Here is a 57,671-nt window from a genome sequence, read left to right as displayed (position 1 = left end):
GCCTTATAAAAGGGAAAATCGCCATGTCGGCCATCGTATATTGAGCTGACAGCAAACAACCATCGTTAGCTAGCAAATAGCCTTCTATCTGCGCCAGCCACTCCTCACACTGAGAGCGATAATACTCCATCGGATGCTCAGGATATCGATCGGCATACTTATAACGATCCAACCAAGGCTTAAATTCTGAGTCATTTATCATTATCAACCGACTAACGTCAGCCTCATTAGCTTCAGTCAACCACCCCTTTCCATCATGCTGGAGCAAAGCCCAACGCATAATATCGGTGCTCTCCTCAAGCACTCGCCCATCCGGGAGCTGTAAAACAGGCACTGTCCCTTTAGGTGAAATCGCTAACATTGCTTTGGGTTTGTCTTTTAGCACAACTTCACGATGCTCTACTTCCACACCACTATAAACGAGCGCGATACGCGCACGAATTGCATAGGGACAACGACGAAACGAATACAAAATGGGAAGCGGTTGGGACGGTAAAGAACAGGACATATAAAGGCCACAGGTTAGTAAAAACGAAAAGAGAGCGGGCTTTAAAAACACAGCGGCGGGCGTTTTTTAGCCCGTCGCCTTAATCATTGAATATGATGATGGATTAATTAAGCTATGCCCTTTAATTCTTTTGGCGTAACTTTTTAAATACCACTTTTAAACTTTTCTGCATGCGACTGATTGCATCGGCAAGCTCACCAATTTCATCTGATGAATTAACTTTAATCTCCTCGTCCATTTTACCTAAACTCATCTGACGAGCGCTTTCAGATAGCTCTAAAATAGGACGCACCATTGTCCGATTTGCTACCCATAAGTTAATGGTAATCATGACAATCAAAATCACTAAGCCAATACCAAGAGACAGCAAGACTGTTTTTTCAACTTTATTATCAACTTCACTCTGTAACTTATTGATTGAACTATCAATATCATCAATATAAAAGCCTGTACCTATCATCCACCCCAACTCATGTAATGCGGTTGCGTAACTCAGCTTTGGTAGCTCTTCGTCAACCGATGGCTTATGCCAACGGTATTCAACAAAGCCACCTCCATTACGTGCAACTTTAATTAATTCTGCAATGACTTTAGTGCCATTAGAATCTTGCATATCTATCATGTTTTGGCCAACCAGTTGAGGCTGACCTGGGTGTACAGTGGTCTCACCATCAAAAGTGTACGCAAAAATATAGCCGTCTTCGTCACCGTAACGAATTGCACTAAGCGTCTCTTTTAATTGACTAAGCGCCTCAGGCGACTGAGGGTAATTTTTTAAAATGGGGCTGACAGCAGACTTTACAATATCCATGCTGTCTTTCAGTGCAGCTTGCTTATCTTCAACCATCGAAAAACGAAGGTTCTGTATTTCCTGCTCACCCGAGGCCTTAATTTGATAAATAGACACCGCCATAATTGCTACAACAGCAATCAACAGTGGAATAGCGGTTAAGACCAACATTTTTTGTTTAATTTTAAGGTTTTTCACTAACAAGCCTCCAAGCCTTGCAGCTGACTACGCAGCTTTATTTTTATTATGAGCGCCATTTAAAAGTGCCGATTAGTGCCACTAACAGCTTTATTCAAATATTAGCATTATAAGTGTCTCAACGCGGGAACAATTGAGGTTCAATTTCCAAATCAATACCAAAGGCTGAATGGATTGATTCTTTAATATCTGAAGCAAGGGCTAATAACTGATCACGAGTACCACCGCCATAGTGAACAAGCACTAAAGCCTGCTTCTCATAAACGCCTACTGGCCCTTGGCGATAACCTTTCCACTGGCACTTATCAATTAACCAGCCTGCGGCCACTTTAACGCGACCATCAGGTTCCGGATACCCAACCAGTGTAGGCCAGTGTTCTAAAATCTGCTGGTAATGATCTGCCGAAATAACGGGGTTCTTAAAAAAACTTCCCGCGTTAGCTAACTCATTGGGATCTGGCAACTTTGCTCTGCGAACAGCACAAACGCCATCAAACACCTGTACTAAGCTTGGCTTATCGATACCCAGGCCTGAAAGGTACCCTGTTAAAGCATCATATTTAACATTAACGGTCGCGGTTCTCGATAGTTTGAGCACGACTTCAGCGATGATAAAACGACCCTTTTCTTGTTTAAACCGGCTATCACGATAAGCAAAATTGCACGCTTCCTTCGTAAAGCTCACCCACGAGTTTTGCTGGGTATCGAAAGCCGTTAAGCAATAAAAAACGTCTTTTAACTCGGTACCGTAGGCACCGATATTTTGAACAGGGGCAGCACCTACTGAGCCAGGAATTAAAGCCATACTTTCGATGCCAGACAATCCCCGCTCCACCGTCCACCGGACAAGCTCATGCCAGTCCGTTCCGGCTCCCACGGTTACAAGAACATCGTCCCCCTTAAGCTCAAAGGAAATATCATTCAATGCCGGTTTGAGCACCAATCCATTAACCTGTGGAGCCAATAAGACATTACTGCCTCCTCCTAGCACATGAACCGAAAGTTGTTTCTCTTTGGCCCACTGAATGCAAGCCTCAATCTCTTCTGGCGATTGCGGCTCAACAAAAAACTGGGCGACTGATCGAAACCCGAGTGTATTGTACTCACTGAGCGCATAGTCTGAGATATACTTCATAGACGGTGATCTCGCTGGATACTCATCAGCAGTCCTGTTGAAGCGTTTTCTACAAGGTCCAGCACATGGTTAAAGCCTGCATCCCCTCCGTAATAAGGATCAGGCACTTCACTTTCAATCGATTGCGCATAATCCAAGAACAAACCAAGTTTGCCGCGATAGCCATCAGTTTTAAGCGCCTTTAAATTGGCCAGGTTCTCATTATCCATAGCTAGGATATAGTCATACTCATTAAAGTCATCTGCACTCACTTGTCGTGCGCGCAAGCGGGTCAAATCATAGCCTCTACTTTTAGCGGCCTCGATGGATCGAGGGTCAGGGGCTTTACCAATATGGTAGGCCGCCGTGCCCGCCGAATCGACACGGATACGATCGCTCAACCCCTGACGCTCTACCAAAGTTTGAAACACCCCATGCGCACTAGGGGATCGGCAAATATTACCTAAACAAACAAAAAGAACTGACACTTTATCTTTACTAATCAAAACACTAAACCCAAGTATTAATATTAATTATATAAAATTACAACTCATAGAGCTCTAATGGTAAATCATCTGGATCACTAAAAAATGCAAACCGTTTGCCGGTATATTCATCGACACGAATCGGCTCAACCACAACACCACACTGCTTAAGATGAGCGACAACGGTATCTAGGTTTTCTACCTTAAAAGCAAGATGCCTTAAACCTTGAGCTTCAGGATAGCTTGGACGCGCAGGTGCATCTTGAAAAGAAAACAGCTCAATTTGGCTACCATCCGGCATCCCCAAATCCAGCTTCCAAGACTGGCGAGCTTCTCGGTAGTGCTCTGCAATAATAGAAAGGCCGAGTATCTGGGTATAGAAAAATTTAGACTGCTCATAATTCGAACAGATAATCGCAGCATGATGAACCCCTAAAAGCATATCACTTACCTTTCAATACAAAAAAACCGCTTATTATGCGGTTTTTTGGGTAGGCACGTCGACTAATGATGTAAGTAGCGGCTTTATTTACTGTTCGCGTTTACTTCATGATCTGTGATTGATCCTTCTGTAAACAAATAGTCCTTTAATTCATCATTAAATTTTGAATCTTTACGACGGATCCACTCAATCACCATAGCCGCATGCTCTTTTTCTTCATCACGGTTGTGCGCTAAGATTTTTTTAAGCTCTTCATCCTTGCACGCATCAATTCGCTGGTTATACCAATCTACCGCCTCCAACTCTTCCATAAGGGATACAACAGCGCGATGCATATCACGGGTTTCGTCAGATAATTCGCTGACGGGTTCATGATAACCTTCACTAGACATTCTAGTTCTCCTTGTCAGAATTGCTTTGATCTCAAAGCTATTAATTATGTGAACTCTTACAGTTACGCACTTACATGTTAAATAGATTCCTGCCCGCTGAAATAAGCGCCCACTCTAAAGACCTATAACTGTCGCTAAAATTCCCACTTTTTAGCTAAAGCACGCAAAATAGACGCTACTTACGCACATAATCTGTTACTGTAAAGCCCTAAAATCAATTGCTGTTTTTATGGGTACTTTTGGTATGCGGTTAGTTTTATTTGCCATTTTTTCCACTAAGTTATTACCTTTTTTATACCTATACGCTCGCGCTAAAAATAGATCGCAAACACATGTGTACTTGTTGTTTATGGGATTTATTAGCTGTGCGGCACACGCTTCGGAAGATCTAAGCTCTAATAATCAGCAGGCAGCGCGCTCTACCATTAAGCCATTAATTGAGTCCCGCTGTATGGTCTGCCATGGGTGCTATGACGCGCCTTGCCAGTTAAAAATGGAGTCTTTTGAAGGTCTTTCACGCGGGGCCAACAAAGCTCTAGTTTATGACGGTGCACGGCTTACAGAAGCGCCGCTCACTCGCCTTTACGAAGACGCAAGCAGCCAAGAAGCTTGGCAAAAAAAAGGCTTTTATAGTGTACTCGATGCACCGCAGAATGATCCGATGACCAGCCTGATGGCGCGTATGCTCACATTAAAAAAGGCCCACCCGTTACCTACAGAAAAAATACTCCCTGACTCATTTGATTTTAGATTACAGCGCGACCAGCAATGCCCTGCGCCTGACGAGTTTGAACAATTTGCTAAGAAAAAACCTCTATGGGGGATGCCTTACGGTCTCCCTGCGCTTAACGAGCAAGAGCATTCTTTATTGATTGAGTGGATTCAAAACGGCTCTCCTTACACGCAACCATCATTAACCACTGAACACTTGCTTCCTTTTATCGATTTATGGGAGGAATTTTTCAACAGAGACAGCTTAAAAAACCAACTGGTTTCGCGCTATTTGTTTGAGCACTTATATTTAGCGAATTTGTATTTCGAAGACGAAGGTACACAAACGGTCTACTACAAACTGGTACGCTCAGCCACTCCGCCTGGGCAACCTATCCAACGCATTGCAACCCGACGCCCCTTTGACGCCCCTTCCGTAAAGCGAGTTTACTACCGATTATGGCAAAGCCCTGACAGCTTATTGGCAAAAACACATATGCCATATGCCCTTAACTCCCAACGCATGAATTTTTGGACATCGTTATTTTTTGCATCTGACTATGAAGTTAGCGAATTGCCCGGATACGAACCTGCGGTGGCAGCTAACCCATTTATTACCTTTCAACAGCTTCCTCCCGAATCCCGATACCGCTTTCTGCTGGAAGAGGCCGAATTTACCATCATGAATTACATTAAAGGATCTGTATGCCGGGGTACTGTTGCACTTAACGTAATACAAGATCGTTTTTGGGTGTTATTTGCAGAACCAGGACAATTTGATTCCAACGAGTCGGCCCACTTCTTAGCAAGCCAAGACAAACATTTACAGATGCCAGCCAGCTCACAAAGTGGATTACTATCAATTACCGACTGGCTCTCTTATGCCGATGCACAAAAGTCTTACCTCAAGGCAAAATCTGCATTTATGAAGAAGCATATTCAATCAATGCAAAACAAAGGCATTGATATTATTTGGGACGGTGATAAGAGCAACACCAATGCGGCACTTACCGTGTTTAGGCATCATAACAGTGCAAGTGTTGTTAAAGGCCTTGTTGGCACTTCGCCTAAAACTATTTGGGTTATAGATTATCCAATTTTAGAACGCATCCATTACTTGTTAGTCGCTGGTTTCGACGTCTATGGAAGCGTATCCCATCAAGCGATGACTCGGATGTATATGGATTTCCTTCGCATGGAATCTGAAATGAACTATTTATCATTGTTGCCAGAGGCAACCCGTCGTGAAAAAGTAGAATTCTGGTATAGGGATGCTATTGATGACATACAGCCTTACCTTGACCTTTATATAAAAGCTGGTGTTCCAGGAATTGTACGAAACAGCGAAACCGTAAACGCGACACAACAGCTAGAAAAAAGCCTACGCGTACACCTAGATAATGCGTTAACTCCCTATTACTCGCTTAAAGCTTCATCCCTATCCAAAGAAGCAATTACTGCGCTGAGCCGTCTCTCAGACCTAACAGGGACGCCTGCCACCTTACTGCCCGAAAGCACGCTGATTACCGTAGAAGGAAAAGGCGTTCTGAGTTTGCTGGCAGATACCGCGTATTCAAATATTTCGTCGATGTTTGATGAAAAAGAAAGACGTTTACCTAACGAAGACAAACTCACAATCGCAACCGGCTTTATCAGTGCCTACCCAAATGTCATATTAAGTGTCCCTGAGAAAAACATACCCGATATGGTTAAAAGCATTGAGTTACTAAAATCAGAACATGATTACGAACAATTTTTAGACCAATATGGTGTAAGACGCTCAGACCCAAACTTCTGGAACATCAGCGATAAAATTCTAGAAAAATACCGAGCAAAAGAGCCACTCAATAGTGGCATCTTAGATTACAACCGGTTAGACAACCGCTAAAAAGCGATAGCATTATAGCAACTGCCAGCCCGATTTGATTAATATGGCCAGAGTCGCCAAAAAGCCCACGAGAAAGGCGTAACTACGTGGGCTAGGATTTCTTTCAGTCGCTATAGCGTAGTACAACAGCATATGTACAATACGTGCAAGTGCATAGATCCACACCGCGACTCCTAACCAATATGGCTCGACTTGTGTGTAGGTCGCTAATAAAAATGCGCAAAGGAAAAGTGGCAAATTTTCAAGCGAGTTCATAAAGGTCCGGTGCGCCCTGAAAACAAATGAGCCATGACTCAGCGACTCAGAAATTTTTCCCGGAATGGCATTAGGCTGTTTAGCCTTTACCACACTCGCCACAACAAATTGCACACATAACGTTAAAGCAAGCACCCAGAAGCCAAATAGGGCAAAATCATAGTTCATCATAAGGTTTGTGTCCTTGTCAGGTTTGATAATGCATGAAACCAACACACGTAAATGACATCATTAATAACGTAAAATGACTTGTACGCGTGTTCCTACCAATATGTACGTTAAAGAATCGAATATCGATGTTAGCGCGTATAGCTAAACCGTGTATTTGACAAAGCCACTAGGCGTGAGGCTCAGGAGTTTATGAAGTTATTTAGTTGTATTTGCGGTGAAACCAGCTCACTTTTTTTTGAAAGCACACAATGCACAACCTGCGGCCGTCTAACGGGTTTTTGCCATGATTTAAAATCAGTGATTAGTTTTGATCCCACTGAAAAAGAAGGAATCTTCGTCGGAGCTGAAAACGGATTAGAGTACCAACAATGCGATAACTATCGATTACATCAAACGTGCAATGGCATGACGCCAGTCATTAACCCAAAGCATGAAGAAGCAACGTCAAACCTTTGTTTTAGCTGCCATTTTAATGACAATATACCCAACCTATCAATTCCCCAGCATATTACACTCTGGCGCAAACTTGAAACGGCTAAACGTCGTACCTTATTCACCCTAGATGCACTAGAACTGCCCTTACTAGACAAAACCCAAGACCCAGAAAAAGGCCTTAGCTTTGACTTTTTAGCCGACAAAAACGCTACGGACCACTTTGCAACTCCTATAAAAGGCCAAGACCCTGTCTTTACCGGACACAGCAATGGACATATTACCATTAACATTGCCGAAGCAGATGATGTAGCTCGTGCTTCCGCCCGTCTGGCCATGGGGGAGCGCTACCGAACGCTTTTAGGGCATTTTCGTCACGAGATAGGCCACTACTATTGGGATATTCTTGTAGCCCCAGACAAAAAGCAGTTAACCAAATGCCGTGCTCTGTTTGGTGATGATCGCGAAGACTATCAAGAATCTATTGAACGCCATTACGAAGAAGGCGCACCCGAAAACTGGCAAAATAGCTACATTTCAGAATATGCCACCATGCACCCTTGGGAGGACTTTGCAGAAACATGGGCGCATTATTTACATATGATAGATACGCTAGAAACGGCTCAAGAGGGAGGATTAGAGTTAACTAAGAAATCAGATAAACATAGTCCTGAAGTCAGCGATCTGGCACTACCTCAAGAAGAAAATTATTTTAATAAACGCTCATCACTCACCAATATTGTTAACACGTGGATTCGCTTCTCTGTTGTTCTCAACTCGCTTAACAGGAGCATGGGGTTACCCGATGCCTACCCATTTGTTTACAACGAAACTATTGTTAAAAAGCTACAGTTTATCCATACCCTAATCCACAATTACGATCCAACGATCATGCAGGTAACGCCAGAACACAGTAAAGAAAAGCCCGAACACGCTAAAAACCACATACCAACATCAGACGACGCACCCTTGGCTAATGGCCAGCCTGAGAAAAAAGATTCATAACTAGCACGCCTGATAAAATAAGCGCTATACCAATAACGGCGGGCCAGTCGAGGGCCTGCCCAAACACCTTCCAACCAATCAAAGCGATGAGCACAACGCCTAGGCCGGACCACACAGCATAAGCAACACCAACGGGTATAGTACGAAGCGTTAACGACAAAAAGTAAAAAGCACTCGCAAAGCTAACAGCGCATATGATCGTTGGTATGAGGCGTGTGAAGCTCTCACTTTGCTTCAAAGCCGATGTACCAATAACCTCGGAAACAATAGCAATTAACAGAAACAACCAGCTTTTCATCTTCCACCCCATTTATATTAGCTTTAAACAGCTTTATGGCTTTACTCAGAAGCAAAAAAGCAGCCAAAGCTGCTTTAATCCCGTTAATACTGCGTTATTAGTTTGGATTTCATATCCAACACGTTAACAGCAGCTCATTACGACACGGCGATGGTTCTAAACAAATAAAGCACGTAATCGCTCTAAATCCTCAGGAGTATCAACACCTGCTGGAGGCAGTTCGTTGGCAACAGCCACATGAATTTTAGCACCATTCCATAAAGCTCTTAATTGCTCTAAGCACTCGGTATTTTCTACGTCCGCAGGCTCCCAAGTAACAAAGCTATTCAACAAACCAACGCGGTATGCATATATACCGATGTGGCGCTGCCAATTAAAACCGGTCGGCATGGTTGTTTTATCGTGATTAAACGCATCTCGAGGCCATGCGATCGGTGCCCGACTAAAATACATAGCCAAGCCATTACGATCAGTAACTACTTTCACAACATTGGGGTTGAGTAGGCTTTCTATGTCTTCGATAGGTTCTGACAAGGTAGCAATGCTAGCTTGGGGTTCAGCCATCAAATTTTGAGCTACTTGATTAATTACGCATGGCGGGATTAGTGGCTCGTCACCTTGCACGTTAACGACGATATCATCCGGAGCAAAACCTAATTGAGCAACCACTTCCTGTAGTCTATCAGTACCCGATGGATGTTCTTCACGCGTCATACAGACTTCTGCACCAAATGCTCGTGCGGCATTAGCAATACGGCTATCATCTGTAGCAATGATAACTCGATCGGCTTCACTCAATAATGCTCGCTCATATACATGCTGCACCATCGGCTTGCCCGCTATATCCGCTAACGGCTTACCTGGGAACCGAGATGACCCATAACGTGCTGGTATAATAACGCTAAATCCCATGTTAACTGCTTCCTTTACTTATCTTTTAAACGCTCTTCAGCGGTCAGTGTACGTGCTTCACTCTCGAGCATCACGGGAATATCATCACGAACAGGATAAGCCAACCCACTAGGACGACACACCAACTCGTTAGTATCTTCCTTATATTCAACAGGAGCCTTTGATACTGGGCATACTAAAATATCGAGTAACTTTTTATCCATTTTACCCACTCTCTTATGGTTTAAATTAATTCGTTAGTGGCGGTGTACGTTCACGTAAAACATTGTGTAAGCGTTCAAATAACGCCGTTGGTAAAACCGCATCGACAGGCATAAAATACGTATGCGAAAGCGCGCCAAAAACCCTGCACTTTACGGCATCTTTTTCTGTCATGATAACAGGAAGCCCATCGCCGAACGTAATATCATCTTGCTGATATTGGTGATGATCTGCAAAGCTATGCTCAATAACCTCACACCCCTGACTTTTTAACGATTCATAAAAGCGCCTTGGATTACCAATACCAGCAACTGCATGGATGCGCTGACCAGAAAAGCGGCTTATATCTAAGTACGACGAATCAAACATAGACACCAGCGTATTAGGAACAAGTCTCATCGTATAAGCCCCTTCCTGCACCATTTTCTGTGTTGCAGTACCTTGGCCGTTTACAACAATTAAATCGACATCATCTAGCCGGTTTGGTGGCTCCCTCAAGGGACCAACCGGCAAACAACGCTCATTCCCTAGACCACGGACCCCATCAATAATCGCTATTTCTACTGTTCGTCCCATACGGTAGTGCTGCAAACCATCATCACTAATAATAATATCGCACGATGTTTGTTCAATGAGCGCTTTGCACGCTTGCACACGGTCCGGGTCAATAAATAAAGGAACATTAGTTCGCTGTACAATCATCAGTGGCTCATCACCGCATTGCTCTGCAACGCCACCGGGTGACACACGAAAAGGGGTACTAGGCGGATTAGCTTTATAACCTCGGCTGACAACACCTGGGGTGTAACCTTGCTCGCGTAAGTGCTCAATGAGCGCTAAGGTAAAAGGCGTTTTACCTGTTCCCCCAACGCTGATATTTCCGACCACTATTAAGGGGATTGGTGGCTGCCATTGCTGCTTTAGATCGTGCGCCTTTTTTCGATGAGCTAACCCCGTAAACACACACGTTAAAGGCCACAATAAATAAGGCCAACGTGAGCCATCAAACCATGCCTGCTCCAACCGAGCCATTACTCGGCCGCCTGCTGCGTGGTGATGCTTAACTTGTCAAAGCCTAGCTGCCCTGCCACATCCATAGCCGTTACTACAAATTGATGAGGGGTTTTCGCATCAGCCGTGACAATAAGTGGTGGCTTTTGTTCGAGACTAGCTTGATCCCCCAGCACTTTTAAAATCGCAATACGCAGCGTTTCAGCCTGAGTATTAATTAATGGCTGACCATTAACACTAAAAGTGCCTTCAGCACTAATAATAATATCAACGGTTTGGGGTTGTTCCTCTAATTGAGTTGCTTCGGCCGCTTCGGGCAAATCAACTTCTAGGTGTGTTTCTTTGGTGAAGGTGGTCGACACCATAAAAAAGATTAATAACAAAAACACCACATCAATTAAGGGTGTTAAATTAACATTAACCTCTTCACGTCGTTGACGTTGAAATTTCACAGGCTACTCCGGCTTTATTTATCCTGATCGGCTTCGCGTTCACCGTGAACAATCTCAACCAACTTAATGGCCTCTTGCTCCATATCCACAACTAAAGTATCCACTTTTCGTTGTAAATGACGATGAAAGATAAGCGTAGGTATAGCAACAGCTAGCCCGGTTGCTGTTGTAATCAAAGCCTCAGAAATACCACCCGCTAGTACCGATGCATTCCCTGTGCCTTGTGCCATGATAGCCGCAAACACTTTAATCATACCGATCACCGTACCCAGCAGCCCAAGTAGTGGGGTTATAGCGGCAATAGTACCTAACGCCGTTAGAAAGCGCTCTAGCTCATGAACGACCTCGGTTGCGGCCTCTTGGATGCTCTCTTTCATAATCTCACGGCCATGACGAGCATTGTTTAAGCCAGCCACCATAATACGACCTAAAGGACTCGCTTTTTTAATCTCTTTCATTTGTTCAACGGAAATAGAACCCGCTTTTAGTCGTGACCAAATATCATTGGTTAAGCCGGTAGGCGCAATTTTTTCTGAGCGCAACACCCAGAGACGCTCTAAACAAATAGCTAACGATAGAACCGAGCAACCAATGATAGGTACCATTAGCCACCCACCTGATGAGATTAATTCAAACACGTGCAAGCCTCCTAAAATGAGGGGCTACTTTACCATAGGTTTTACCGCTGGAATATGGCCTTAACCCTTTGACCAAAAGCGTTTTTGTCGAGTACGCCAGGTTTCTGATTCGCAACGCCCATTTAACGTTTCATACAAAAAGACGGCACCGTCTTGGTCTGTTCTCAAGACATTATCAGTGTAACTAAGTACACGGCTTAAAACGTCTTGATGCGGATGACCATAGCGATTCAAAAAACCGGCACTAAATACAACGGTTTTCGGTGTGGTAGAAGCCAATAAAAATTCACCGGTGGAGTGCCGACTACCATGATGACCAGCCAACAACCACTCTACAGGTTTCAACTGAGACGACAGCTCCTGTTCAACACCTTCATCAATGTCACCGGTTAACAAAAAGCTACATGAGGACGACCGTATCTCCAGGACACAAGATTGATTGTTAGTGACCGATGTTTGACGTTGGCTTGACGCTACTAGATAACGAAACGAAACGCCATCCCACTCCCATGTGGTTTGTTCTTGGCATTGTTGATACGTATTGATAGGAAACTCAAGTAAGTGTCGAGGAGAGCCGCCAGTTAGTCGATCAAAGCTGATCCCATGGTCATAAATAGCTTGCAAACCGCCCGCATGATCATTATCTGCATGGCTTACCACCAGCTCGTCTATCAGGAAGCCATTAGCGCTTGGTGAGAGTTTAGACAAGGCAGGTAAGACGGCTGATTCAAATGCAGAACCACCAGAGCGATACCTTGCTCCCGTATCATAGAGCAACCGATGATTTTGAGTGGATATTAGCACTGCATTCCCCTGCCCTACATCAAAAACCACCGCCGAAAATTGACCTTTATTCATGCGCTCTTGCTGTGGCAAAAAAGCGGGCAAACAGCACAAAACTCCCACCCACCGTAGCCGTCCTTTTACAGGCTGTAATAATAAAAAAACACCCACCAAAAGACTAAAAAGTGCCCAATAAGAAGGCGCTAATATCAAATAGATATTTGAGTTACCCAATAGATTTACGATGAAACTCACTACAGCATCCAAAACCGACCAAAAGACGGATAGTAGATTTCCGACCATCATCAGAGGAAGCATCCATCCACAATAGGCGCACAATAAGGCAGGAACACTCAACAACAAGATTAATAAAATATAAGGAATAGCCAGCAGATTCACAAAAGGAGAAAGGATACTCACTTGCCCAAAAGACAGCGTCACCAAGGGTAACATCACAATAGTAATCCAGATTTGAGCACGAACAGCGGTTTTGATGCCGGAAGATTGACTACGCCTAGCAATCAAAAGCAACAGGGCCCCAACGGCACCAAAACTCAGCCAGAAACCAACTTCATAAATACTCAACGGGTTTAGCAACAACACAAGAAACATGGCAAACCACCAGCGCCGCCAAACACTTGGTGGGCACTTAAGTAACAACCCTCCTAACAACACAGCCGCCATTATCCAGGCACGCTGAGTGGGCAAACTAAACCCAGCAAGGCCAACGTAAATACCGCTCAACACTAATGCAAAAAATACTGGCAACACGCGTTCAAGCCATGGCCAGACAAGCCCGCCTTTATGCCCGAGTCGCAACCCCAGATAAGTGCAAGCAACTAAACAGCGACCTATCCACCAGCCACACCACACACAAATCCCGATGTGTAAGCCACTAACAACTAATAAATGCGATGTCCCCGTTTGCTCCATCAACGCCCAATGATCATCGGATAGCCCTCCTCGATCGCCCAACAACAAAGCTCGATAGCTTGCTGCAATCAAAGGCGAATCGCTCCACAATTCGGTTAACCAGTGAGCCAATTTAAATCGAATAAGTGAAACCGATATATCAGGAGCTTGATAGTCTAAGTGCTTCTTTACATAACCGGTGGCATCAATACCCTTAATTAACGCCCATCGTTCATAATCAAAACCATAAGGGTTAGCTAAACTATGCGGCGGTTTTAATTTAGCGACGATAGTAAACGTGGCTCCGGGCAATACAGGCACATCAGACTTAAACCAACGGAGCCGTATCCGCTCGAAATTTGCATCCTTGAGTTTTACGCCTTCTGGGGCGCTAATAACGTTAGTGACCTGCAAATTAAAACGAATCAGGTCTGTCTCATGCGAAGGCAGGCCAATTACACGCCCCTCGACCACCCAATCCCCCGTGTGCGCCTGAGGAAGCCTAGACTGCAAAAGACGATCAGCCGAAACGGTAAACCATGTAAAACCCATGCCCCAACAAATAGTGGCGTACAACAACGTTCTAATCGAGAAATGACTCGCCCCAAAAGAATGATCAAGCCCTTTCACATGACGTTGGCCGAGGCGCGAAAAACCTAATGGCCGTGTCACCCAAATGACGGACTTGGCGCCATACACCAAAAGAATGACAAGAATAAAACTTAAGCAGAAAACCAAAGAAACAAGGAAAGGTAATTGCGATGCTGTGAAAATGCCTAAAATAAATCCGATCATCCGTGATCTCGTGTTGGATTACTGCTCGCGCCTGTGCATAATACCGCTACGTTTTTCAAAGCTGTACGATGTATATGCCACGTAAGTTTATAAAGAAGTACTTGCCTAATGAGTCAAGTCTTAAAAACCACAAACATCTTAGCTGGCTAGGCAGTCACCTGCATGACCCAGCCTTGTGGCATCTCACTCGGAAATCCTTTTCCAAAGCGTTTCTCGTAGGGATATTTTGTGCGTTTTTGCCGTTCCCGCTTCAAATGCTCATTGCCGCACTGCTCGCTGTATTTATGCGTAGCAATATTCCCATATCTGTCAGCTTGGTGTGGATTACTAACCCTTTCACCATTCCGCCTATTTTTTTCTTTACCTATCGAGTGGGCACTTTTTTATTAGGCTCACCTGAGCGCAACATAGAACTGAGTTTTACTCGCGAAGCCCTATCTCATGACTTGCCTGCCATTTGGTGGCCACTACTGACAGGCTCACTATTTTGCGGGATCGTTTTTAGTATAATTGGGTATTTCGTTGCGAGCCAATTTTGGATCTATTACGTCAAAAAAAGCTGGTCACTTCGCAAAAGAAAACGTAAAGATTAATTAGCTAACCTGAATCACGGCTGAGCATGCACTAGCGTTATAGAAAACCCACAAGCTAATGCACACCACCTTACGTCTACTAATGATTAGTAATTTCGACGAGGCCGCCATCGGTCAATTCAAAGATACGATCCATCTTCTTCGCCAAATCAGGATCATGCGTGACAATAATAAACGATGTATTCAAGTCTTGATTCAACTGTGACATCAATGCCTGAATCTCTGCCGCGGTTTGCCTATCCAAGTTTCCGGTTGGCTCATCCATCAACACACATGCTGGCTCAGTTACCAATGCTCGCGCTATAGCTACCCGTTGACGTTCACCACCACTTAATTGCGCTGGCTTATGAGATAAGCGATGATACAAACCGACTTTCTCAAGCAATACTTTTGCTTTATCGGCCGCCTGCGCTGGCGATTGCTTAGCCAACATTAAAGGAATAGCCACATTCTCAACCGCAGTAAACTCAGGTAGCAAGTGGTGAAACTGATACACAAACCCCAGCATACGATTTCGGATTTCAGATCGACGCTTTTCAGACGTTTGATAAAGCACTTCTCCGCCTACCGTTACCGACCCACTCGTAGGCCCCTCTAACCCACCAAGCATATTAAGCAAGGTACTCTTCCCCGAGCCCGAAGAACCAATAATGGCTATTCGTTCACCCGCACCAACAGACAAAGAAACCGACCGCAGCACTTCAACTTCATTGCCAGCTTCATTATACGTTTTACAGACATCATCACACACCATAACGGCATCTTGAGTCGCTACAAAAGATTGATCACTCATAACGTAAAGCCTCTGCCGGTTGTGTTTTGGATGCACGCCACGCGGGATACAAGGTGGCTAAAAAGCTAATTGACATAGCCGATGCTGTAATCAGCACCACATCGGACATATTTAATTGGGAAGGCAAATAGCTAATAAAATACACATCCGCTGAAAGAAACTGCACACCCAGTACGCTTTCTAGCCAAGCAACCAGATCTGTCACAGTTAGCGCGAGTAAAGTCCCTAACCCCGCACCCAGCAGCGTACCGGCAAAGCCAATAACAACGCCCTGTACCATAAAGATACGCATGATCATGCCGGGTGTAGCACCTAGTGTACGTAAAATTGCAATATCTGATTTTTTGTCGGTAACCACCATAACTAAGGTAGAAACAATGTTAAATGCGGCGACAAACACAATTAAAAACAACAGGAGCCCAATCATTTTCTTTTCCATCTGAATGGCTTGAAATAAATTGCCATGGGTACGTGTCCAATCCGAGATTAGATAATAACCTGGTAATTTTGAGCCAATTTCCCGGACTGCCGAGGGCGCTTTAAATAAATCGTCTAACGTTAAACGAATCCCCTCAACACCTTCCGGGATACGCTTAATTTTCGCAGCGTCATCAATATTGATATAAGCAAGGCTACTATCTAATTCAGCTCCTACCGAAAAAATACCAACAACTGTAAAGCGCTTAAGCCGTGGCGTAACTCCCGCAACGCTAATAGATGCCTCGGGTAGAACAAGAGTGACTTTATCACCCATACGCACACCCAAATACCGAGCTAACAAATCGCCCAGCACAATACCAAAGTTAGCCTCTTTTAATGTATCCCAAGACCCATTAAGCATATGGTCGGCAACGATGGATACCGCTTTCTCGGCTTCCGGATCAACACCTTGCACCATAACCCCTCGTACCTGCCCGGCATTGGTTAACATTCCTTGAGCATGAATAAACGGAGCGGTTCCAATAACTCGGGGATCATCCAAAACGGCACTCGAAATAGATTTCCAATCTTCAATCGGCTGATCATATCCAGTAATACTCGCATGAGGAACCATCCCTAAAATGCGATCTTTTAATTCACGGTCAAAACCGTTCATCACAGAAAGCACCAAAATAAGTGCCGCTACACCCAGCATTAAGCCAAGCATAGAGACAAGAGAGATGAACGATATAAAATGGTTATTGCGTTTTGCAGCTGTGTAACGCAAGCCCACAAAGAGGGAAAATGGTTTAAACATAATTGCGGATTAAATCACCGTTATTGGGACAACTCTAATTAAACGTTTCATTTTATCGATCCTTTACCTTAATTAGCCGTAAATCGAGGCTGGATAGGTAAAATGAAACACTATATGGTCTACTTCAGAATATGGTAAGTTTATCTTGTTATATGTTAATCACAAGTGACTGAATTTATTAGGCTAAATAACCATTATGAGCATCCTTAACGAGCATATAGACCTGATTACGACCGCATTCGATCAGTTTAGTGCCGACTTGATAGTATTTAGCCAGCAACTTGCCAACTCAACACGACCTATCTTTTTAGGCAATCCACCAGACCCTTTTCAAACAGCCAAACATCAGGCTATCGATCTTTACAGCAATATATGGCACCAGGATAACGGCGACGGACGTAAAACCAAAAGTTACTATGGCCTAGTGGGCTGTGATGACACCCTCATTAATTCAGCCCATCAGCTCAATGCCAGCAAAGCCAATCTCAAACAGGCCGTTAGTATACTCAAACAAAAAGGTTTAGCTGAATTAAATCAAACTCTACATCAACGATCGGCCATTATTAACGAAGCATTGAATAAACAGGGTTTGGGGAGGCTTCACCTTAAACAGTGTTACCGAACATTACCTATTGTTGAATCATGCCCTGAGCGTGTCCGTTTTAGCTGGTACACCAGCGGCCGTAGTATCAAAAAAATCACGGTGAAAGAAGCCATAGACAAACTACTTAAGATGGGAAGTGACAAACCTCATATTGCCCTACAACTTGATAAATTACAGCGCCTAAATAGCCACACTCCTTTGGCGCAAATTCAGTCTCAAGCTCCGCTTATACGAGCAAACTTTGCATGGAAAACAGAAAACGATCAATGGAAACGCCAAGCACGCAATTGCCCACTACCCATCCTAATTCCACTTGCAGCCAACCAAAATCTGCCTGAGTGTAACCGCTTACCCGACAAAGCACCAACAGAGCGACAGCGCGCTTTAAGAGCAGACAACCTCATTGATCCCGAGCCTTTCATACCCAGTTTGCGTATACATTTGTACTGCGGTTAACCAACAACAAAACCATCATCCGTTCTTCACCGAAACGTAACATTACCGCTCTAAGGTATGTGGAGCTATTACACATACACATCGGAGCAGATGATGAAAACAATCGCGACTACACTCTCGCTAGCCGTCGCAGTCGCCATGGCTAATGCCGCTCAGGCCGATATTTTGCCCGCTTATCAATCCGGCAGTGATTGGTTTACTGAAGCGCAAACAGCCATTGCAGATAAAACTCAGTTAGAACGTATCAAAGCAGCTAAAAACGTCATTTTATTTGTTGGCGATGGCATGGGAATCTCCACTCTCACTGCAGCTCGTATTCTAGAAGGTCAAAACAACGGGAATACCGGTGAAGAAAACCTGCTTTCCTTTGAAACGTTCCCCTATTCTGCTCTAGCTAAAACCTATAATACCAATCAACAAACACCTGACTCAGCTGGCACAATGACAGCAATGATGACAGGGGTAAAAACCAAAGCCGGTGTCATCGGTCTATCACCGGAGGCTATTCGTGCCGAATGCGAAAATAACCCCAATCATCAATTATTTACAGCGCTGGAAGCTGCCGAGCTCGTAGGGAAAGCAACGGGCATTGTCTCAACTGCTCGCCTAACCCATGCAACACCCGCGGCCACCTACGCTAAATCACCAGAACGCAACTGGGAAGATGATTCAGATATGCCAGAAGAAGCGATTGCAGCAGGGTGTACAGACATTGCCAGCCAGCTAATCGACTTTCCTTATGGTGATGGTATTGATGTAGCCATGGGTGGCGGTCGCCGTCATTTTCTACCCAATGATGCCACCGCTAACTCAATTGATGCCGTAAGCACTGTGGAAGGCGACCGGACTGACGGGCGCAACCTAGTTGAAGAGTGGAAAAACGCCCATTCAGACGGTTACTATGCCGATGTGCAAAGTGAATTTGATGCCATCCCAAATACTGCAAAAAAAGTATTCGCTTTGTTTAATGAATCACATATGCACTATGAAGCCGACCGCACAAATGACATTGGTGGCGAACCTTCTCTCACACAAATGACAGAAAAAGCCATTAATGTGCTAAGTAACGACGAGGACGGTTACTTCCTGATGGTTGAATCTGGGCGTATTGATCATGGTCACCATGCAGGTAGCGCTTACAATGCCTTGACCGATGCGGTAGAACTATCAAATGCCGTAAAAAAAGCTGTTGAACTAACCAATGATGAAGAAACACTCATCATTGTTACCGCCGACCACAGCCATGTATTTACTATTGCCGGCTACCCTACTCGCGGAAATCCAATTCTCGGCAAAGTTATAACAAACGATGGTTCAGGTGCGCCCTTAAGCGATGAGTATTTAGCAGCCGATGGCATGCCTTACACAACCCTCGGATATAACAACGGATTAGGCTATGCATCGCTCTCAGCTGAGACCGATGCTGATGCTCGCTACGACACCGGTGCCTACCCTATTTCCTCAGGCACACGCGTTGATCTCGCTTCTGTTAATACACAAGACTCTGGCTTCCACCAAGAAGCACTTGTCCCATTATCATCTGAAACTCATGCAGGCGAAGACGTCGCTGTTCATGCTATAGGACCTTCCGCTTACTTATTCCAAGGCGTCATTGAGCAAAACGTGCTTTTCCAAGTAATGAAGACTGCCATGTCAATTGACGACGAGATCTAAGGCCAGATAAAAGGATAAACATCATGAAAACTTTTAAAATGACTTTGCTGGCCACTTCAATTGCTGTGCTAGCTGGTTGTAACTCATCTGATGACAACGACGATAACAAAGTCAGTATCGCACCTAAAGACGAAGCGTCACTCGCGTGGTACCAAAACAGTGCTGCTGAAGTCACCACGGCTGAATCTGTTGCTCAAGCAATCGACAATGCTAAAGGCTCTGCTAAAAACATTATCTTATTCGTAGGTGATGGAATGGGCGTTTCCACCGTTACTGCTGGCCGAATCCTTGAAGGCCAACAGCAGGGCATGACCGGCGAAGAAAATATGCTCAGCTTTGACGATTTCCCTTTCTCTGGTCTGTCCAAAACCTACAACACCAACCAACAAACCCCAGACTCCGCTGGTACGATGACAGCCATGATGTCAGGTGTTAAATCTAAAGCGGGAGTGATTGGTGTCAGCGAAGATGTTGTGCGTGCCGACTGTGTATCCTCGCAAGGCACAGAACTAGCCACCGCCTTAGAATTGGCAGAGATAGCCGGTAAATCCACCGGAATTGTGTCGACAGCACGAATTACACACGCCACCCCTGCCGCTACTTATGCTAAATCCCCTGAACGTAACTGGGAAGACGACGGTGATATGCCGCAAGCGGCCAGAGATGCTGGCTGCTTAGACATAGCCGACCAACTTATCCAATTTGAAGATTTGCTGGAAGCACGCGTAAATGGTGGTGCCGACAGTACATACATCGATGGTATCGACGTTGTGATGGGAGGGGGTCGTCGTAGCTTTTTACCTAACGATGCTTCGGCTAACTCATTAGATGCTGTCAGCACTATTGAAGGCGACCGCACGGATGGCCGCAACCTAATCACCCAATGGCAGACCAAATACCCTACCGGCTCCTATATTATGGATCAAGCGGGTTTCGACGCTATTGATCCAACCGCTACCACTAAAGTTCTTGGCTTATTTAACGAATCGCATATGCATTACGAAGCAGACCGCGCTAACGATGGCCAAGGAGAACCGTCACTCTCTGAGATGACTAGCAAAGCAATTGACGTACTCGACAATAACGAAAATGGCTTTTTCCTGATGGTTGAGTCAGGACGTATTGACCATGGCCATCACGCAGGCAGCGCTTACAACGCCCTAACTGATACTGTTGAGTTCGCCAACGCCGTTAAGGCCGCCGTTGAAGGCACTGATCCCGAAGATACTTTGATTATCGTAACCGCCGACCATAGCCACGTATTTACAATTGCTGGCTACCCTACGCGCGGCAATCCGATTCTCGGTAAAGTCGTGACCAATGACAGCAATGGTGAGCCTCTTTCTGAACCAGCCCTAGCCGCAGATGATATGCCATACACGACGTTGGCATATACAAACGGCATGGGGTTCCATGACTTAGGCAACGAGACAGATGCTGATGCTGTTTACAGTGAGGTGATTGTTTCTGGGCGTGCTGATATTTCAGCCGTTAACACAGAATCAACTGGCTTCCACCAAGAAGCATTGGTACCTATGTCATCAGAAACACACGCCGGTGAGGACGTAGGGATCTACGCTGTAGGCCCTGGAGCACAGTTAATTACTGGAACGAACGAACAAAATATTATTTTCCATGTAATGAATCATGCAGGCAATTTATTAGAACAAGCTGAAAACAGATTATAAATGCCCACAAAGAATAGGCAGCTCCGGCTGCCTTTTTGTATTTTCGGATTAAGATGATGAAACTAATCTACGCGACTATTTCGACGGCACTTTTTACTACTGTAACATTCACCAGTGCTGCTTATGCAGACGAAAGCTGCTCAGCAAGCGCTAACAGTTTGCATGCAAGCTATCAAGCAACCCAAACACTCAACACAGAAAACACGACTCGCAACATACAAGTAGATCTTTGGAGGCAAGGCAATGTCGTTATGCACAGCTATCCAAATGGAACCGGCGATATCTGGCATAAGCTCCCCAAAAACCAAATGCGCATGGATAAATATTTTGACCAAGCTAAACGACTCATTGAGTACGAAGCGGCCGACTTAACAACGCTTGGCAAGTCGAAAACATGGGATTCAGTCAATTACCTGATTAATAAAAACTTTTTAACTCAACTTACTAAAGAAAGCGAAACAGGTTCTGGTTGCCAGATAACTACAAAATACTCCGGTGAAGTCAATGGAACCACCTACCATATAGAGTGGAACCCATCACTTGATCTGCTCGTTTCCATGAAAGCCAGTAATAAGCGGCTTATTGAAAGTTGGAATCTAGCTCAACTAGACACCCAAAAAAGCGAAGTTGAAGCCGCTATAAATCAACGCTTCAAATACATGACAACCGATTTTGCCGATATTGGTGACAATGAAGCTGACCCATTCCTAATTAAAATGATCAACCTGGGTTATATCGATCATGCACCTCAAGCGGTGTATGACGCTAATGGGAATAACATTGCCCAACCAGCTCACAGCCACGAGCACGGCCATTCGCATTAACCCCTTCTTGCATGGCTCATTGTGAGTTAGCCCCGCCATCCTATGTCGGGGTTTTTTTATGCCAAGCACTACCTAACTGTTCACTTATCGAGTGGAACCCAACTCGCCATTAATACTCTTACGTTTAATAGCCATCAGTTTTTACTGGAATACCCATGCAACGAATAGCGTTTATTATCTGTGGCAGTCTGCTCCTCTCCAACTCAGCATTTGGGGAAGAAAACCTAACCCGCTTCGCACACGCCTCCTCAAGCGACTGGCAAACCAAAGCATTTGTCGGCGAAACGCTCTACAACATAGTAGATAAAGATAACCAAACTGTTTTAAAAGCCACAAGCCACAGCTCCGCCTCTGGGCTGATATATGAGCAGAAAATAGACCTTCAAAAAAACCCCTACCTAAACTGGCAATGGCTAATCGAAAACCGTCTAGGCCCTATAGACGAACGCAGTAAATCAGGTGATGACTATGTAGCCCGTGTTTACGTGGTAATCGATGGAGGCCTAGCGCTATGGAAAACAAAAGCTTTAACCTATGTGTGGTCGAGTAATCAGTCTAAGGGGCAAGTGTGGGATAACGCTTTTGCTGGTGATGCAGTTAAGATGATCGCCGTTCGCGGGAAAGACGCCCAAACAAACACTTGGTACACAGAAAAGCGAAATGTATACCGCGACTTGATTGCACAATTCGGTGATCAAGGAAGTGACGAAGCTAACCTTAAAAAGTATCGTTATATAGACGCAACCGTCATTATGACCGATACGGATAACGCAGGAGGCTCCGCAACCGCGTACTACAGCGATATGATATTTAATTGATCAATTTATGGTTTTCCCTTTAATCCCCTTAGGCTTTAAAGGGAAAACCGTTAGCTTAAACCGCCTAAATTACTTATCGCGGTAATAGATTATGTAGAGCCTAGGTAGAATAAGCACGATTACTGCGCTATCAATAGTTTAGGCTAAGTGGTGAAACTTCTTATTACAGATTAGTTCTAAAATTACCCACTGCTTTTACTACTTCTTTAGCCCCTAATTGAATATCGTTAATCACTGACCCAGATTTATTGGATAGCTCAAGCGCTTCTTTGGCTTCACTCAAGCTACCATCTATTTGCGACACAGCTTTTTGCGTAAGCACTTTATTCTCGCTTACCACATTTATTATCTGCTCTGTCGCGGAGCTGGTTCTTGAGGCAAGCTGTCGGACTTCATCGGCTACCACCGAAAAGCCTCTGCCTTGCTCACCTGCTCTAGCGGCCTCAATAGCCGCATTTAAAGCAAGTAAGTTAGTTTGATCTGCTATGCCTTTAATACTTTCAACTAACTCAGATATTTTAGCCGATTGCACATCAAGGTTATAAATCCCTTTACTAACGTCCTCTAATTTAGCGGACAAATTATTCATTGTGTCAATGGTACTTCGGACCACAGCCAAACCATTTTCAGCATCGGCGTCAGTTTTTTGGGAGATTTCGAAGGCAATCTGTGCAGTCTCTGACATGGCTAACTCACGATTCATTTGATCGGTAATTAACGTTGCAAACTTGACTACTTTGTACAGTTCTCCATCGCTATTATGGATTGGATTATATGAAGCCTCTAACCAAATAACATCACCATTTTTATTGAAACGCTTGAAACGATCTGTTTTATAGACGCCTTTTTTCAACTGAGCCCAAAACGTCTTGTATGCGGGGGCTTCAACCTCTTCGGGATCACAAAAAATACTGTGGTGTTTCCCTAAAATTTCGTTTTTCGAATAGCCAGTTGCATTCAGGAAGTTATCGTTCGCGTCTTGAATAATACCTTCAAGGTTAAATTCTATAACTGCAGAAGAACGGCTGATAGCTAAAAGCATATCTTCTTTTTCTTGGGACTGAGAGATAGTACGGGTCAGCTCTGTAGAATAGACTGCCAATTGTCCATTAATAGGCTGAACAATACTCCTCAACCATGTTTCTGCACCGTTTTTAGCTCTAAACTGAATAGCACCATGCCAGTGATTCTTTTTATTAATGGCTTGCAACATATTCTGAATATGCTGTTTGTTCATCGACTTTTCTGACAAAAAGTCTTTAATTTTCTTACCAACGATGTAACTAGTATCATAACCAATCACACCACTAAAGGCTTCATTGACCTCTGTAATAGTTCCGTTTTCATCCACTAAAAAGTAAAGCATTTCCTCTTTTAATTCTTTTTCAATTGCGTCATACGCGGTAGCTTTAACTTGCAGACGGGAAATTTCATTTAATAATTTTTTCTTAGAAAACCACATTAAATATGTCTTCCCTATAATTAGTGGATTTTTAATAATCTAATATTTTCGCACACATAACGTTAGTTACATGACAACCTATAACTATAAGATTTATGTATCATATTGAACCTTGCCTGCACTAAATCAATGCACAGAACCAACTGTAACATCTTATTTTTGTTGGAAATTACAACAAAAAAAGATGTCTCAATAGCAATAAAAACCTTATATTTACTGATCATAGACCATAAACTGCAGAAATCAATTTTACTAAAAATTTAGTTACTTTTGTGACTGCAGATGTGATTTTAGTCATATTGAGAAACGCGGTCACACTACATCAACCCTGTGCCTGATTGCTCAAAGCGCCCCCATTGCTTAGGTGGCAAACCGTAAAGGCGCCTAAACTCCCTACTAAATTGAGTAGAGCTTACATACCCGACCTCCATGGCCGCTTGGTTCACAGTCATACCTGCGGCTATTTTGATAGCCGCACTATTAAGACGCATGCATTTTACAAACTGCACTGGCGACATCGTGGTCGCTTGTTTAAATTTTCGATGGAAAACCGCTCGACTCATTCCCACTTGAGAGGCCACCTCTTCGATAGATACTTTTTGATCCAGCCGAGAAGACAAATAAGCAATAGAGCGCGCTATTTCATTACCGACGCCAAAAGCACGGCTTACCGACTCACCAGCGGCTCCTTTTAAAACAGTGTAATACAACTCCCTAAGCCGCCCATCACCTAGAAGGGCCGCTTCTGCAGGGCTATTTGAAATTTGAATTAGGCGTAACAGGGCCTCATTGAATGGGTCATCCCAGTCAGCCAGAGTAACCCCTTGCGGGATACGTCCACCTTTCGGTTTACGAATATCTAATCCCGAACTTTCAATTTCAATCACTAATTCCGTCATCACCCGGGTATCAAGAGCGATATATACACCCAACAAGGGATTATCTAGTGACGCTGCGGGGGACCCCGCTTCTACAGGCATCGATATAGCACAACACATATATTGACTGCTGTCATAAACATGCTGTTTGCCATCTAATATGGCTTCTTTCGCGCCACTTACGATAGCCACAATCGAAGGCTCATAGACCGCAGGGGCACAACGTATAGGCTCCGTAACTCTGAAGAGCTTCACCCCTTTTATACCAGTTTCGACAATGCCATCTTCGCTAATATTTTGTTGAATGAGTTGTTTAATTAACCTTTTATCCATTTTCACAAAATATCACCACACATTGCTTTACTCAACATAGTGATACAATTAGGCATAAAATAGCGACAATATCGCCTATTTTAGGTTTTCACTGATAGCTATAGTTAATTTTCATTTCGTAATTTAATAACACGACAAAGTACTAGGCTATACCACTTAACCAACTGTCAATGTAGCCTGCTATTGAGGATTTTAAGCAATGAAAAGCACGCAACAATGTGGTGAAGCAGGCTGGACACCAGACTCTCTTGACTCACTCTCAGGAAAAACCTATGTCATCACCGGAGCCACCGCCGGAACAGGTTATGAGGCTGCACGCATACTCCTTTCAAAAGGAGCAAAAGTAGTCATGTTAAACAGGAATGTTGATAAATCAGAGGCGACAGTAAAGGCATTAAAACAGGCGATTAGCAACGAAATAGACGTTAGCTTCGTACAAATGGACCTAGCGGTAATGAGTTCCGTTCGCAAGGCTGCAGCAAAAATCATTAAAGAAGTCCCTCGTATCGATGCGCTTATCTGTAATGCAGCCATCGCTCAAGTGGCAAAACAAGAGATCACCTTTGATGGCTTTGAAAGCCAACTAGGTATTAATCACTACGGACATTTCTTGCTATGCGGTTTACTTTTCGAACAAATAGAATCATCTCAAGGGCGTATAGTGGTGGTTACAAGCGAAGGTTACAAAATGGGTTTAAAAACTATTCAGTTTGATGACATGAACTGGGATAAAAATTATCACCCCAACCATACTTACTGCCACAGCAAGTTAGCACAGATGATGTTTGCTTATGAATTACAAAACCGAATAAGACAGGCTGAAAAAAAAGTCAAAGTTTATGTGTGCCACCCTGGTGCATCTAAGACTTCGCTCATCAACCAAAAAGCTAATTTAATCTCTAGGCTCACTTGGTCTTTAATGTCTTCGACGCCCTTAGTACAGTCAGCGAGAAAAGGAGCCTACCCAGAGGTCATGTGCGCTACAGAAGACGACCTGAAACAACAGGCCTATTACGGCCCAACGGGGATCATGAATTTCGGCGGCCCTGTTGGCGAATGTAAACTTGAACCTTTCGTTTTAAATAGCGAGGTTATCACGCGTCTATGGAATATTTCTGAGAAGGAAACGTCTTTAACATGGCCTTTGTAATGATCTGCACAGGTAAATAACAGTATGAGCTAATACGCCACCAGCACCCATCCACGGATGGGTGCTGGTATGTATCATGATAATTGAGTTTCACTACTCACTTCGGTCTGCGCGTCTGAGTAAAATAAAACGCCTAACAGTGCAACTAATGTCGAGATCATCATTATGATGATAATTGGCCACAGAGAGTCATGACTCAGCAAGGCCGCAATAGCACTTATTGCAGCTGCTACAATATATTGCGTGGCTCCTAATACTGCCGCAGCAATCCCTGCATTTTTACCAAAGTACTGCATAAAACATGCACTTGAGTTAGGTACAACCCCGCCCATAGATGCCGTTGTGATAACAAAGCCAAACACCGCCAGCCAAAGGTTATTTGGAAAAAGACTGGTAGCCCCAATTAAAGTAGCAACCCCTATCAACTGTATATAAAGAAACACTTTTAATAGTTGTGCCGGCTCAGACTTGTGCAACAAATAACTATTAACCCTGTTGGTAACAGCAACACCACCAACATTTAATATAAGCAATGCTGAGAAGAAAGTTTCGCTAACATGAAAGTGCTCGATATAGGCAAAAGGCGCATTGGTTAAAAACGTCATCAAAACAGAAAAACCAAATCCTTGCGCTAATAAATAACCCAATGCTCGACGCTCTCGAAACACACTCATATAACCGCCACTGACTTCCGGCTGGGCTGTTTTAGTTTCTTTAGGCACAACCCATAAAGCGCAAATGGTAACAATGACTCCAACCACGCCTAGCGACGAAAAAATCCACCCCCAGTCTAAAGCTTTTAAAATTATTGTCCCAACCGATGGGGCTATTGATGGTGCCAACATACTTATCAACATGATCAATGAAAACAACCGGGCGGAATCCTTGCCTTGCGTATTATCACGAATGATTGCTGGGACACCGACAACAGATATCCCTCCGCCAATCGCCTGGAGCATTCGTAAGCTCCACAACATGACCAAAGAATCTGAATAAGGGATTAAGAAACTGCCTGCACTAAATACAATTAACCCAAGAACAATAATCGATTTACGGCCAAACTTATCAGATAAAGGACCACCAATCAGTTGCCCAATGGCTAAACCAAAAATATACAGACTGACTGTTACTGCAACCATCGAAATATCGGTACTCAAATCTGATGCCATCACTGGAATTGCAGATAAGTATCCGTCAGTTGCGAAAGGCGTTAGTGCCGAAATCCCAGCTAACAGAAATAAAATTGGAGCGGATATAAATTGATTCATAAGACCTCACTTTGCTTTCTAGAAAGATAGTATATGGATTTTACCTTTCTAGCAAGCTATATTGCTTATATAGCTCAGGAGTAGATTTATGATTAAGCAGACACCTGTAACCCAGGTATTACATAAAACCGAAAAAAACTGGCCCGAATCGCACCAAGAAATCTCACCCGAGATTCTGCGCATCTATCGAATTAATGATTACTTGCGTCAAAACGTTCAGATTGTTTTGGATAATTTTGGACTTCAAGCTGCTGATTTTGCTGTCTTAGAAACACTAAGAAAAGAGCCGGCCCCACACTGTTTGACGCCCACTGAATTATCAACAGCCATGCTTTTTAGCTCGGGCGGATTAACCAAAGTGTTACATCGCATGACAAATGCTGGATACATCACTCGAATCCACAACCCTCACGACAAGCGCGGAAAATTAGTTCAGCTAACAGAAAGCGGAGGGACATTAATCAATGAAGTGATTGTGAAGCTGCATTCACAAGAACAGAGCATAATGGCTGCCCTTTCAACCCATGAGAAAACAGCTTTAAACCAGTTATTAGAAAAGCTTCTAAACGTCTGGGAGGAGTAAAGTTTAAATAATGTCTAACTAAAGGCTGTATGTGATTATAATACAAGAATAAATTCAGCTTTCGAAAGGATACACGCCCATGGATGAACTGGTAACCTTGTTTTTACTCGTCGTTTTCTTAGTTTTTCTGGGCGTCATCGGTGGTTGGGTTGCTTTCTTTCGAACTAAAGACCTACGCCAACGTGTTAGCTACCTGGAAGCTGAACTGCAAAAACTGACTCAAATAACAAAGCAGCCAGTCATCAAGCCCGCCCAACAAAGGCCTTTGGTTGATACTGCTCAAAATACTGACCAAACCTTAGCCAACAAGGAGGTTGAACCCGCCTCCGATGAGGCTCCTCGCGAGGATACGCGCCCCGCTTATGATCACTGGCAACCCTCGTCACCACAACAGGCCAAAGGTTCAACCAATGCTGGCGCAGCTAGCGACCGCGCACAACACGTTACCTCCCAACAAGCATCAGCTTTTTTTAAGCATTTAAAACAAAACTGGCTAACCTGGGTCGGCGGTTTATGTGTAGGTTTGTCTGGGATTTTCTTAGTTAAATACTCAATCGATCAAGGCTTACTGGGGCCTGAGGCTCGAATTGCGCTAGCTATTTTCATGGGAATTAGCTTCCACGGGCTAGCTTTTTGGCTCAAAGGCCGGCTTAACTTTAATAGCGACGCGGTTGCGGCATTAGCGGGCGGCGCAAGTATTACGTTATATGCTGCAATATTGGCTGCACTGCACCTTTACAACCTTTTCTCTCCGACTCTCGTGTTTATTCTTCTCGCCTGTATTTCAATAGGCACTATGCTACTAGCCTTAGTCTATGGACCGGTGCTTGCGGCAATTGGTATTTTAGGCGCTTATATCGTTCCTATCCTCGTTAATACCGGCAGCAATAATGTGGCAGGAGCGCTCATCTACAGTGCCATTATTACGCTGTCTGCCTTCGCCCTCTTTCGCTATGTTTTTCGTCGGTGGTTATGGGTTGGCGTTATCCTAGCATCTACCGCTTGGTGGCTCATTGCCTACAATGAATCAGTTTCACTCTCTATATTACTGAGCTATTTAATAGTCATGGGTTATTCAGTACTGGCTATACGTACCGGCAATTGGGCGCTGAACCAACACGATACTCTACCAAACAGCCGCACGATTTGGCACGCACTGTATCGACAATATAAACGCCTTGCGCCCGATGAAATTTATACGAATGGAGTGCTTGCCCTACTCACGTTGGCTTGGCTGACCGTCGGTATGCAGCACACACTTAGTACCGCCGACAAAATTATTGCGATGGCCTTTTTTGGACTCCTTTTCTTCATCTGCAAACAACGCCCTAGCGTGGCATTTTTACCGCTATTAGCCATTACTGGATTTACCCTAGTAGCCGCTTTAGGCTATTGGTCTCCTGACTATGTTCGACTTTTACCGCAAGCGACTATTGCTCAATTGTTAATTGGCATAAGTATCATTTCAGCCTTAGGCGCTTACTGGAATTTAATTCAAACTCGTTTCCAAGGCTATTGGAGCGCCCTAGCGACATTGACTCCAGTAGTTATGATGAGCTTGGCTTACTTACGCTTAGAAGGCTTTGCGAATGATTGGCAATGGGCCACTGCGGCGTTGATATTAGCAATTTTTTACTCCGCGCTAGCCAAACAATTGGTCAAGGTACGTTGGTCAGACTTAATGGTCGTATCTGTCTTGTTGGCCGCCCACTTCGCATATTCGTTAGCCGCTGTTATTCTGTTATCCGATGCACACTTAACGCTCGCACTGTCAATCCAGCTTATTAGCCTATGCTATTTAAATAACCGTTATCCTATTCCCGTGCTTGTCCCTTGCGTCAAGCTTCTCGTCATCGGCATCGTTTTACGACTCACGCTAAATCCATACTTACCCAATTATGCATTAACGCCGCATTGGCCAATTTGGGTGTTTGGTGGGCCCTTTATTTGCAGCGTTCTGGCTTGGCGGCTTCTGCCGAGCTCTAACCAATTACAAGGTTGGCTGCAAGGCGCCTCACTTCACCTTTTATCGTTAACCGTCATCGCTGAAACTCGCTATCTAATTTATGGCGGTGATGTCTTCCATCTTGATTTTACCCAGCGCGAGGCGGCTATAAACACATTAATATGGGGCTCACTGGGTTTAGTTTATTGGTATCGCAGCACACTGTCCGGCTCCTTAATTCGTCTTTACCAGATAGCCGCCAGTACACTGCTAATAGGAGCACTAGCCAATTACTTATTTGGCTCGGTATTAGCGTTCAACCCACTATTCCACAAAAGCACATGGTTAACTGACACCCCTATTTTTAATACGTTACTACTCATGTATTTGTTACCAACTATCTTACTGGTACTTGCTTACTTCACGTTACCAAAACGGCTTTCAAAAGTTTTATTAGGATTAGTAGCCGCTAGTAGTTTCCTGTTAATCAACTTAGAAATACGGCACCTTTGGCACGGCGCAGCGATGCTAATCAGTGATGGAACAGAGCAAGGTGAGCTCTATACTTACTCCATGGTGTGGTTAGGTATTAGCATTGCCATTCTAGCCCTAGCGATACAGGTTAAATCCGCGCTTATTTACCGTACAGGTATGCTAGTACTCATGTGTGTAGTGGCTAAGATTTTCCTTATTGATATGTCAGGTCTCAGTGGCCTGTTACGGGTCACGTCCTTCCTTGGTCTAGGTTTATGCTTATTAGGAATAGCCTTACTGCATCAAAAAATAGGCTTTGGATCAAATACAGCACAGCCGAGGGAAACTGAATAAAGGATGCCGACAATAAAAAGGCGCTCACTTAAGGCGCCTTTTTATTATGTGGGAATAAAACCGCTAATTATTGCAACGTTAACTGATATACCGTGGTACTACCGGACACTTCGTTAGCAACAACCAATAATGGGTTACCATTCGGACTTTCTTCTGCACTAATAAATCGCATGCCTTCTGGCGCTACATCACCCTGTACTTCTTCATCGAGGCTACGGTCGATATTCTCAACGTAATCGACAAACTGAACACCGTACGGATTAGTAACGTCATAAACCATAATACCGCTTGTACGCTCTAACCCTACAAAAGCATACGTGCGTTCACCAATGGTCCCTAAGGTCATTGCTTCTGGCTCAGCGCCCTTATCATCACTGCGCTTATCTTCGCCATTAAATAGCAACCCTAAGCGGCCCGCTGTAATTTTCCCAATGTCTGAATGACTGTCAAACACTTGCATTCCATCAGCCCAAATTGAGAACGAACGCGCTCCGTAATTGTGGATCACATCAATATCACCATCACCATCGGTATCGCCCGTTGCAGTAGTGACTTTCAGACGCCCCAACTGTTCCTCATCTTGCGCCGCCGCATATGAGGCATTATCAGCATCTAGCAAGTTACCATCAATGAGGTCTTCTGCTCTCTCTTCTTCCGAGTAAGCATCGTAATCGCGTGAATCACCTTCGTTCGCCGTAAACACGAGATCCATACCCATGTAAGACATCGTTGCAATCGTATCAGGCTGATACATACCAACCACGCCCTCATGCAATGCGAAGTTGATAGCATCATCTTTATCACTTGCATCTATCTCATTACCTGCCTCTGAGAAGTCTTTTGTACCCAGCGCATAAATGGCAGTGATAGATAGCGTTTCTAAATCAAGCTCAGCTATAGCATTTGCCTCTTGCAGAGCAACAAATGCTTTACTGCTATCAGAGTTAATAGCGATATATTCAGGTTCTAAATCTTGAGCAACAGTCGCACCGGGGCCAAATATGCGAACTTCGTTAGACAGTTCATCATGACGACTGCCGCCCACGTTAAACGCCGTAAAATCTAATGTAGTAGCAGTCGTTGCCGGAACGCCATTAGTCACAGAGATAACAGAAACTGACCCTTCTGGATCCACTGTATAATCACTGTTTGGCTCGCCTTCATTGGCTACCAATACCTTAGTCCCGTCGGGTGTGAACTTAACCATATCGGGCAAAGCTCCCACTGTTACAAAACTAATAAAGCTTGGCGTTGCCCCACTAACATCGTAAAAAGCAATGATGCCGTTAGCTTGTTTGTCGTCGTTTTCAACCGCTACAGCCAGTAAGTTATCATGAACCGACACACTATTTGCGGCCCCTAATTCAACACTTGTCACATCCGCTTGAACGTCCAATGTACCAACCAAAGCAAGGTTGTTTAAAGCAACAGCGTTATCAACAGAAGTGTTAGTCAAAGATGACAAGTCTAAGATATCGACTTTTTTGTTATTAGCGTTAACAACAAACACTCGTTCAGAAGCCGCATGATAGTCAACAATTTCTGCGGCGCTTTCATCAAAAACACCTGACTCATAGCGGCCAACAACCGACATTGATAAACGTTGAGGAGCTGCCGTGGCTTTCATTGCCGCAGGAGTAGGTAAAATAGTAATGATGGATTCTTCGCCAGCAATACCAAAATCGTTGTCATTGATGAGCAGCAGATGATCCGCATCCAGTAACGCGATACCTTCTACTTTAGCTGGCAAGCTAGAATCAGACGGCATGTCAGTCAAGGAGTTAAATACAAGCTCTTTAGTAACGGGTACTGCATCCAATGCTGATGGATCAAATACTTGTTCTAACGTTTTTGATTCATCACTTTCGGGAGCCATAACCGTAGCGTCACTAATGTCCGTAGACATAATGTTGTCACCAGTGGCCAACGAAATACGATAGAGCTTTGTCGTATTAGTGATACGCTCTAAAATTACTAAATCGTCATCCCCGATCGCAAGCATCTCTGACACTTTGACATTATTTTGCTTAGTAGAAACATCGCCATTACCTTCAGTATCAGCAAAACTTTGTGGGTAATCTAACTCGTAAACATACTCACCAGCTTGAGCACCTAAGGAGCCATCAGCATTTAGAGCATACTTAAAAACACGCAAGTGACGTGAGCTTTTATAGGCATCAGCATCTGGGTTGGCTAACGGGCTTTGCATGGCAAAATATAAAGCATCTTCATCTGGAGACAGTGCGATAGACTCAATGCCACGGTTTAATTTGCGCTTTTTTAATACATCCGGCAGCGCACCACTGACGGGGTAACCCGCATCTGATAAATCCGCTGCTACTGACGCAGGTACTACGCGCTCGATGATTTCACCCGTTGCACTAACATGCACAATGGACGGCCCATACTCTTCAGAAATCCAAAAAGTACCATCACTTAACTTAACCAGCGCTTCCGGATCTAATCCATTATTATCAAAATCTAAAGAAGCCCCAGTTAAATCAAACGCACCTTCAGTGCCCGTTGAAACTAAGTCATTCGTCAAACCACTGACCACTGTACCGTCTGTTTTTTTCAGAGTAATGGTCTCAATAGCCTCAGCCGAGTAATTCCCCGGTGTTCCAGATAGCTTCCACTTTACAATCATCGGGGCAAAATCAGCGACTGGGAAAATTTTACCGTCTTCATTGCCCGCGCCACATAACTCATCCACACCCAATATATTCGCAGAATCACCACACGCTATATTAGGGCCTCGATCCGTGATGGTATAAAACTCTGATGCGCTGTCAGCCGACGCGTGGTATGCACCGCTGCCATAGCCTATGGTTAACGGCAAGCTCGCCTCAACACCATCTTTCTCATAGGTGACGACTTGCAAATCAGCATCTACATTAAGAGAAGCGACAGAGCCTTGAGCCACATCTAAAGAAAAAGAGGACGAATCATCATCTGACGAATTACAACCGACCAATAATGCCGACGTAATAGCTGTTGCTAAAACCGTGTGCTGAAAGCGCATATCTACTCCAAGGATGCTTAGTAAAAAGATCGAGTTTAATCAGAGCAGATGTCTAAAAGGATACAGAAATATGACGGTTAGATGACGCAACAAAACGATTAAATTTAATCGATAAATGAACTTTAAAATCTGAGAATCTTCTAAACATTATAAATGCTTCAAAAAGGGAGAGCGGTTATTTCTACCATCGATAAAATGTCATCTATCATGCGCTACTTAACATGGATTATTGCATTAATAATGCTCACCATGTTTTTTAGTAACTGGCTGGAAAAACAAAGAAACCCAAACCAGTACTTGATGACATCTCATACCAATGCCGAACCTGTCATTTTGAATAGAAATCGACAAGGACATTACGTTGCAACTGGCATGATCAATCAGCAACCTGTTGTCTTTTTATTAGACACCGGCGCTACCGTGTTAAGCATCCCAGAAAATATCGCCAACAAATTAAAGTTAGAAGCCGGCGCAAGCACACGTGTGTCGACTGCGAACGGAAGTATTTCCGTACACCGCACGAACCTTGAACAAGTGCAATTAGGAAACATTGTGCTAAAAAATGTTGAGGCTCACATCAACCCTTATATGGATGGCGATACTGTATTACTGGGTATGAGCTTTCTCAAATATCTTGAATTAAGGCAGCTAGGAAACACATTAACATTAAGTGTTCCAACACAGACCCATATCGACACGCAGCTGTAATTATTGCCGCTAGGAAAAAGAAACCCAAACCACAGCAAAAAATAGATACAAAAAAGGCAGCCTAAGCTGCCTTTTTTAACGAGCCAAACTCACTGAATTATTTCCAGCCAGTAATCTCGCCTAATGCAACACCGATATCTGCCAAAGAGCGAACCGTTTTAACACCAGCATCTTCAAGTGCAGCAAACTTCTCATCTGCTGTACCTTTACCGCCAGAGATGATCGCACCAGCATGTCCCATACGCTTACCAGCAGGTGCAGTTACACCAGCGATGTAAGATACTACAGGCTTAGTTACGTTAGCTTTGATATAAGCAGCCGCTTCTTCTTCAGCACTACCACCGATTTCACCGATCATAACGATCGCTTCAGTCTTAGGATCTTTTTCGAACATTTCTAGAATATCGATAAAGTTAGAGCCTGGGATTGGGTCGCCACCGATACCAACACAAGTTGATTGGCCGAAACCAGCATCAGTTGTTTGCTTAACAGCTTCGTAAGTTAGTGTACCTGAACGAGATACGATACCTACTTTACCTGGCAAGTGAATGTGGCCAGGCATGATACCAATTTTACATTCGCCCGGAGTGATAACACCTGGGCAGTTAGGGCCGATTAAACGCACACCTAGCTCGTCGCACTTCACTTTACATTGCAACATATCCATTACAGGAATGTGCTCAGTGATACATACGATCAGCTTGATACCCGCATTAGCTGCTTCAAGGATAGAATCCTTACAAAACGGAGCAGGTACGTAAATCACAGATGCATCAGCACCCGTAGCTTCTACAGCTTCAGCAACCGTATTGAATACAGGCAAACCAAGGTGCTCAGTACCGCCTTTGCCTGGTGTAACACCACCAACCATTTGCGTACCGTAAGCAATAGCTTGCTCAGAGTGAAAAGTACCCTGACCACCAGTAAAACCCTGACAGATAACTTTAGTATCTTTGTTAATCAGAATGGCCATTATTATTTACCCTCCGCTGCTTTAACTGCTTGTTGAGCAGCATCAGTCAAACTTGTTGCAGCGATGATAGCCAAACCAGATTCTGCTAGACGCTGCGCACCCAATTCTGCGTTGTTACCTTCTAAACGTACAACGACAGGAATAGTTACACCTACTTCCTGAACTGCACCAATGATACCGTCTGCAATCAAGTCACAACGAACGATACCACCAAAGATGTTAACCAGAACGGCTTTAACTTTTGTGTCTTCCAGAATGATTTTAAACGCTTCAGTAACACGTTCTTTAGTTGCACCACCACCAACGTCTAGGAAGTTAGCAGGGAAACCACCGTGTAAAGAAACGATGTCCATTGTGCCCATTGCAAGGCCAGCACCGTTTACCATGCAACCGATGTTACCTGTTAGCGCAACGTAGTTAAGATCCCACTCTGCAGCGCGAGCTTCACGCTCATCATCCTGTGAAGGATCGTGCATTTCTTGAAGATCTTTGTGACGGTAAATAGCGTTACCATCGATAACGATTTTGGCGTCTAGGCAATGAAGGTTGCCAGCTTCAGTAATAACCAAAGGGTTAATTTCTAAAAGAGCCAAATCTTTTTCTTCAAACATTTTCGCCAGACCTAGGAAGATCTTAGTGAACTGTTTGATTTGATCGCCAACTAGACCAAGCTTAAACGCTAAGTCACGCGCTTGATAAGGCTGAGCGCCTGTTAGCGGATCGATAGACGCTTTAAGGATTTTCTCTGGAGTTTCTTCAGCAACCTTCTCGATTTCGACACCACCTTCAGTAGATGCCATGAAAACGATGCTACGAGTAGAACGATCCACAACCGCACCCAAGTACAATTCTTGAGCGATGTCTGTGCATGTTTCAACTAAAATTTTAGAAACTGGCTGACCGTTTTCGTCAGTTTGGTAAGTTACTAAGTTCTTACCTAACCAGTTAGCAGCAAATTCTTTTGCCGCTTCAGGTGTTTCAACCAGCTTTACGCCGCCCGCTTTACCGCGGCCGCCTGCGTGAACCTGAGCTTTAACAACCCATTTATCACCACCGATTTTTTGAGCAGCTTCTGCCGCTGCCTCTGGAGTGTCTACCGCGTAACCTTTAGATACTGGCAGACCATATTGAGCAAACAGTTGTTTGCCTTGGTACTCGTGAAGATTCATGCTCTAGTCCGTTGTGTTGTCACTGATAAATCCGAAGGGTTTGCCCTCCGGGGCCACAAGGCTTATGACAAGCTCTCGCAATATCGGCCGAACTTGTGGTTCGGCCGAAACTATGAATATGTACTAATTTAACGCTTTTTACGATTAGCCATATGGATAGCGTGATTATCCACAGCTAATGCAGCTTCGTGTATTGCTTCACTGACTGTAGGGTGAGCAAAAACAGTCATCTGTAGGTCTTCTGCACTTGAACAGAATTCCATAGCGATAGCCGCTTGGCCAATCAACTCAGAAGCAATAGCGCTTACGATATGAACACCCAATACACGATCAGTTTCTTCATCGGCAATCATTTTTACAAAGCCATCTGTAGCGTTAGACGCCATAGCACGGCCATTTGCTGCAAATGGGAATTTACCGACTTTAATTTTTACACCTTCCGCTTTCAGTTCTTGCTCAGTCTTACCAACCCAAGCCAACTCAGGGTACGTGTAAATGATGTTAGGAATAACATCATAGTTAAGAGCGGCTTTATGACCTGCAATGATATCTGCAACCATAATGCCTTCTTCAGATGCTTTATGAGCCAACATAGGTCCACGAACGCTATCACCGATTGCGTAAACACCTGGAACCTCTGTTCGGCAGTTTTCATCAACAAAGATAAAACCACGCTCATCAAGCTTAACGCCAGAATCACCAGCCAACAAACCGTTTGTTTGTGGACGACGGCCAACAGCAACGATGAGCTTATCTACGATGATTTCTTTATCGCCTTCAGCATCAGTGAATTTAACCTTCACTTCTTTGCCGTCAATAATTTCTGTGCCTGTGCAACGTGCACCTAACTTGATGTCTAGATTTTGCTTTTTCAGCAGCTTAGCCGCTTCTTTAGCTACATCTTGATCCGCTAGTGCTAAGAAAGAATCCATTGCTTCCAGTACAGTTACTTCTGTACCCAAACGAGCCCATACTGAACCCATCTCTAGACCGATTACACCGGCACCAATAACGCCCAAACGCTTTGGTGTTTCAGAGATATCAAGTGCACCTGCGTTATCAAGAATTAAACCTTCTGTTAACGGAGCTGGTGGAATCTCAACAGGTACGGAGCCAGAAGCCAAAATAACGTTATCAGCGTCATATACGGTCGCCGTGCCATCAGCTGCAGTCACTTCAACTTGCTTACCAGCTAACAACTTACCCATACCTTGCAGGGTAGTTACACCGTTCGCTTTGAACAACCCAGTAATACCACCGGTTAAGTTTTTAACGATCTTATCTTTGCGAGCGACCATCTGTTTAACGTCCATTTGGACGTCACCAGCATTAATACCGTGAACAGAGAAATCATGAGCCGCTTCATGGAACTTGTGAGTTGATTCCAGTAACGCTTTAGAAGGAATACAACCAACGTTTAAACAAGTACCACCTAAAACAGCAGCACCTTTTTCATCAACCCATTTTTCAACACATGCTGTTTTCAAACCTAATTGTGCAGCGCGAATTGCAGCAACATAACCACCAGGGCCTGCACCAATAACGATAACATCAAATTTCTGTGACATTGATCTACCTATTAATTTCGTTGATTACGGGTGTACATTAAACGTCAAGAAGCATACGTGCTGGATCTTCCAGCAAGTCCTTGATTGTCACCAAGAATTGTACCGCTTCTTTACCGTCAATCATACGATGGTCGTAAGACAGTGCCAGATACATCATTGGCAAAATTTCAACCTGACCGTTTACAGCCATTGGGCGGTCTTGGATTTTGTGCATACCCAAGATAGCCGTTTGTGGCGGATTCAAGATTGGCGTAGACATTAACGAGCCGAATACACCACCGTTCGTGATAGTAAACGTACCGCCTTGCATATCATTTAGACCCAGCTTACCGTCACGACCGCGAAGACCAAAGTCGCGTATCGTTGATTCAACATCAGCCAAGCTCATGCTATCAGTGTCGCGCAATACCGGAACCATCAAACCACGATCTGTAGATACGGCAACACCGATATCTTGATAGCCATGGTAAACCATGTCATTACCATCGATAGATGCGTTTACAGCAGGGAAACGTTTTAGTGCCTCAGTTGCCGCTTTAACAAAGAATGACATGAAACCTAAACGTGTACCGTTATGCGTTTTCTCAAACAAATCTTTGTACTGCTTACGCAATTCCATAATCGGCTTCATATTAACTTCGTTATACGTTGTTAACATGGCCGCATTTTGCTGCGCATCAACTAGGCGCTTAGCAATAGTTGCACGTAAGCGAGTCATTGGAACACGTTTTTCAACACGCTCACCCGCTGCAACATTAACGCTAACCGCTGGAGCTGCAGGAGCCGGTGCAGCTGCCGCTGCCGGAGCTGCTGCCGCTGGTTGTGCACCAGAATTCATGAAATTCTGGACGTCTTCTTTAGTAATGCCGCCATTCTTTCCTGTACCAGGAATTTTAGACGCATCGAGGCCGTGCTCATCAATTAACTTACGAGCCGCTGGACCTACTTTATCAGCGTCACCTGCTGGAGCAGAGTCAGCTGCTGGTGAAGCATCAGCCGCTGGAGCAGCAGAGCCTGCAGCGCCGGCTTCAAATACAGCAATTACTTCATCACTAAGAACGGTATCGCCTTCGCCCTTGAGGATTTCTTTGATTACACCGTCTTCTGGCGCAACCACTTCTAATACAACTTTATCTGTTTCAATATCAACAATCAGTTCATCTGCTGAACATGCTTCGCCTGGCTGCTTGTGCCATGTAGCGACGGTGCCATCCGCAACCGATTCAGGGAAAGTAGGAGCTTTAATTTCGATGGACATGTGCATTCCTTAACTATACTCAGAAAGCCGCCCCCGAGGGGCAGCTTGATCATTAACCGTTAATGGCGTCGTTAACCAATTTTTCTTGCTGCTCAACGTGAACAGAGATGTAACCAACCGCTGGAGCCGCTGCGGCAGGACGGCCAACGCCCTCCAATTGCAACGCAGGATTGTGCATCTTCAATGAAGCGCGCATATGATGCTGAGTGCAGTACCATGCACCCTGGTTCATAGGCTCTTCTTGACACCACACAACTGATTCGAGGTTAGTGTAATCTTTGATTGTCTCAGCAAGAATATCTTCTGGGAACGGGTAAAGCTGCTCGATACGAACGATAGCAACATCATCCTTTTCGAGTTCAGCACGACGATTATAAAGATCGTAATATACCTTACCGCCACATAGGACGACACGTTTTACTTTCTTAGGATCGAGGTTATCCGTTTCAGGAATGACAGGCTGGAAGCTACCTTCAGCCAAGTCTTCCAAAGTAGATACTGCTTGCTTATGACGCAACAAGCTCTTAGGAGACATTACAATTAACGGCTTACGCAGCGGACGAATGATCTGACGACGTAATAAATGATAAATTTGTGCAGGTGTAGTTGGCGTACACACTTGAATATTATGTTCTGCACTCATTTGTAAGAAGCGCTCAAGACGTGCAGATGAATGCTCCGGACCCTGACCTTCAAAACCATGAGGCAATAACATAGTTAAACCACACAAGCGTTGCCATTTATGCTCGCCACTTGTAATGAACTGATCAATTACAACCTGAGCGCCGTTAGCGAAATCACCAAACTGCGCTTCCCAAATAACCATTGAGTTAGGCATAGTTGTGGCATAGCCGTATTCAAATCCCAGCACAGCTTCTTCTGATAATAACGAGTCATACAGGGTTAAACGTGGCTGCCCTTCAGATAAATTAGCTAAAGGCACATACGTTTCTGCTGTTTTTTGGTCATGAAGAACAGCATGACGATGCGAGAACGTTCCGCGACCTACGTCTTGGCCAGTCAAGCGAACAGGATGCCCTTGCGCTAACATAGTGGCGTAAGCTAATGATTCAGCCATACCCCAGTTAAGCTCCATCGCACCTGCTGCCATTTTCAAACGATCATCAATGATCTTCTGAACTTGGCGCTGAACTGTAAAGCCTTGAGGAGTTTGGCAAATCTTATTACCTAATTCTTGCAGCAATTTGATATCAACGGTTGTATCGCAATCAAACGACCAGCTATGGCCTAGGTAAGGCTTCCAATCGACAAACAGCTCTGTGTTAGGCTCTTTGACGAGTGATAACGCAACGTGCTCACCATTCTCTAATGATTGACGGTAGTTACGCTCAAGCTCTTTGCTCTCTTCAGCAGTAACAACACCCTGTGCAATCATGGCATCGGAATATAGCTCACGAACTGATTTATGCTTTTTAATTTCAGCATACATCAACGGCTGTGTACCAGACGGCTCATCCGCTTCGTTATGTCCACGACGACGATAACAAACTAAGTCGATAACAACGTCTTTGTGGAACTCGTTACGATAATCAACAGCAACCTGAGTCACAAAACGAACAGCTTCAGGGTCGTCACCATTGACGTGGAAAATGGGTGCTTGAACAATCTTAGCGACATCTGTGCAGTATTCTGTCGAGCGTGCATCTTCACGCTTGCTTGTTGTAAAACCAACCTGGTTGTTAACAACAATATGAATAGTACCGCCTGTTTTGTAAGCTCGCGTTTGAGACATTTGGAACGTCTCCATCACGACACCTTGACCGGCGAATGCTGCATCACCGTGGATGCTAACAGGCACTACAGATGTACCAACAGTGTCATCACGACGGTCTTGACGTGCTCGAACAGAGCCCTCAACAACCGGCGCTACGATTTCCAAATGCGATGGGTTAAACGCCATAGCAATATGGACTTCGCCGCCTTCTGTCATAACGTTTGAAGAGAAACCTTGGTGGTATTTAACGTCACCAGATGTATCAAGGGTTTTCTTACCTTCAAACTCACTGAACAATTCAGCGGGGTTTTTACCAAAGATGTTAACCAATGTATTCAGGCGGCCACGGTGAGCCATACCAATTACAATCTCTTTAGCACCCTGCTTACCTGCACGCTGTATTAAGGTATTCAAAGAAACGATGAGAGACTCACCACCTTCTAAACCAAAACGCTTCGCACCGGCGTAACGAGAACCTAGGTATTTTTCTAAACCTTCTGCAGCAGTTAAACGCTCCAGAATCATCTTTTTCTTTTCGACTTCTACTTCAGGGTGCGCTCTAACTGGCTCAATACGAGATTGCAACCAACGCTTTTCCTGAGTATCAACAATGTGCATATATTCTGCACCAACTGTTGAACAGTAAGTCTTTTTCAGATCTTCAACGATCGACTTCAGTGGAGCTTCTTCTGTACCAAAAAACAACGATCCAAGCTGGAAAGTAGTGTCGTAGTCTGATTCTGAAAGCTCATGAAAACGCAGTGCCAAATCAGGAACATCTTCACGCTGTAATTGATGCAAAGGATCAATTTCAGCCATTTGATGACCGCGCACACGGTAAGCGTTGATCATTCGTAAAACACGAACCTGCTTTTTCTCATGATCAGAAGATACACTAGCAACTTCGACCGGATGAGAACGGCTCTGGTTTTTAGAAAGATAGAGGAAGTGCTCTCGCACAGGAGAGTGAGGGACATCCTGAGAAATTGATTCGCCGGTTTTTGGCAGCTTATCAAATTCATCACGCCATTCTTGCGAAACGGCATTAGGATCCATCAGATATGTTTCGTATAGCTGCTCCACATAGGAAAGATTACCACCATAGAGGTGGGCATTTTTCCAAAGCAACTCCATTACGCCTTCTTGCATTAGTTGATCACCCTGGCTCGAGGGACTTTTCTTACGCAGCCGGGATTGCACCATACCCGACAGGAAATATGCGCAGACGCCCCTTCTTTTGTTTCCGTTGTTACCACTCAACATTACCACGTGCATGCATGGAAATGCGGGGACATTGTACGACTTTTCAAACCGCCTTTATATATCTATTAGTCGTGTATTCTAAATAAAATAGCGGTTTTGAAGCATAAGCGGCTTTATTAACCAAAAAAAACGGCACCCTAGGGTGCCGTTAGATTCTTAAGTCGCCTGATTAATCAGCATGTTTCTAATTTTACCGATTGCCTTAGTCGGGTTAAGACCTTTAGGACAAACATTCACACAGTTCATGATGCCATGGCAGCGGAACACCGAGAATGGATCGTCCAGCTCAGCCAAACGCTCACGAGTAGCCGTGTCACGCGTATCAGCCAAGAAGCGATAAGCTTGCAACAAACCTGATGGCCCGATGAACTTATCAGGGTTCCACCAGAACGATGGGCACGCTGTAGAACAACAAGCACACAAAATACACTCGTATAGGCCATCTAGTTCAGCACGCTCTTCAGGAGACTGAAGACGCTCAATAGCTGGCGCCGGTGTATCATTGATTAAGAACGGTTTGATTTTCTCATACTGCTTATAGAACTGAGACATGTCGATAACCAAGTCGCGAATTACTGGCAAGCCAGGCAAAGGACGAAGTACCAATTTGTCATTAGTAACAACAGCCGACAAAGGCGTGATACATGCCAAACCGTTTTTACCGTTCATATTCATACCGTCTGAACCACATACACCTTCACGGCATGAACGACGGTAGCCCAAACTTGGATCTTTCTCTTTAAGCAAGTTAAGCAAATCCAAGACCATGATGTCTTTACCACCAGGGATATCAATGTGGATATCCTGCATGTACGGAGCATCATCGGTCTCAGGGTTGTAACGATATACGCTAACTAACATAGCAACCTCCGCTTAGTATGTACGAACTTTTGGTGGGAAAGCAGGAACAGTCTTAGGCGCGAAGTTTACAGCGCGCTTGCCAACTGTTTTATCAATCGGGAAGTAAACCGAATGACATAACCAGTTCTCATCATCACGTTCAGTAAAGTCGTTGCGCGCATGCGCACCACGAGACTCTTTGCGAACTTCAGCAGCAACAGCCGTTGCTTCTGCAACTTCCATCAAGTTTTCAAGTTCCAATGCTTCAATACGAGCGGTATTGAAAGACTGGCTCTTATCTTCAAGATGCAAGTTGTTAATTTTTTCGCGAATACCTTTAAGCAACTCCAAACCTTTCTGCATGCTTTCACCATCGCGGAATACGCCAAAGTAAAGCTGCATAGTAGCTTGTAGCTCTTTACGAACATCAGCAACACGCTCACCACCAGTGGACGAATTAAGACGATTTAGACGCGCCATTGCACGTTCAATATCCGCCTCAGTTGCGTCTTTCACTTGGTAACCTTCACGCATTTGCTTCTCGATTTGGATACCGGCTGCACGACCAAATACGACTAAGTCAAGCAACGAGTTACCACCTAAGCGGTTAGCACCGTGAACAGAAACACACGCTACCTCACCACACGCAAATAAACCTTCAACAATGGTATCGTTACCATCTTTATCCGGTGCGATTGCTTGGCCGCCAACGTTAGTAGCCACACCACCCATCATGTAATGACAAGTCGGCACAACAGGAACAGGTTCTTTTACTGGATCTGCATGCGCGAAGGTTTTAGACAACTCACAAATACCTGGCAGACGAGAATGCAGAACTTCTTCACCCAAGTGATCCAATTTTAAGTACACATGGTCACCGTCAGGGCCACAACCACGACCTTCAAGGATCTCAAGGATCATAGAACGAGCTACAACATCACGTCCTGCAAGGTCTTTCGCGTTTGGAGCATAACGCTCCATGAAACGCTCGCCGTCTTTATTGATGAGGTAACCACCTTCACCACGACAACCTTCTGTTACCAACGTACCAGCTCCGTAAATACCCGTTGGGTGGAACTGCCACATTTCCATATCTTGCGCAGGGATACCTGCACGCATGGCCATACCCATACCGTCACCGGTATTGATCAATGCGTTGGTTGTAGAAGAATAAATACGACCAGCACCACCGGTAGCCAAAACGGTTGCTTTAGCCTTGATGTAAACCGTCTCACCTGTCTCAATGCAAATTGCAACACAGCCAACGATCGCGCCGTCTTCATTCTTAACTAAATCGACCGCATACCATTCATTTAAGAAAGTGGTACCGGCTTTCATGTTTGCTTGATACAAAGTGTGTAATAACGCGTGACCTGTTCGGTCAGCAGCGGCACACGTACGTGCAGCCTGAGTTGGGTTATCAGGACCTTTAGATTGACCACCAAATGGACGCTGATATATACGGCCGATTTCTGTACGTGAAAAAGGCATACCCATATGGTCTAACTCAAATACAGCCTGAGGACCTACAGAACACATGTACTCGATAGCGTCTTGGTCACCGATGTAATCAGAACCTTTAACAGTATCGTACATGTGCCAACGCCAATCATCATTTGGATCAGCACTAGCGATTGCACAAGTAATACCACCTTGCGCAGAAACCGTATGAGAACGGGTTGGAAATACTTTTGTTACACAAGCAGTTTTTAAGCCTGATTGCGCCAGTTGCAAAGCAGCACGCATACCTGCGCCGCCCCCACCAACAACAATTGCGTCAAAAGTTAGTGTGCGAAGACTACTCATCTTTTATACACCCCACAGAATCTGAATACCCCAAACGACGTAAATAAACGCCAACAAACCACAAACAGACTGAACAACGAAGCGTAGGCCAGTAGGTTTAATATAGTCAGTTGTAACTGACCACAAACCAATCCAGGCATGAGCTACCATTGATAACATCGCTAGCAGGGTAAAGATACGCATTGAAGTACAATCGAATAGTGTCTTCCACTGTGCATAATCCATATCAGAATTAAACAGCAGATATCCAATCATAAAGACGGTATAAGCCAATAACACTACGGCCGTTACACGCTGGACCATCCAGTCGTATAAACCGCTACGGCCAAAGCTTGTAATACTAGTTACCATACCCAAACCCCCGCAAGTAATACGCCTGCTACGCCTAACGCCAGCGTAACTTTTGCTGCCATAGCACCACTTTCTATTTCCTCTAAATGTCCCGCATCCATAATAAGATGCTTAACACCAGCAAACATGTGGTATAGCAATGCAGAGATAAGTCCCCATGTGATTAGTTTCGCAAAGAAACTTTCTTCGAACATGGTAGTAGCTTCATTAAAGCCAGCTTCAGATTCGAGTGACAGCCCTAATGCGTAGATCATAAATATTGCGCCAAAGAAAAGGACAATACCTGTGATACGGTGCAAAATGGATGTAATCGCTGGAAGCGGCTGCTTGATTGTACGCAGATCTAAATTTACAGGTCTTTTTTTGTTCACGGCTCTAGTTCACACTTTTGCTGCCCATTTTGGACAAGGTTGCTCGGAAGTGTTCAGAGTTGTTTCTCAGAAGAAAATATGCGCATAACTCTTCAAACGCATATTCGGGTCGAAAGTATAGACAGTTCATATTGAGAATACAACGCACTGCAACGTACTCTCATGCTAATGTCTACTGCACTAACATTCTATGAAAACACCCGATATACAACTAATAGCCTATACAACACTTGACCTTTTATGCGTAAAAATCACTAATCCTTTGCTGCAATGCAGAAAAAGTGCATTGTGTCCAGATTGACAATTTCCGTTCAATCTCTATATTGGGCGAATCCCTCTTGGATCAAGACTCACTTAATGACCTATTAAAAAGTAGAGTCAGAAAAATACAAACATAATGATAGGAGCCTCTCCTGATGGCTGATAAGAAAGCGCGTTTAACCGTCGACGGTCTTGAAGAAGTTATTGAATTACCCGTGTATTCCGGTACTGAAGGACCCGATGTTATAGACGTTCGCCCACTCACAAGCAGTGGTTTATTTACTTATGACCCGGGGTTCGTTTCCACAGCGGCATGTGAATCAAAAATCACCTATATCGACGGTGCTAACGGTATTCTTTTGCATGGCGGTTACCCTATTGAGCAGCTTGCTGAGCATTCTGATTACTTAGAAGTATGCTACCTGTTACTCAATGGTGAGTTACCTACGCCTGAGCAAAAAGAAACGTTCATCAGTACCATTAAGAACCACACAATGGTTCATGAGCAGATGCGTAACTTCTTTAACGGTTTCCGTCGTGATGCTCACCCGATGGCAATCATGGTTGGTGTAGTTGGAGCATTGTCAGCCTTCTATCACGACTCTTTGGACATCAACGATGCCCACCATCGCGAAGTATGCGCGTACCGCTTAATCGCAAAAATGCCGACCATTGCTGCAATGTGTTATAAATACAGCATTGGCCAGCCGTTCATGTACCCTAAAAATGGTCTGGACTACGCTGAAAACTTCTTGCAAATGATGTTTGGTAACCCTTGTGAAGAGTATGTAGCTAACCCGACTATCGCAAAAGCGATGGACCGTATCTTCTTGTTGCATGCTGACCACGAACAGAACGCATCAACATCAACAGTACGTCTTGCAGGCTCATCTGGCGCTAACCCATTCGCATGTATCTCATCTGGTATCGCTGCATTATGGGGACCTGCCCACGGTGGAGCAAACGAAGCCGTATTGACTATGCTGGAAGAAATAGGCGACGAGTCGAATATCGATGAATTTATCTTACGTGCGAAAGATCCAGATGATAACTTCCGTCTGATGGGCTTTGGTCACCGCGTCTACCGCAACTTTGACCCACGCGCTAAGGTAATGAAACAGACATGTGATGAGGTTTTAGCTGAGCTCAACATTAGCGATCCTCTGCTAAAAATAGCTAAGCGCCTAGAACAAATTGCTCTAGAAGATGAGTACTTTGTTAAACGTAAGCTGTACCCGAATGTCGACTTCTATTCAGGTATCATCCTAAAAGCGATTGGCATCCCAACTAACATGTTCACGGTGATTTTCGCTCTGTCTCGTACTATCGGCTGGATCTCCCATTGGAGCGAGTTCCACAGCAGCCCGAACAAAATTGGCCGTCCTCGCCAACTGTATACTGGCTCTAAAAAACGTGACTACCCAGCTAAATAATTAATTTAGCCTGCAAAAAAAAACCCGCCTTGAGTGCGGGTTTTTTATATCCTTTTTCTTATATTAAAAACGTAAAGTTTCATCTAAAAAGATCAAAAAAATAATCATAGGATGGCTTTATCCCCAATTCGGCTGCCCTTTCCCCTTCCGTCCAACCTAATTTTGCCCTTCAGGCGAGAGCCAATTAATCTCTATAGCGGTAGCAGAGCCTATTACAGCATGCGATAACGATGGAGGTATTAACGCAATAGAGGGCGATATTTGAACCCTACCGCCCATAATTTCTGCTTCGGATTGTGGAAAAAGCGGCTCTTTTGTTGGTTCAGCGTAACCGTCCGGCCATATGGGCCAGTTAGTTTTAGGATCATATTTATCAGAAGCCCCCACGGTATGGAGTAACTCGTGTGCAGCAATTAAGTTGTTTTGCCCTTGTTGTTCGGAATCTGCAAACGCGTTAACCAAACCAATAAGCCCTTTTTGTAACCCTAATGAGTGACGTAATACGGGTTGATTATCCGGTGAAAAAAACCGCATATAAATCCGCACATCAGGGGCTGGCCCATGCCAGTTGTCTTTGCTCCACGACCAAAAACGCATCTGCAAACTCCATAAAATATTATCCAGTATGCTTGGTTTTATAGGAGGTTCAGGCGGCTGTGCGTGCAGCTCATCAGATAGAAAAACGCGAACAGGCTTATCAAGCCCAAGGCGATAACGCTTAGCTTCGCGATCAAAAAAAGCTTCAATATCATTAAACGTATCTTGGTTTAAGCTGGCAATATACTGATCCGTTAACGAAGTGCCATCGGCATTAATCGGGTAAACAACCACCCAAAGCGATTCGTGCCAATCGGTGGTACGTATTTTAGATAAATACGCATTCAAGCCCACGAACACTAACACCGTTAATAAAACAACTATCCGTAGCGCCTTCACAACAAATTACTCACCTCTTGTGCTATCGTTTTAAGCCTTGCCTTATGCACATCAACACACCCAACTCATACGCACCTTCTAAAGCTTCATACACGGGTTGCAACGCACGGCCAAACTGCTCTTGGCAGTCTTGAATCACTTGCTCAATCGATATAATTTGTGCTGAAGGTAGGTCTACCACTTCTTCCACCGACAACTCGCCGCGACCGATACCCATGGCTAAATGGTTATAAATCACTTTGGTCGATAGCTTTTGCATGCGTGCAACTTGATCTATTGTCATGCCACTTTTAAACAAAACCACAGATTCTTGTGCTTGCTCATCGGCTGATGGTTTATCATTAGCTTGGTCTGCGATAGCCTCCAGAAACGCATCGCCATAAAGAGATAACTTACGCTCGCCGACACCGCTGATACGCTGTAACTGCTGATGAGTGGACGGGCGATTCATCACCATCTCCATCAAAGTAGCATCATGAAAAATCACATAAGGCGGCACGTCTTGATTATCGGCTAATTGCTTGCGTAAACGCTTAAGCGCTTCCCATAACTGGTAATCATCTGAGCTAAGTTGGCTTTGAGGCACACGGCTTTTACTTTGCCCTGTATTGGCCGGTTTAATATCTTCACGCAGCATCAGAGAGGCTTCACCTTTAAGGATAGGCCTACACATATCCGCTAAATGCAATACACCGTACCCATCGGGATCAACTCGCAGCAATCCCCTGCCCACCAGCTGCCGAAAAACTGAGCGCCATTGAGCCTTATTCAAGGATTTACCAATCCCCCAAGTGGATACTTTGTCATGACCTTCAGACACAACCTTATCTGTACGCTTCCCCATGAGCACATCGACTACATGATTAACACCAAAGCGCTGACCCGTTCGATAAACGGCCGATAACGCTTGGCGCGCCGCTTCCGTACCATCCCACTGCGCCACAGGCTCCAAACATGTATCACAATTGCCACAAGGCTCGTGATCATCTTCACCAAAGTAACTTAATAACACCTGCCGTCGGCACGTTGTGATTTCACAAAACCCTAACATGGCTTCTAATTTTTGCCGCTCGACTTGCTTGAATTGCTCAGGCGCTTGCGAGCCTTCTAACATTTGCCGTAAAAAAATCACGTCTTGAAGGCCATAGACCATCCAAGCGTTTGCTGGCAAACCATCACGGCCTGCACGCCCCGTTTCTTGATAATACGCTTCAATGCTTCGAGGAAGGTCCAAGTGCGCAACAAAACGCACATTAGGTTTATCAATCCCCATACCAAACGCTACCGTGGCCACCATAATCACCGACTCTTCCGTTAAAAAGCGGTGCTGATTATGTTGGCGCAGCTCATTACTGAGCCCTGCATGATAAGGCAATGCATTAAAGCCCTGATCCGCCAACCAAGCCGATGTTTCTTCTACACGCTTACGTGACAAACAATACACAACACCCGCATCACGAGAGTGCTCAGTCTTAATAAACTGCAGCAATTGTTCACGAGCACGATTTTTCTGAGCGATACGATAGCGAATATTAGGACGGTCAAAGCCCTGCACATAAATATGCGCATCTACCAACCCAAGACGTGATACGATCTCTTGCTGCGTACGAGGATCAGCGGTAGCCGTAAGGGCAATACGCGGCACACCAGGGAAAGAAGCCCCCAACGCTGCTAACTTTAAGTACTCTGGCCTAAAATCATGACCCCATTGCGATACGCAGTGCGCTTCGTCAATGGCAAATAATGAAATCTCAGCCTGCTGTAACAATGCGAGGGTACGTGGCTGCATTAAACGCTCAGGAGCGATGTAAAGCACGTCTAACTGGCCATTAATTAGCGCCTGTTCAACTTCCGCTTGGATAACTGAGTCTAAAGAGGAATTAAGGCAAGCCGAACGAATCCCAAGCTGAGATAAGGCGGCCACCTGATCTTGCATCAAGGCAATCAAAGGCGAGACAACAATGCCAGTGCCTGAGCGTAGTAAAGACGGCAACTGATAACAGAGGGATTTCCCGCCACCCGTCGGCATGATTACCAACACATCTTGCCCACCCAAAACAGAATGAATAACATCGCCTTGGGGTGCACGAAACTGATCGTATCCGAATACTTCTTTTAAAACATGGAGCGCTTGATTAGTCATGCGCAAATTATCCGCAAAGCAGACGGCACTGTCATCTCAAATTAACACTGACGTTGATTAAATCTCAGAGTAGAATAGCCAGCACTCACCGATCATAGGAACAAAACATGTTTAATGCGAATAACAATCCACTGACAGATGATGAACTCGACCTTTTAGAAACTTTCATTTTCTCGGAGTCAGTATCAGAAGACTCGCTAGACCTGATCGGCATTCATGGATTTCTCAGTGCAATTAGCATCTGTCCTGAGCCGGTCCCAACCGAAGAATGGCAAGAGGCTATTTTCGACGGCGAACCTAACTGGTCCGAGCCGGGCCAAAAAGACGCTATTAGTGCGTTACTGGTTCGCTGGAAAAACGAAATACACAATAGTCTTTACAGCGATACCGAACTTGAAATGCCTTGCGACCTCACGTTAGAAAGCGATGGCGACGAAGAGGCTGAACTCGAAATTTGGGCACAAGCCTTTATGGAGGGTGTTTTCCTTAGAGAAGACGCTTGGTTCAACGAAGACAAAGAGGAAGTCACTGCAGAACTTATGCTTCCAATTATGGTGGCTTCTAACCTGTTTGATGAGCCTGAGTTTACCGAAATCCGTAATAACAAACGCCTAGCGAATCAAATGGCTAACGAAATCCCTGACATATTGGTAGACCTATACTTAGCCTTCCACGCGCCAGAGAAGTAACCTTTTCGGGTGACGATGCAGCACTAACGGATAGCCGTCTCACTGGCGGCTATTTATTCACCTCTATACGTTCTCTCACACAACGCCAAATCGCAGAAAAGCATATAAAACCCCTTATTTATAACCTTTAGTATAATACTCAGATCTAATCGATATTAGCCCTGCTAGTGTTAACCCGTATAATGCCGCCACTTAATTCGTAGATCCGCTATGCGCCACGACTCCTATCGAGTGTAACCGTATAACGATATCTAGCTTTCTTACTTATGCGCTTAGACTCCAAAAGAGCAAAGCCTTAAATCCATAGACTCTGTTTCTGCAATCCAGGAGCCCAACATGAGAGCCAACCCGCTCGCATTACTACCCTTATTACTGTTTTTAGCTCTGTTCATCGGTAGTGGTGTCTACTATCAAGCCGCAAACGTCGATTTCGCGTTTTACCAAATCTCAGCGCCCGTCGCCATCTTGCCTGCTATTGTTCTTGCTCTAGCCTTAGGGTCAGGTGCACTGAATAAGCGCCTAGAGACTTTTATTAATGGGGTTGGCGACAACACAATTATTACAATGTGCTTAATTTATTTACTCGCTGGGGCATTTGCGAGCGTCGCAAAAGCAGCTGGCGGTGTAGACGCCACGGTAAACTTTGGCCTAAGCATCATCCCATCTCAGTTTGTTCTACCGGGTTTATTTATCATAACCGCCTTTGTAGCAACAGCCATGGGAACGTCAATGGGAACAATTGGAGCGATTGCTCCTATTGCTTTAGGCCTTAGCGAAGCGAGTGACCTGTCACTGCCTCTATGTATAGGTGCTGTGGTAGGTGGCGCTATGTTTGGCGACAACCTGTCCATCATTTCTGATACAACCATTGCGGCAACCCGCTCCCAAGGTTGTGCTATGCGCGATAAGTTCCGTATGAACTTCTTGATCGCCCTACCTGCGGCCATCCTCACATTGCTTTGGCTATATATTCAAGGCGCTGATGCGACCATCACACAAGCGACTGACTATGACTTTATGAAAGTCATCCCTTATATTGCAGTTCTTGTATTAGCGATATCAGGGTTGAATGTCCTGTTAGTTCTCTTTACGGGGATCATCTTAGCCGGTGCTGTCGCTTTGCTGAGCGTGGCAGATTATTCAATTGCCCAGTATTCTAAAGATATCTATGCTGGGTATACCGGAATGCAAGAGATCTTAATCTTGTCTTTATTGATCGGTGGTCTAGGTGCCCTGATGAAAGCGCAAGGTGGACTTGAATTTTTAGCTCAACAAATCCAACGCTTTACTAACAAGCGAGGTAATGAGCCTCATACTCGTGCCGGTGAAGCGGCAATTAGTGTCGCCGTGGCACTAACAAATGTGTGCACAGCAAACAACACCGTTGCCATCATTATTTCGGGAGGGCTTGCTAAAGACATCGCAGACAGGCAGCACGTTGACCCCCGCCGCAGCGCCTGCTTATTAGATATATTCTCGTGTGTTGTGCAAGGCTTGCTACCCTACGGTGCGCAAGTATTACTGGCGGGTTCAATTGCTGGCTTATCACCCTTACTGATTATCGGTAATATCCATTACAGCTGGCTGCTTGGTTTAGTCGCTATTGGGACTATAATTTTCAGAAAGCACCCTCACGCGCAATAAGTGCTGGGGCTTCCAAGTGAGCTTAGTCGGTGTACTAAGCTCACAACATCCTCACCCTCATCTCACACCCGCTCCCTACCTATAACAACCTCCTTCGTTTAATTCTTAATCTCATTAAGCTTGTTTACATGATCAATATCATGTTGGCTCAATGCGCTTCGCGGTATTCTTAACTAAGCAGCACACCTACACGTTCTGATTCTTTTTTCTTTTAGGGAAAGGTAAGACATGAGTACCAGCCTCAAAAAAGCTCTAATTCTTTTACTCTTCGCACTAGCCGTCATCGGTGGTGTATTAATATGGAACAACATCAACCAACCCGAGCTACCATCAGGGTATGCTTCCGGTAACGGCAGAATTGAGGCGGTACAAGTGGATGTATCGAGTAAAATTGCTGGCCGCGTTGAGCATGTCATCGCCCAAGAAGGTGAACTAGTCCAACAAGGCGATACACTCGCAACAATAGATACGGCACAGCTAAAAGCTCAACTTTTACGTGCTAAAGCAGAGGTCGCTAGTGCTGAAAGCCAAGTTGCTTCAGCGCAAGCCTCCATTGCGCAAGCAAAAGCAAAACTCACACTCGCGCAGCAAGAGTTATCCCGCTCACGAGAGCTGACTAAAAAAGGGTTTGCTAGCAAAGAATCAAATGACACTCTCATTAGCCAAGTGGCCGTCGCTAATGCCGACGTTAAAGCGGCTCAAGCCGCTCTTGTTTCTAGGGAACGCAACGTCGATGCCGCACTCGCTAGCCAAACTGAAATCCAAACTCAGATCGATGATGCCGTTCTAAGTGCTCCCAGTATTGGCCGTGTTCTTTACCGGTTAGCGGAACCTGGAGAAGTCATAGGTAGCGGTGGAAAGGTGATGACGTTAGTTAATTTATCTGATGTGTACATGGAGCTCTACTTGCCTTCATCACAAGTCAATCGCGTTGCTATTGGAGCACAAGCCAGAATAAAGCTGGATATTTTAGAGGCAGCAATACCTGCCACAGTCAGTTTTGTCTCCCCCGAATCACAGTTCACCCCCAAAGAAGTGGAAACCGCTAGTGAGCGCGATAAGTTGATGTTTCGTGTCAAGGTTCGTGTCCCTCAAACACTCGTCTTAAAGCATATAAACCAAGTGAAGACAGGTATTCGCGGGGTTGCCTACGTTCAGTTAACGCCACTACCCGGCGAGGAAATCGGCCCATGGCCAGAGTTCCTCCAAACGCTGGCTCAATAGCGCCGAGCCAAAAAGTAACTCACTAAAACACATACTCCTACGGGTATTTACACTATGCACAAAATGACAACGACAGCCCCCTTACCGCCTCCCGTTGTTCGCATACAAAACGTGACCCATCAATACCAGCAGAGTAAAGCCATCGATCAAATCTCTTTAGATATTCCATCAGGTTTAATGATCGGTTTATTGGGCCCTGACGGTGTTGGCAAGTCGACTTTAATGGGTCTTATTGCTGGCGCTCGTAAACTGCAACAAGGATCGCTAAACGTTTTAGAAGGCGACATGTCTTCGGCTATACATCGTCAATCAATAGGCCCACGTATCGCCTACATGCCACAAGGCTTAGGCAAGAACCTATATGCAGAGCTAAGCGTAGAGGAAAACCTAGACTTTTTTGGGAAGCTATTCGGCTTGGCGGCCTCAGAACGTAAAACCCGTATTCATCGGTTAACACAGGCGACCGGCTTATCGCCCTTTTTATCCAGACCCGCCGGCAAGTTATCTGGCGGCATGAAACAAAAACTAGGTCTATGCTGCTCGCTTATACACGACCCAGATCTACTTATTCTCGACGAGCCAACAACAGGCGTAGACCCGCTTTCAAGGCGACAGTTTTGGGAGCTGATCACCTCCATTAGAAATGAACGCCCCACCATGAGTGTACTCGTATCCACTGCCTATATGGATGAGGCCGAAGGTTTCGACTGGCTGGTTGCCATGAATAATGGGCGCGTTCTAGCCACAGGCTCCGCACAGGCTCTAAAAGAAAAAACCAATACTCAAGACCTTGAGTCAGCCTTTATAAAGCTGTTACCACACAACCAGTCAGGAGAAGCCACAAAATTATCGATTCCAGCACTCCAAAAAACTGATGATACCCCAGCCATTGTAGCGAAAGGACTAACCCGCACCTTTGGCGATTTCACTGCCGTCAATAATGTCAGCTTTGATATACAAGCGGGGGAAATTTTTGGTTTTTTAGGTTCAAATGGTTGCGGCAAAACCACCACCATGAAAATGCTAACAGGCCTTTTACCTGCATCGAAAGGCGAAGCGTATTTGTTTGGAAAGCCACTAGACGCCAATGACCTAGAAACTCGCAACCGTGTTGGTTTTATGACACAGGCTTTTTCTTTATACGGTGAACTCACTACAGCACAAAACTTAACCTTACACGCTCGCTTATTTCATCTATCACCGGAAAAATCAAAACAGCGCATATCTCTGTTAGTTGAACGCTTTGGCTTAACTGAACACATGCATGCGTTAGCCTCATCCCTGCCATTGGGCATACGGCAGCGTTTATCGTTGGCCGTGGCCGTCCTTCATGAACCTGAAATTCTCATCCTAGACGAGCCTACGTCTGGAGTAGACCCGGTTGCCCGAGACGAATTTTGGAGCCTTCTAATAGAGCTTTCAAGAAAGGACAAAGTCACCATTTTCATCTCAACACACTTTATGAACGAGGCCTTACGATGTGATCGCATATCATTGATGCACGCTGGCCAAGTATTGGCATGTGATAGCCCTCAAGCATTAACACATGCAAAGCAAGCGAAAACTTTAGAGCAGGCCTTTATTGCGTATTTAGAAGAAGCCATAGAGTCTACACATAATAAAGAACACACAAAGACCACACTTCCTTCAGAGCCTATCCAAACACCTCCACCCACAGCTGAAAAGCACCGGCATCACCCCCAGAACTTTAGCTTTAGCAGGCTAATCGCTTTTAGTTATCGTGAATCGGTAGAAGTCATTCGAGACCCCATACGCTTAGTTTTTGCTTTTATTGGCAGTGCCTTTCTCCTCATCGTGGTTGCTTACGGCGTATCACTTGATGTGGAAGACCTAGCCTATGCGGCTTATGACCAAGATCAAACCCCTGAAAGCCGCCGCTATCTCAGCAACTTTAGTGGTTCTCGATATTTTGTTGAAAAAGCGCCACTGCAAAGCGTAGATGCCATGGAGCGGCAACTACAATCAAATGAAATTACATTAGCGATCGAGATCCCCTCTGGTTTTGGGCGAGACTTAAAAAAAGGAGAAACACCCAGCGTATCGGCTTGGATAGATGGAGCCAATACGACGCGAGCGGGCACCATAGCGGGTTACGTTTCAGGCGGACACACACACTATCTTTACGAGCTTGCAACTGACGCTGGCATCGATGCCTCAGCTAACGCAAGCGTTACTATCGAATCGAGGTATCGCTACAACCCCTCATTTGAAACGATTTATTCGATAGGCCCTAAAACGCCCGCACTTTTATTACTATTGTTCCCCGCAATTTTAATGGCTGTGAGTATGGCTCGCGAAAAAGAGATTGGCACTATCACTAACTTCTACGTGACGCCTACTCGTCGTTTAGAGTTTTTGATCGGTAAACAACTACCCTATATAGCCATTGGCATGATCAACTTTGCGATTTTAACGGTATTGGTTATTTTCTTACTGGGTGTCCCTCTCAAGGGCAGCCTACTAGGGTTATCGTTGGGGGCGTTTTTCTACGCCTTTGCTGCCACCGGTTTTGGGCTACTTATTTCTTCACTCACAGCTTCGCAAGTTGCCGCCGTATTTGCTACAGCCATTTTAACCATGATGCCAACCATTAACTTTTCAGGTTTGATACAGCCAACATCCACCATGGAAGGCGCAGGTAAAATAGTGGGGGCGCTCTGGCCAGCTACCTATTACATGCACCTTAGCGTAGCGGCTTTTACAAAAGGCTTAAGCCTGAATTCCCTACT

Annotated in this window: 48 protein-coding genes (2 of these 48 cut by a window edge); 17 read left to right on the top strand and 31 right to left on the bottom strand. The window is 44.7% G+C overall.

All coding sequences use genetic code 11. The features are described 5' to 3' along the window. From OW491_RS11610 to OW491_RS11585, 6 genes are all read right to left on the bottom strand, one after another. On the bottom strand, positions 1-508 hold the 5' portion of the coding sequence (locus OW491_RS11610) for a glutathione S-transferase (protein ID WP_075173469.1). Its footprint begins 131 nt before the window's first position; only the first 508 of its 639 coding nucleotides appear in the window; the start codon lies at positions 506-508; the stop codon falls past the left edge of the window. 121 nt (positions 509-629) lie between these two features. Continuing rightward, positions 630-1,496, bottom strand: coding sequence for a cache domain-containing protein (locus OW491_RS11605; RefSeq protein ID WP_290036114.1), 867 nt, complete (start codon positions 1,494-1,496; stop codon positions 630-632). A gap of 118 nt (positions 1,497-1,614) precedes the next feature. Continuing rightward, a complete protein-coding gene (gene murB, locus OW491_RS11600; protein ID WP_290036113.1) occupies positions 1,615-2,631 on the bottom strand; it encodes a UDP-N-acetylmuramate dehydrogenase in 1,017 nt (338 codons plus the stop codon). After that, positions 2,628-3,116 (bottom strand): low molecular weight protein-tyrosine-phosphatase, encoded by a 489-nt coding sequence (locus OW491_RS11595; protein ID WP_290036111.1) that lies wholly within the window; start codon positions 3,114-3,116, stop codon positions 2,628-2,630. Before OW491_RS11595 ends, murB begins: the two co-directional genes overlap by 4 nt. A 37-nt stretch (positions 3,117-3,153) precedes the next feature. Next, positions 3,154-3,537 carry a VOC family protein gene (locus tag OW491_RS11590; protein ID WP_290036109.1) on the bottom strand — a complete coding sequence of 128 codons (384 nt, stop codon included), beginning with the start codon at positions 3,535-3,537 and terminating at the stop codon, positions 3,154-3,156. 83 nt (positions 3,538-3,620) lie between these two features. Further along, positions 3,621-3,929, bottom strand: coding sequence for a ferritin-like domain-containing protein (locus OW491_RS11585; protein WP_215152649.1), 309 nt, complete (start codon positions 3,927-3,929; stop codon positions 3,621-3,623). Between the two features lie 244 nt (positions 3,930-4,173). Between OW491_RS11585 and OW491_RS11580 the strand changes: the two genes are divergently transcribed. Then, positions 4,174-6,528, top strand: coding sequence for a fatty acid cis/trans isomerase (locus OW491_RS11580; protein ID WP_290036107.1), 2,355 nt, complete (start codon positions 4,174-4,176; stop codon positions 6,526-6,528). Between the two features lie 12 nt (positions 6,529-6,540). Here OW491_RS11580 and OW491_RS11575 read toward each other — a convergent pair whose 3' ends face one another. After that, positions 6,541-6,954, bottom strand: a complete 414-nt coding sequence (locus OW491_RS11575; protein ID WP_290036106.1) for an MAPEG family protein — start codon at positions 6,952-6,954, stop codon at positions 6,541-6,543. A gap of 189 nt (positions 6,955-7,143) precedes the next feature. On the opposite strand from OW491_RS11575, the gene OW491_RS11570 reads away from it, so the two are divergent. After that, on the top strand, positions 7,144-8,391 hold the full coding sequence (locus tag OW491_RS11570) for a putative zinc-binding metallopeptidase (protein ID WP_290036104.1): 1,248 nt from the start codon (positions 7,144-7,146) through the stop codon (positions 8,389-8,391). Here the strand turns inward: OW491_RS11570 and OW491_RS11565 are convergent. The 7 genes from OW491_RS11565 to OW491_RS11535 all read right to left on the bottom strand — a co-directional run bounded on the left by OW491_RS11565 (position 8,360) and on the right by OW491_RS11535 (position 14,393). Further along, positions 8,360-8,689, bottom strand: a complete 330-nt coding sequence (locus tag OW491_RS11565) for a multidrug efflux SMR transporter (protein WP_075172019.1) — start codon at positions 8,687-8,689, stop codon at positions 8,360-8,362. The genes OW491_RS11570 and OW491_RS11565 overlap by 32 nt on opposite strands. Before the next feature lie 156 nt (positions 8,690-8,845). Beyond that, positions 8,846-9,601: a 3-deoxy-manno-octulosonate cytidylyltransferase gene (gene kdsB, locus OW491_RS11560; RefSeq protein ID WP_290036103.1), complete on the bottom strand. Its 756-nt coding sequence runs from the start codon at positions 9,599-9,601 to the stop codon at positions 8,846-8,848. Positions 9,602-9,615: 14 nt separating this feature from the next. Continuing rightward, on the bottom strand, positions 9,616-9,804 hold the full coding sequence (locus OW491_RS11555) for a Trm112 family protein (protein WP_075172017.1): 189 nt from the start codon (positions 9,802-9,804) through the stop codon (positions 9,616-9,618). 25 nt (positions 9,805-9,829) lie between these two features. Continuing rightward, positions 9,830-10,834, bottom strand: a complete 1,005-nt coding sequence (gene lpxK / locus OW491_RS11550) for a tetraacyldisaccharide 4'-kinase (protein WP_290036102.1) — start codon at positions 10,832-10,834, stop codon at positions 9,830-9,832. Further along, positions 10,834-11,265, bottom strand: a complete 432-nt coding sequence (locus tag OW491_RS11545) for a biopolymer transporter ExbD (RefSeq protein WP_075172015.1) — start codon at positions 11,263-11,265, stop codon at positions 10,834-10,836. Before OW491_RS11545 ends, lpxK begins: the two co-directional genes overlap by 1 nt. 14 nt (positions 11,266-11,279) lie before the next feature. Further along, positions 11,280-11,903 (bottom strand): MotA/TolQ/ExbB proton channel family protein, encoded by a 624-nt coding sequence (locus OW491_RS11540; RefSeq protein ID WP_075172014.1) that lies wholly within the window; start codon positions 11,901-11,903, stop codon positions 11,280-11,282. 60 nt (positions 11,904-11,963) lie between these two features. Beyond that, on the bottom strand, positions 11,964-14,393 hold the full coding sequence (locus OW491_RS11535; protein ID WP_290036101.1) for a DNA internalization-related competence protein ComEC/Rec2: 2,430 nt from the start codon (positions 14,391-14,393) through the stop codon (positions 11,964-11,966). Positions 14,394-14,467: 74 nt separating this feature from the next. On the opposite strand from OW491_RS11535, the gene OW491_RS11530 reads away from it, so the two are divergent. Further along, positions 14,468-14,986 (top strand): DUF2062 domain-containing protein, encoded by a 519-nt coding sequence (locus OW491_RS11530; RefSeq protein ID WP_075173465.1) that lies wholly within the window; start codon positions 14,468-14,470, stop codon positions 14,984-14,986. A gap of 79 nt (positions 14,987-15,065) precedes the next feature. Here the strand turns inward: OW491_RS11530 and lolD are convergent, their stop codons facing one another. Both lolD and OW491_RS11520 read right to left on the bottom strand, forming a co-directional pair. After that, entirely contained in the window at positions 15,066-15,779 is a 714-nt protein-coding gene (lolD, locus tag OW491_RS11525) for a lipoprotein-releasing ABC transporter ATP-binding protein LolD (RefSeq protein ID WP_290036099.1), read from the bottom strand. Continuing rightward, entirely contained in the window at positions 15,772-17,016 is a 1,245-nt protein-coding gene (locus OW491_RS11520) for a lipoprotein-releasing ABC transporter permease subunit (RefSeq protein WP_290036098.1), read from the bottom strand. The genes lolD and OW491_RS11520 overlap by 8 nt, the downstream gene beginning before the upstream one ends. A 196-nt stretch (positions 17,017-17,212) precedes the next feature. Here OW491_RS11520 and OW491_RS11515 point away from each other — a divergent pair, with 196 nt between their 5' ends. From OW491_RS11515 to OW491_RS11495, 5 genes are all read left to right on the top strand, one after another. Continuing rightward, positions 17,213-18,076: a DNA replication terminus site-binding protein gene (locus OW491_RS11515; RefSeq protein WP_290036096.1), complete on the top strand. Its 864-nt coding sequence runs from the start codon at positions 17,213-17,215 to the stop codon at positions 18,074-18,076. Positions 18,077-18,166: 90 nt separating this feature from the next. Beyond that, on the top strand, positions 18,167-19,750 hold the full coding sequence (locus OW491_RS11510) for an alkaline phosphatase (protein WP_290036094.1): 1,584 nt from the start codon (positions 18,167-18,169) through the stop codon (positions 19,748-19,750). Between the two features lie 23 nt (positions 19,751-19,773). Then, on the top strand, positions 19,774-21,438 hold the full coding sequence (locus OW491_RS11505) for an alkaline phosphatase (RefSeq protein WP_290036092.1): 1,665 nt from the start codon (positions 19,774-19,776) through the stop codon (positions 21,436-21,438). A gap of 53 nt (positions 21,439-21,491) precedes the next feature. Next, positions 21,492-22,262 (top strand): hypothetical protein, encoded by a 771-nt coding sequence (locus OW491_RS11500; protein ID WP_139303134.1) that lies wholly within the window; start codon positions 21,492-21,494, stop codon positions 22,260-22,262. A gap of 155 nt (positions 22,263-22,417) precedes the next feature. Next, on the top strand, positions 22,418-23,080 hold the full coding sequence (locus OW491_RS11495) for a DUF3047 domain-containing protein (protein WP_290036089.1): 663 nt from the start codon (positions 22,418-22,420) through the stop codon (positions 23,078-23,080). Between the two features lie 163 nt (positions 23,081-23,243). On the opposite strand, the gene OW491_RS11490 is transcribed toward OW491_RS11495, so the two are convergent. Both OW491_RS11490 and OW491_RS11485 read right to left on the bottom strand, forming a co-directional pair. Next, positions 23,244-24,542 (bottom strand): PAS domain-containing methyl-accepting chemotaxis protein, encoded by a 1,299-nt coding sequence (locus tag OW491_RS11490; protein WP_075172005.1) that lies wholly within the window; start codon positions 24,540-24,542, stop codon positions 23,244-23,246. A gap of 317 nt (positions 24,543-24,859) precedes the next feature. Beyond that, positions 24,860-25,753 (bottom strand): AraC family transcriptional regulator, encoded by an 894-nt coding sequence (locus OW491_RS11485; protein ID WP_290036152.1) that lies wholly within the window; start codon positions 25,751-25,753, stop codon positions 24,860-24,862. Positions 25,754-25,952: 199 nt separating this feature from the next. Between OW491_RS11485 and OW491_RS11480 the strand changes: the two genes are divergently transcribed. Further along, positions 25,953-26,903: an SDR family oxidoreductase gene (locus OW491_RS11480; protein WP_290036086.1), complete on the top strand. Its 951-nt coding sequence runs from the start codon at positions 25,953-25,955 to the stop codon at positions 26,901-26,903. A 74-nt stretch (positions 26,904-26,977) separates the two neighbouring features. Here the strand turns inward: OW491_RS11480 and OW491_RS11475 are convergent, their stop codons facing one another. Beyond that, positions 26,978-28,171, bottom strand: a complete 1,194-nt coding sequence (locus tag OW491_RS11475; RefSeq protein ID WP_290036084.1) for a multidrug effflux MFS transporter — start codon at positions 28,169-28,171, stop codon at positions 26,978-26,980. Positions 28,172-28,259: 88 nt separating this feature from the next. On the opposite strand from OW491_RS11475, the gene OW491_RS11470 reads away from it, so the two are divergent. Further along, on the top strand, positions 28,260-28,754 hold the full coding sequence (locus tag OW491_RS11470; protein ID WP_215152662.1) for a MarR family transcriptional regulator: 495 nt from the start codon (positions 28,260-28,262) through the stop codon (positions 28,752-28,754). A gap of 79 nt (positions 28,755-28,833) precedes the next feature. Further along, complete coding sequence (locus OW491_RS11465; RefSeq protein WP_290036082.1) at positions 28,834-31,527, top strand: DUF2339 domain-containing protein; 2,694 nt, start codon at positions 28,834-28,836, stop codon at positions 31,525-31,527. A 67-nt stretch (positions 31,528-31,594) separates the two neighbouring features. On the opposite strand, the gene OW491_RS11460 is transcribed toward OW491_RS11465, so the two are convergent. Further along, positions 31,595-34,549, bottom strand: a complete 2,955-nt coding sequence (locus OW491_RS11460) for a choice-of-anchor I family protein (protein WP_290036081.1) — start codon at positions 34,547-34,549, stop codon at positions 31,595-31,597. A gap of 153 nt (positions 34,550-34,702) precedes the next feature. Here OW491_RS11460 and OW491_RS11455 point away from each other — a divergent pair, with 153 nt between their 5' ends. Further along, positions 34,703-35,257, top strand: coding sequence for a TIGR02281 family clan AA aspartic protease (locus OW491_RS11455; protein ID WP_290036080.1), 555 nt, complete (start codon positions 34,703-34,705; stop codon positions 35,255-35,257). 97 nt (positions 35,258-35,354) lie between these two features. Here OW491_RS11455 and sucD read toward each other — a convergent pair whose 3' ends face one another. The 9 genes from sucD to sdhC form a co-directional block, all read right to left on the bottom strand. Next, a complete protein-coding gene (sucD, locus tag OW491_RS11450; protein WP_075171998.1) occupies positions 35,355-36,230 on the bottom strand; it encodes a succinate--CoA ligase subunit alpha in 876 nt (291 codons plus the stop codon). Positions 36,231-36,232: 2 nt separating this feature from the next. After that, a complete protein-coding gene (sucC, locus tag OW491_RS11445; protein ID WP_075171997.1) occupies positions 36,233-37,399 on the bottom strand; it encodes an ADP-forming succinate--CoA ligase subunit beta in 1,167 nt (388 codons plus the stop codon). 128 nt (positions 37,400-37,527) lie between these two features. After that, positions 37,528-38,967: a dihydrolipoyl dehydrogenase gene (lpdA, locus tag OW491_RS11440; protein ID WP_075171996.1), complete on the bottom strand. Its 1,440-nt coding sequence runs from the start codon at positions 38,965-38,967 to the stop codon at positions 37,528-37,530. A 37-nt stretch (positions 38,968-39,004) separates the two neighbouring features. Then, positions 39,005-40,225 carry a 2-oxoglutarate dehydrogenase complex dihydrolipoyllysine-residue succinyltransferase gene (gene odhB, locus OW491_RS11435; protein WP_075171995.1) on the bottom strand — a complete coding sequence of 407 codons (1,221 nt, stop codon included), beginning with the start codon at positions 40,223-40,225 and terminating at the stop codon, positions 39,005-39,007. A gap of 52 nt (positions 40,226-40,277) precedes the next feature. Beyond that, positions 40,278-43,109, bottom strand: coding sequence for a 2-oxoglutarate dehydrogenase E1 component (locus OW491_RS11430; protein ID WP_083609949.1), 2,832 nt, complete (start codon positions 43,107-43,109; stop codon positions 40,278-40,280). A 270-nt stretch (positions 43,110-43,379) separates the two neighbouring features. Next, positions 43,380-44,084, bottom strand: a complete 705-nt coding sequence (locus OW491_RS11425; RefSeq protein WP_075171994.1) for a succinate dehydrogenase iron-sulfur subunit — start codon at positions 44,082-44,084, stop codon at positions 43,380-43,382. 12 nt (positions 44,085-44,096) lie between these two features. Continuing rightward, complete coding sequence (gene sdhA / locus OW491_RS11420) at positions 44,097-45,869, bottom strand: succinate dehydrogenase flavoprotein subunit (RefSeq protein WP_075171993.1); 1,773 nt, start codon at positions 45,867-45,869, stop codon at positions 44,097-44,099. A gap of 3 nt (positions 45,870-45,872) precedes the next feature. Further along, positions 45,873-46,220, bottom strand: a complete 348-nt coding sequence (gene sdhD, locus OW491_RS11415) for a succinate dehydrogenase, hydrophobic membrane anchor protein (RefSeq protein ID WP_178968617.1) — start codon at positions 46,218-46,220, stop codon at positions 45,873-45,875. Next, positions 46,214-46,591, bottom strand: coding sequence for a succinate dehydrogenase, cytochrome b556 subunit (gene sdhC, locus OW491_RS11410; protein WP_075171991.1), 378 nt, complete (start codon positions 46,589-46,591; stop codon positions 46,214-46,216). Before sdhC ends, sdhD begins: the two co-directional genes overlap by 7 nt. A 416-nt stretch (positions 46,592-47,007) precedes the next feature. Between sdhC and gltA the strand changes: the two genes are divergently transcribed. After that, positions 47,008-48,285: a citrate synthase gene (gene gltA / locus OW491_RS11405; RefSeq protein WP_075171990.1), complete on the top strand. Its 1,278-nt coding sequence runs from the start codon at positions 47,008-47,010 to the stop codon at positions 48,283-48,285. 156 nt (positions 48,286-48,441) lie between these two features. Here the strand turns inward: gltA and OW491_RS11400 are convergent, their stop codons facing one another. Both OW491_RS11400 and recQ read right to left on the bottom strand, forming a co-directional pair. After that, positions 48,442-49,221: a hypothetical protein gene (locus tag OW491_RS11400; RefSeq protein WP_290036075.1), complete on the bottom strand. Its 780-nt coding sequence runs from the start codon at positions 49,219-49,221 to the stop codon at positions 48,442-48,444. A 22-nt stretch (positions 49,222-49,243) separates the two neighbouring features. Further along, complete coding sequence (recQ, locus tag OW491_RS11395) at positions 49,244-51,364, bottom strand: DNA helicase RecQ (RefSeq protein WP_290036073.1); 2,121 nt, start codon at positions 51,362-51,364, stop codon at positions 49,244-49,246. Positions 51,365-51,471: 107 nt separating this feature from the next. Between recQ and OW491_RS11390 the strand changes: the two genes are divergently transcribed. The 4 genes from OW491_RS11390 to rbbA form a co-directional block, all read left to right on the top strand. Further along, on the top strand, positions 51,472-52,053 hold the full coding sequence (locus tag OW491_RS11390; protein WP_075171987.1) for a YecA family protein: 582 nt from the start codon (positions 51,472-51,474) through the stop codon (positions 52,051-52,053). A 336-nt stretch (positions 52,054-52,389) separates the two neighbouring features. Then, positions 52,390-53,697: a Na+/H+ antiporter NhaC family protein gene (locus tag OW491_RS11385; protein ID WP_290036071.1), complete on the top strand. Its 1,308-nt coding sequence runs from the start codon at positions 52,390-52,392 to the stop codon at positions 53,695-53,697. 228 nt (positions 53,698-53,925) lie between these two features. Then, positions 53,926-54,921 carry an HlyD family efflux transporter periplasmic adaptor subunit gene (locus OW491_RS11380; protein WP_290036070.1) on the top strand — a complete coding sequence of 332 codons (996 nt, stop codon included), beginning with the start codon at positions 53,926-53,928 and terminating at the stop codon, positions 54,919-54,921. 54 nt (positions 54,922-54,975) lie between these two features. Beyond that, positions 54,976-57,671 carry the 5' portion of a ribosome-associated ATPase/putative transporter RbbA gene (rbbA, locus tag OW491_RS11375; protein WP_354669562.1) on the top strand. It continues 82 nt past the right edge of the window, so the window shows 2,696 of its 2,778 coding nt (coding positions 1-2,696); the start codon lies at positions 54,976-54,978; its stop codon lies beyond the right edge, outside the window.

It is taken from the genome of Neptunomonas sp. CHC150, assembly GCF_030397555.1.
Lineage (GTDB): Bacteria > Pseudomonadota > Gammaproteobacteria > Pseudomonadales > Balneatricaceae > Neptunomonas > Neptunomonas phycophila.
The sequence above is the reverse complement of the archived record's forward strand: the minus strand, read 5'-3'. Positions and strand labels throughout refer to the sequence as shown.

Excerpts from the sequence above, each read along its gene's own strand:
- OW491_RS11515 (WP_290036096.1), top strand. The coding sequence starts at position 17,213 with ATGAGCATCCTTAACGAGCATATAGACCTGATTACGACCGCATTCGAT.
- OW491_RS11530 (WP_075173465.1), top strand. The coding sequence starts at position 14,468 with ATGCCACGTAAGTTTATAAAGAAGTACTTGCCTAATGAGTCAAGTCTT.
- OW491_RS11555 (WP_075172017.1), bottom strand. The coding sequence starts at position 9,804 with ATGGATAAAAAGTTACTCGATATTTTAGTATGCCCAGTATCAAAGGCT.
- OW491_RS11535 (WP_290036101.1), bottom strand. The coding sequence starts at position 14,393 with ATGATCGGATTTATTTTAGGCATTTTCACAGCATCGCAATTACCTTTC.
- OW491_RS11590 (WP_290036109.1), bottom strand. The coding sequence starts at position 3,537 with ATGCTTTTAGGGGTTCATCATGCTGCGATTATCTGTTCGAATTATGAG.
- OW491_RS11425 (WP_075171994.1), bottom strand. The coding sequence starts at position 44,084 with ATGTTAGTTAGCGTATATCGTTACAACCCTGAGACCGATGATGCTCCG.
- sucC (WP_075171997.1), bottom strand. The coding sequence starts at position 37,399 with ATGAATCTTCACGAGTACCAAGGCAAACAACTGTTTGCTCAATATGGT.
- OW491_RS11505 (WP_290036092.1), top strand. The coding sequence starts at position 19,774 with ATGAAAACTTTTAAAATGACTTTGCTGGCCACTTCAATTGCTGTGCTA.
- OW491_RS11380 (WP_290036070.1), top strand. The coding sequence starts at position 53,926 with ATGAGTACCAGCCTCAAAAAAGCTCTAATTCTTTTACTCTTCGCACTA.
- OW491_RS11510 (WP_290036094.1), top strand. The coding sequence starts at position 18,167 with ATGATGAAAACAATCGCGACTACACTCTCGCTAGCCGTCGCAGTCGCC.
- OW491_RS11490 (WP_075172005.1), bottom strand. The coding sequence starts at position 24,542 with ATGTGGTTTTCTAAGAAAAAATTATTAAATGAAATTTCCCGTCTGCAA.
- OW491_RS11570 (WP_290036104.1), top strand. The coding sequence starts at position 7,144 with ATGAAGTTATTTAGTTGTATTTGCGGTGAAACCAGCTCACTTTTTTTT.
- murB (WP_290036113.1), bottom strand. The coding sequence starts at position 2,631 with ATGAAGTATATCTCAGACTATGCGCTCAGTGAGTACAATACACTCGGG.
- gltA (WP_075171990.1), top strand. The coding sequence starts at position 47,008 with ATGGCTGATAAGAAAGCGCGTTTAACCGTCGACGGTCTTGAAGAAGTT.
- OW491_RS11585 (WP_215152649.1), bottom strand. The coding sequence starts at position 3,929 with ATGTCTAGTGAAGGTTATCATGAACCCGTCAGCGAATTATCTGACGAA.
- OW491_RS11480 (WP_290036086.1), top strand. The coding sequence starts at position 25,953 with ATGAAAAGCACGCAACAATGTGGTGAAGCAGGCTGGACACCAGACTCT.
- OW491_RS11475 (WP_290036084.1), bottom strand. The coding sequence starts at position 28,171 with ATGAATCAATTTATATCCGCTCCAATTTTATTTCTGTTAGCTGGGATT.
- OW491_RS11520 (WP_290036098.1), bottom strand. The coding sequence starts at position 17,016 with ATGTTTAAACCATTTTCCCTCTTTGTGGGCTTGCGTTACACAGCTGCA.
- OW491_RS11495 (WP_290036089.1), top strand. The coding sequence starts at position 22,418 with ATGCAACGAATAGCGTTTATTATCTGTGGCAGTCTGCTCCTCTCCAAC.
- OW491_RS11455 (WP_290036080.1), top strand. The coding sequence starts at position 34,703 with ATGCTTCAAAAAGGGAGAGCGGTTATTTCTACCATCGATAAAATGTCA.
- OW491_RS11430 (WP_083609949.1), bottom strand. The coding sequence starts at position 43,109 with ATGCAAGAAGGCGTAATGGAGTTGCTTTGGAAAAATGCCCACCTCTAT.
- lolD (WP_290036099.1), bottom strand. The coding sequence starts at position 15,779 with ATGAGTGATCAATCTTTTGTAGCGACTCAAGATGCCGTTATGGTGTGT.
- OW491_RS11385 (WP_290036071.1), top strand. The coding sequence starts at position 52,390 with ATGAGAGCCAACCCGCTCGCATTACTACCCTTATTACTGTTTTTAGCT.
- OW491_RS11390 (WP_075171987.1), top strand. The coding sequence starts at position 51,472 with ATGTTTAATGCGAATAACAATCCACTGACAGATGATGAACTCGACCTT.
- OW491_RS11485 (WP_290036152.1), bottom strand. The coding sequence starts at position 25,753 with ATGGATAAAAGGTTAATTAAACAACTCATTCAACAAAATATTAGCGAA.
- recQ (WP_290036073.1), bottom strand. The coding sequence starts at position 51,364 with ATGACTAATCAAGCGCTCCATGTTTTAAAAGAAGTATTCGGATACGAT.
- lpxK (WP_290036102.1), bottom strand. The coding sequence starts at position 10,834 with ATGGCTCGGTTGGAGCAGGCATGGTTTGATGGCTCACGTTGGCCTTAT.
- OW491_RS11465 (WP_290036082.1), top strand. The coding sequence starts at position 28,834 with ATGGATGAACTGGTAACCTTGTTTTTACTCGTCGTTTTCTTAGTTTTT.
- sdhD (WP_178968617.1), bottom strand. The coding sequence starts at position 46,220 with ATGGTAACTAGTATTACAAGCTTTGGCCGTAGCGGTTTATACGACTGG.
- sdhA (WP_075171993.1), bottom strand. The coding sequence starts at position 45,869 with ATGAGTAGTCTTCGCACACTAACTTTTGACGCAATTGTTGTTGGTGGG.
- lpdA (WP_075171996.1), bottom strand. The coding sequence starts at position 38,967 with ATGTCACAGAAATTTGATGTTATCGTTATTGGTGCAGGCCCTGGTGGT.
- OW491_RS11470 (WP_215152662.1), top strand. The coding sequence starts at position 28,260 with ATGATTAAGCAGACACCTGTAACCCAGGTATTACATAAAACCGAAAAA.
- OW491_RS11575 (WP_290036106.1), bottom strand. The coding sequence starts at position 6,954 with ATGATGAACTATGATTTTGCCCTATTTGGCTTCTGGGTGCTTGCTTTA.
- OW491_RS11580 (WP_290036107.1), top strand. The coding sequence starts at position 4,174 with ATGCGGTTAGTTTTATTTGCCATTTTTTCCACTAAGTTATTACCTTTT.
- OW491_RS11500 (WP_139303134.1), top strand. The coding sequence starts at position 21,492 with ATGATGAAACTAATCTACGCGACTATTTCGACGGCACTTTTTACTACT.
- sucD (WP_075171998.1), bottom strand. The coding sequence starts at position 36,230 with ATGGCCATTCTGATTAACAAAGATACTAAAGTTATCTGTCAGGGTTTT.
- odhB (WP_075171995.1), bottom strand. The coding sequence starts at position 40,225 with ATGTCCATCGAAATTAAAGCTCCTACTTTCCCTGAATCGGTTGCGGAT.
- OW491_RS11565 (WP_075172019.1), bottom strand. The coding sequence starts at position 8,689 with ATGAAAAGCTGGTTGTTTCTGTTAATTGCTATTGTTTCCGAGGTTATT.
- kdsB (WP_290036103.1), bottom strand. The coding sequence starts at position 9,601 with ATGGGATTTAGCGTTATTATACCAGCACGTTATGGGTCATCTCGGTTC.
- OW491_RS11460 (WP_290036081.1), bottom strand. The coding sequence starts at position 34,549 with ATGCGCTTTCAGCACACGGTTTTAGCAACAGCTATTACGTCGGCATTA.